General features: G+C 70.8%; 51 protein-coding genes and 1 riboswitch. Of the genes, 18 read left to right on the top strand and 33 right to left on the bottom strand.

The window, feature by feature from the left end; genetic code table 11:
* Positions 1-127: 127 nt before the first annotated feature.
* The gene (locus ACZ7L4_RS15165; protein WP_472102644.1) at positions 128-1,480 is read right to left on the bottom strand and encodes a class II 3-deoxy-7-phosphoheptulonate synthase; all 1,353 of its coding nucleotides are present in this window, start codon (positions 1,478-1,480) and stop codon (positions 128-130) included.
* Between the two features lie 108 nt (positions 1,481-1,588).
* On the opposite strand from ACZ7L4_RS15165, the gene ACZ7L4_RS15170 reads away from it, so the two are divergent.
* A complete protein-coding gene (locus tag ACZ7L4_RS15170; RefSeq protein WP_356388850.1) occupies positions 1,589-1,648 on the top strand; it encodes a trp operon leader peptide in 60 nt (19 codons plus the stop codon).
* Between the two features lie 119 nt (positions 1,649-1,767).
* Positions 1,768-3,657, top strand: coding sequence for an anthranilate synthase family protein (locus ACZ7L4_RS15175; RefSeq protein ID WP_472104019.1), 1,890 nt, complete (start codon positions 1,768-1,770; stop codon positions 3,655-3,657).
* On the opposite strand, the gene ACZ7L4_RS15180 is transcribed toward ACZ7L4_RS15175, so the two are convergent.
* From ACZ7L4_RS15180 to ACZ7L4_RS15200, 5 genes are read right to left on the bottom strand one after another with little or no spacing between them, the layout of a single operon-like run.
* Positions 3,603-4,607 carry a 2-hydroxyacid dehydrogenase gene (locus ACZ7L4_RS15180; RefSeq protein ID WP_472102646.1) on the bottom strand — a complete coding sequence of 335 codons (1,005 nt, stop codon included), beginning with the start codon at positions 4,605-4,607 and terminating at the stop codon, positions 3,603-3,605. The two genes, ACZ7L4_RS15175 and ACZ7L4_RS15180, sit on opposite strands and share 55 nt — an antisense overlap.
* Before the next feature lie 34 nt (positions 4,608-4,641).
* The gene (locus tag ACZ7L4_RS15185; RefSeq protein WP_472102648.1) at positions 4,642-5,670 is read right to left on the bottom strand and encodes a 6-phosphofructokinase; all 1,029 of its coding nucleotides are present in this window, start codon (positions 5,668-5,670) and stop codon (positions 4,642-4,644) included.
* A gap of 52 nt (positions 5,671-5,722) precedes the next feature.
* Entirely contained in the window at positions 5,723-6,418 is a 696-nt protein-coding gene (locus ACZ7L4_RS15190; protein ID WP_472102650.1) for a response regulator, read from the bottom strand.
* Positions 6,419-6,465: 47 nt separating this feature from the next.
* Positions 6,466-7,674, bottom strand: coding sequence for a MacS family sensor histidine kinase (macS, locus tag ACZ7L4_RS15195; protein WP_472102652.1), 1,209 nt, complete (start codon positions 7,672-7,674; stop codon positions 6,466-6,468).
* A gap of 43 nt (positions 7,675-7,717) precedes the next feature.
* Entirely contained in the window at positions 7,718-8,470 is a 753-nt protein-coding gene (locus ACZ7L4_RS15200; protein WP_472102654.1) for a lysophospholipid acyltransferase family protein, read from the bottom strand.
* A 194-nt stretch (positions 8,471-8,664) separates the two neighbouring features.
* Here ACZ7L4_RS15200 and ACZ7L4_RS15205 point away from each other — a divergent pair, with 194 nt between their 5' ends.
* Both ACZ7L4_RS15205 and ACZ7L4_RS15210 read left to right on the top strand, forming a co-directional pair.
* Entirely contained in the window at positions 8,665-9,462 is a 798-nt protein-coding gene (locus tag ACZ7L4_RS15205; protein ID WP_472104021.1) for an alpha/beta hydrolase, read from the top strand.
* Positions 9,353-10,126, top strand: coding sequence for a hypothetical protein (locus ACZ7L4_RS15210; protein WP_472102656.1), 774 nt, complete (start codon positions 9,353-9,355; stop codon positions 10,124-10,126). The genes ACZ7L4_RS15205 and ACZ7L4_RS15210 overlap by 110 nt, the downstream gene beginning before the upstream one ends.
* A 5-nt stretch (positions 10,127-10,131) precedes the next feature.
* Here the strand turns inward: ACZ7L4_RS15210 and ACZ7L4_RS15215 are convergent, their stop codons facing one another.
* The 6 genes from ACZ7L4_RS15215 to ACZ7L4_RS15240 all read right to left on the bottom strand — a co-directional run bounded on the left by ACZ7L4_RS15215 (position 10,132) and on the right by ACZ7L4_RS15240 (position 15,125).
* Positions 10,132-10,902: an endonuclease/exonuclease/phosphatase family protein gene (locus tag ACZ7L4_RS15215; protein ID WP_472102658.1), complete on the bottom strand. Its 771-nt coding sequence runs from the start codon at positions 10,900-10,902 to the stop codon at positions 10,132-10,134.
* Between the two features lie 69 nt (positions 10,903-10,971).
* A complete protein-coding gene (locus tag ACZ7L4_RS15220) occupies positions 10,972-11,925 on the bottom strand; it encodes an ROK family glucokinase (protein ID WP_472102660.1) in 954 nt (317 codons plus the stop codon).
* A gap of 53 nt (positions 11,926-11,978) precedes the next feature.
* On the bottom strand, positions 11,979-12,437 hold the full coding sequence (locus ACZ7L4_RS15225; RefSeq protein ID WP_472102662.1) for a DUF5304 domain-containing protein: 459 nt from the start codon (positions 12,435-12,437) through the stop codon (positions 11,979-11,981).
* Between the two features lie 68 nt (positions 12,438-12,505).
* Positions 12,506-13,606, bottom strand: coding sequence for an ArsA family ATPase (locus tag ACZ7L4_RS15230; RefSeq protein ID WP_472102664.1), 1,101 nt, complete (start codon positions 13,604-13,606; stop codon positions 12,506-12,508).
* 227 nt (positions 13,607-13,833) lie between these two features.
* Positions 13,834-14,271 carry an SRPBCC family protein gene (locus ACZ7L4_RS15235; protein WP_472102666.1) on the bottom strand — a complete coding sequence of 146 codons (438 nt, stop codon included), beginning with the start codon at positions 14,269-14,271 and terminating at the stop codon, positions 13,834-13,836.
* A 92-nt stretch (positions 14,272-14,363) separates the two neighbouring features.
* Entirely contained in the window at positions 14,364-15,125 is a 762-nt protein-coding gene (locus tag ACZ7L4_RS15240) for a metallophosphoesterase family protein (RefSeq protein ID WP_450813520.1), read from the bottom strand.
* Between the two features lie 332 nt (positions 15,126-15,457).
* Here ACZ7L4_RS15240 and ACZ7L4_RS15245 point away from each other — a divergent pair, with 332 nt between their 5' ends.
* A complete protein-coding gene (locus ACZ7L4_RS15245; protein WP_472102668.1) occupies positions 15,458-17,254 on the top strand; it encodes an AMP-dependent synthetase/ligase in 1,797 nt (598 codons plus the stop codon).
* A gap of 222 nt (positions 17,255-17,476) precedes the next feature.
* Here the strand turns inward: ACZ7L4_RS15245 and ACZ7L4_RS15250 are convergent, their stop codons facing one another.
* Entirely contained in the window at positions 17,477-18,628 is a 1,152-nt protein-coding gene (locus ACZ7L4_RS15250) for a glycosyltransferase family 4 protein (protein WP_472102670.1), read from the bottom strand.
* Positions 18,629-18,719: 91 nt separating this feature from the next.
* On the opposite strand from ACZ7L4_RS15250, the gene ACZ7L4_RS15255 reads away from it, so the two are divergent.
* Positions 18,720-19,961, top strand: a complete 1,242-nt coding sequence (locus ACZ7L4_RS15255; RefSeq protein ID WP_472102672.1) for a glycosyltransferase 87 family protein — start codon at positions 18,720-18,722, stop codon at positions 19,959-19,961.
* 10 nt (positions 19,962-19,971) lie between these two features.
* Here the strand turns inward: ACZ7L4_RS15255 and ACZ7L4_RS15260 are convergent, their stop codons facing one another.
* From ACZ7L4_RS15260 to ACZ7L4_RS15280, 5 genes are all read right to left on the bottom strand, one after another.
* Positions 19,972-21,195 carry a hypothetical protein gene (locus ACZ7L4_RS15260; RefSeq protein ID WP_472102674.1) on the bottom strand — a complete coding sequence of 408 codons (1,224 nt, stop codon included), beginning with the start codon at positions 21,193-21,195 and terminating at the stop codon, positions 19,972-19,974.
* 35 nt (positions 21,196-21,230) lie between these two features.
* Positions 21,231-22,265: a C40 family peptidase gene (locus ACZ7L4_RS15265; RefSeq protein ID WP_472102676.1), complete on the bottom strand. Its 1,035-nt coding sequence runs from the start codon at positions 22,263-22,265 to the stop codon at positions 21,231-21,233.
* Positions 22,266-22,500: 235 nt separating this feature from the next.
* Entirely contained in the window at positions 22,501-23,526 is a 1,026-nt protein-coding gene (locus ACZ7L4_RS15270; RefSeq protein ID WP_399238407.1) for a C40 family peptidase, read from the bottom strand.
* 315 nt (positions 23,527-23,841) lie between these two features.
* Positions 23,842-25,194 carry an NYN domain-containing protein gene (locus tag ACZ7L4_RS15275; protein WP_472102678.1) on the bottom strand — a complete coding sequence of 451 codons (1,353 nt, stop codon included), beginning with the start codon at positions 25,192-25,194 and terminating at the stop codon, positions 23,842-23,844.
* 32 nt (positions 25,195-25,226) lie between these two features.
* Positions 25,227-25,466 carry a hypothetical protein gene (locus ACZ7L4_RS15280; protein ID WP_356388719.1) on the bottom strand — a complete coding sequence of 80 codons (240 nt, stop codon included), beginning with the start codon at positions 25,464-25,466 and terminating at the stop codon, positions 25,227-25,229.
* 112 nt (positions 25,467-25,578) lie between these two features.
* On the opposite strand from ACZ7L4_RS15280, the gene ACZ7L4_RS15285 reads away from it, so the two are divergent.
* The 7 genes from ACZ7L4_RS15285 to ACZ7L4_RS15315 all read left to right on the top strand — a co-directional run bounded on the left by ACZ7L4_RS15285 (position 25,579) and on the right by ACZ7L4_RS15315 (position 31,783).
* Entirely contained in the window at positions 25,579-26,322 is a 744-nt protein-coding gene (locus ACZ7L4_RS15285) for a rhomboid family intramembrane serine protease (protein WP_472102680.1), read from the top strand.
* Positions 26,319-26,600: an Lrp/AsnC family transcriptional regulator gene (locus ACZ7L4_RS15290; RefSeq protein WP_472102682.1), complete on the top strand. Its 282-nt coding sequence runs from the start codon at positions 26,319-26,321 to the stop codon at positions 26,598-26,600. The genes ACZ7L4_RS15285 and ACZ7L4_RS15290 overlap by 4 nt, the downstream gene beginning before the upstream one ends.
* 84 nt (positions 26,601-26,684) lie before the next feature.
* Positions 26,685-26,978, top strand: coding sequence for a small secreted hydrophilic protein (locus ACZ7L4_RS15295; RefSeq protein ID WP_385770258.1), 294 nt, complete (start codon positions 26,685-26,687; stop codon positions 26,976-26,978).
* Entirely contained in the window at positions 26,893-28,422 is a 1,530-nt protein-coding gene (locus ACZ7L4_RS15300) for a sensor histidine kinase (RefSeq protein WP_472102684.1), read from the top strand. Before ACZ7L4_RS15295 ends, ACZ7L4_RS15300 begins: the two co-directional genes overlap by 86 nt.
* On the top strand, positions 28,419-29,081 hold the full coding sequence (locus ACZ7L4_RS15305; RefSeq protein ID WP_356388712.1) for a response regulator transcription factor: 663 nt from the start codon (positions 28,419-28,421) through the stop codon (positions 29,079-29,081). The genes ACZ7L4_RS15300 and ACZ7L4_RS15305 overlap by 4 nt, the downstream gene beginning before the upstream one ends.
* A 76-nt stretch (positions 29,082-29,157) precedes the next feature.
* Positions 29,158-30,570 (top strand): SLC13 family permease, encoded by a 1,413-nt coding sequence (locus ACZ7L4_RS15310; protein ID WP_472102686.1) that lies wholly within the window; start codon positions 29,158-29,160, stop codon positions 30,568-30,570.
* Between the two features lie 19 nt (positions 30,571-30,589).
* Positions 30,590-31,783: a glycerate kinase family protein gene (locus tag ACZ7L4_RS15315; protein WP_472102688.1), complete on the top strand. Its 1,194-nt coding sequence runs from the start codon at positions 30,590-30,592 to the stop codon at positions 31,781-31,783.
* Here ACZ7L4_RS15315 and ACZ7L4_RS15320 read toward each other — a convergent pair.
* The 6 genes from ACZ7L4_RS15320 to ctaE form a co-directional block, all read right to left on the bottom strand.
* A complete protein-coding gene (locus tag ACZ7L4_RS15320) occupies positions 31,735-33,108 on the bottom strand; it encodes an aminotransferase class V-fold PLP-dependent enzyme (protein WP_472102690.1) in 1,374 nt (457 codons plus the stop codon). The two genes, ACZ7L4_RS15315 and ACZ7L4_RS15320, sit on opposite strands and share 49 nt — an antisense overlap.
* Before the next feature lie 191 nt (positions 33,109-33,299).
* Positions 33,300-33,417, bottom strand: a riboswitch (SAM riboswitch).
* Positions 33,418-33,504: 87 nt separating this feature from the next.
* Positions 33,505-34,569, bottom strand: a complete 1,065-nt coding sequence (gene trpD / locus ACZ7L4_RS15325; RefSeq protein ID WP_472102692.1) for an anthranilate phosphoribosyltransferase — start codon at positions 34,567-34,569, stop codon at positions 33,505-33,507.
* A gap of 133 nt (positions 34,570-34,702) precedes the next feature.
* Entirely contained in the window at positions 34,703-36,343 is a 1,641-nt protein-coding gene (qcrB, locus tag ACZ7L4_RS15330; protein WP_472102694.1) for a cytochrome bc1 complex cytochrome b subunit, read from the bottom strand.
* Positions 36,340-37,395 (bottom strand): cytochrome bc1 complex Rieske iron-sulfur subunit, encoded by a 1,056-nt coding sequence (gene qcrA / locus ACZ7L4_RS15335; protein ID WP_450813502.1) that lies wholly within the window; start codon positions 37,393-37,395, stop codon positions 36,340-36,342. The genes qcrB and qcrA overlap by 4 nt, the downstream gene beginning before the upstream one ends.
* Entirely contained in the window at positions 37,392-38,201 is an 810-nt protein-coding gene (gene qcrC, locus ACZ7L4_RS15340; RefSeq protein ID WP_399238384.1) for a cytochrome bc1 complex diheme cytochrome c subunit, read from the bottom strand. Before qcrC ends, qcrA begins: the two co-directional genes overlap by 4 nt.
* Before the next feature lie 81 nt (positions 38,202-38,282).
* Positions 38,283-38,903, bottom strand: a complete 621-nt coding sequence (gene ctaE, locus ACZ7L4_RS15345) for an aa3-type cytochrome oxidase subunit III (RefSeq protein WP_326014682.1) — start codon at positions 38,901-38,903, stop codon at positions 38,283-38,285.
* Between the two features lie 196 nt (positions 38,904-39,099).
* Between ctaE and ACZ7L4_RS15350 the strand changes: the two genes are divergently transcribed.
* Positions 39,100-39,501, top strand: a complete 402-nt coding sequence (locus ACZ7L4_RS15350; protein WP_472102696.1) for a hypothetical protein — start codon at positions 39,100-39,102, stop codon at positions 39,499-39,501.
* A 109-nt stretch (positions 39,502-39,610) separates the two neighbouring features.
* Here ACZ7L4_RS15350 and ACZ7L4_RS15355 read toward each other — a convergent pair whose 3' ends face one another.
* From ACZ7L4_RS15355 to ctaC, 4 genes are all read right to left on the bottom strand, one after another.
* Positions 39,611-40,867, bottom strand: a complete 1,257-nt coding sequence (locus tag ACZ7L4_RS15355) for a L,D-transpeptidase (protein WP_472102698.1) — start codon at positions 40,865-40,867, stop codon at positions 39,611-39,613.
* Positions 40,868-41,008: 141 nt separating this feature from the next.
* Complete coding sequence (locus tag ACZ7L4_RS15360; RefSeq protein ID WP_266720452.1) at positions 41,009-41,407, bottom strand: cytochrome c oxidase subunit 4; 399 nt, start codon at positions 41,405-41,407, stop codon at positions 41,009-41,011.
* Entirely contained in the window at positions 41,404-43,134 is a 1,731-nt protein-coding gene (gene ctaD, locus ACZ7L4_RS15365) for an aa3-type cytochrome oxidase subunit I (RefSeq protein ID WP_472102700.1), read from the bottom strand. The genes ACZ7L4_RS15360 and ctaD overlap by 4 nt, the downstream gene beginning before the upstream one ends.
* Positions 43,131-44,090 (bottom strand): aa3-type cytochrome oxidase subunit II, encoded by a 960-nt coding sequence (ctaC, locus tag ACZ7L4_RS15370; RefSeq protein ID WP_472102702.1) that lies wholly within the window; start codon positions 44,088-44,090, stop codon positions 43,131-43,133. Before ctaC ends, ctaD begins: the two co-directional genes overlap by 4 nt.
* A 607-nt stretch (positions 44,091-44,697) precedes the next feature.
* On the opposite strand from ctaC, the gene ACZ7L4_RS15375 reads away from it, so the two are divergent.
* Positions 44,698-46,077 (top strand): aminotransferase class V-fold PLP-dependent enzyme, encoded by a 1,380-nt coding sequence (locus ACZ7L4_RS15375; RefSeq protein ID WP_472102704.1) that lies wholly within the window; start codon positions 44,698-44,700, stop codon positions 46,075-46,077.
* Between the two features lie 99 nt (positions 46,078-46,176).
* Here ACZ7L4_RS15375 and ACZ7L4_RS15380 read toward each other — a convergent pair whose 3' ends face one another.
* Positions 46,177-47,151 (bottom strand): carbohydrate kinase family protein, encoded by a 975-nt coding sequence (locus ACZ7L4_RS15380; RefSeq protein WP_472102706.1) that lies wholly within the window; start codon positions 47,149-47,151, stop codon positions 46,177-46,179.
* A gap of 135 nt (positions 47,152-47,286) precedes the next feature.
* On the opposite strand from ACZ7L4_RS15380, the gene ACZ7L4_RS15385 reads away from it, so the two are divergent.
* Both ACZ7L4_RS15385 and ACZ7L4_RS15390 read left to right on the top strand, forming a co-directional pair.
* Complete coding sequence (locus ACZ7L4_RS15385) at positions 47,287-47,496, top strand: hypothetical protein (RefSeq protein WP_472102708.1); 210 nt, start codon at positions 47,287-47,289, stop codon at positions 47,494-47,496.
* 72 nt (positions 47,497-47,568) lie between these two features.
* Entirely contained in the window at positions 47,569-49,050 is a 1,482-nt protein-coding gene (locus tag ACZ7L4_RS15390; RefSeq protein ID WP_472102710.1) for a hypothetical protein, read from the top strand.
* Positions 49,051-49,119: 69 nt separating this feature from the next.
* Here ACZ7L4_RS15390 and ACZ7L4_RS15395 read toward each other — a convergent pair whose 3' ends face one another.
* Complete coding sequence (locus tag ACZ7L4_RS15395; protein ID WP_111661853.1) at positions 49,120-49,476, bottom strand: HesB/IscA family protein; 357 nt, start codon at positions 49,474-49,476, stop codon at positions 49,120-49,122.
* 238 nt (positions 49,477-49,714) lie between these two features.
* On the opposite strand from ACZ7L4_RS15395, the gene nadA reads away from it, so the two are divergent.
* Entirely contained in the window at positions 49,715-50,920 is a 1,206-nt protein-coding gene (gene nadA, locus ACZ7L4_RS15400) for a quinolinate synthase NadA (protein ID WP_472102712.1), read from the top strand.
* A 189-nt stretch (positions 50,921-51,109) separates the two neighbouring features.
* Here nadA and ACZ7L4_RS15405 read toward each other — a convergent pair whose 3' ends face one another.
* From ACZ7L4_RS15405 to ACZ7L4_RS15415, 3 genes are all read right to left on the bottom strand, one after another.
* Positions 51,110-54,238 (bottom strand): efflux RND transporter permease subunit, encoded by a 3,129-nt coding sequence (locus tag ACZ7L4_RS15405; protein ID WP_472102714.1) that lies wholly within the window; start codon positions 54,236-54,238, stop codon positions 51,110-51,112.
* A 176-nt stretch (positions 54,239-54,414) separates the two neighbouring features.
* Entirely contained in the window at positions 54,415-55,113 is a 699-nt protein-coding gene (locus tag ACZ7L4_RS15410; protein WP_472102716.1) for a response regulator transcription factor, read from the bottom strand.
* Entirely contained in the window at positions 55,110-56,384 is a 1,275-nt protein-coding gene (locus ACZ7L4_RS15415) for a sensor histidine kinase (protein WP_472102718.1), read from the bottom strand. The genes ACZ7L4_RS15410 and ACZ7L4_RS15415 overlap by 4 nt, the downstream gene beginning before the upstream one ends.
* Between the last annotated feature and the right edge of the window lie 120 nt (positions 56,385-56,504).

Genomic DNA, 56,504 nt, shown 5'->3' on the forward strand with positions numbered 1-56,504 from the left:
GTGGTGCTGTCCTGGTGGGTCGGTAAGGCTACCCAACCCTCACCCCCCGGGTCGGTTACACAAAGGTGCTGGGGGGCGCGACTCCCTGCGCCCCGCCCCCCACGGCGTTACCTACGGTGAACCGGGCTCACTGGTCGCGGTACATCTCCGCCACCAGGAACGCCAGGTCGAGCGACTGGCTGCGGTTCAGGCGCGGGTCGCAGGCCGTCTCGTAGCGCTGGTGCAGATCGTCGACGAAGATCTCGTCGCCGCCGCCCACGCACTCGGTGACGTCGTCACCGGTGAGCTCGACGTGGATGCCGCCCGGGTGCGTGCCCAGCGCCTTGTGGACCTCGAAGAAGCCCTTGACCTCGTCGAGCACGTCGTCGAAGCGCCGGGTCTTGTGACCGGAGGCCGCCTCGTACGTGTTGCCGTGCATCGGGTCGGTGATCCAGGCGACCTGCGCGCCGGACGCCGTGACCTTCTCCACCAGCTCGGGCAGCTTGTCGCGGACCTTGTCGGCGCCCATGCGGACGATGAAGGTCAGCCGGCCCGGCTCGCGGTCGGGGTCGAGGCGCTCGATGTACTGCAGCGCCTCCTCGGCCGTCGTCGTCGGGCCGAGCTTGATCCCGATCGGGTTGCGGATCTTCGAGGCGAACTCGACGTGCGCGTGGTCCAGCTGACGCGTGCGCTCGCCGATCCAGACCATGTGGCCCGAGACGTCGTACAGATCGCCCGTACGCGAGTCCACGCGGGTCAGCGCCGACTCGTAGTCGAGCAGCAGCGCCTCGTGGGAGGCGTAGAACTCGACGGCCTTGAACTCGGCCGGGTCGGTGCCGCAGGCCTTCATGAAGTTCAGCGCGTTGTCGATCTCGCGGGCGAGCTTCTCGTAGCGCTGCCCGGAGGCGGACGCCTTCACGAAGTCCTGGTTCCAGGCGTGCACCTGGCGCAGGTCCGCGTAGCCACCGGTGGTGAAGGCGCGCACGAGGTTGAGCGTGGAGGCGGACGCGTTGTACATCTGCTTCAGGCGCTCGGGGTCCGGGACGCGCGCGGCCTCGGTGAACTCGAAGCCGTTGACCGAGTCGCCGCGGTAGGTCGGCAGGGTCACGCCGTCGCGGGTCTCGGTGCCCTTGGAGCGCGGCTTGGAGTACTGGCCGGCGATACGGCCGATCTTCACGACCGGCACGGAGGCCGCGTACGTGAGGACGGCGCTCATCTGGAGCAGGGTCTTGAGCTTCGCGCGGATGTGGTCCGCGGAAACGGCGTCGAAGGCCTCGGCGCAGTCGCCGCCCTGGAGCAGGAACGCCTCTCCCTTGGCGACGGCCGCCAGTCGGTCGCGCAGCTGGTCGCACTCGCCTGCGAAGACGAGCGGCGGATACGACTCGAGGTCCGCGATCACATCGCGCAGAGCCTCGGCATCGGGGTACTCGGGCTGCTGCGCCGCGGGCAGGTTTCGCCAGGTGTTGCCAGCGCTCGCGCTGGTCTTAGCGTTCACGGTCACGCCGTAAACAGTACGGGGTCGGCTCGCCCGTCCATTCCCCCGCTCATCTTTTGAGACGGACGCGACACGTCTGAGCCCCGCCGCGCGGCATCGGGTACGGTGACGCTCATGTTCGCGCAATCGCTGCACCGCACCTGGTGGTGGACCGCACATCCGGCGGCCCACTGACTGCGCGTACCTGAAACCGCGAAGGCCGCCCGAGGGGCGGCCTTCAGTGTTTTCACGGGCTGTTCCTCCCTGACGACTGCCGAAGTCGACGACTCCCGAAGTCACCGGAAGGAACCTCCCTGATGCTGGACGCACTGCTCACCGACGACCGCCCCTTCGCCCTGCTGCGCCGCCGCACCCCGGGCCGCGAGCACGACACGGTCGAGCTCCTGATCGGCGGTGTCGGCGACTACGAGCGACTGGCGGACATCCCCGCCGAGGGCCTCGCCCTCGTCCCCTTCCGGCAGATCCGCGAACGCGGCTTCGACGTCCGCGACGACGGCACCCCGCTCACGGTCCTCACCCCCGAGGAGACGTACGAGATCCCGCTCGCCGACGCCCTGGAACGGCTTCCGCGCCACGACGTCCAGGTCCGCGACGGCGGCTTCGACGTCGACGACGACACGTACGCGGGCATCGTCGGCCGGGTGCTGCGCGAGGAGATCGGGCAGGGCGAGGGCGCGAACTTCGTGATCCGCAGGACGTACGAGGGGGCCATCGACGGCTTCTCGCGGGCCGACGCCCTGGCGCTCTTCCGGCGGCTGCTCGACGGGGAGCGGGGCGCGTACTGGACGTTCGTCGTGCACACGGGAGAGCGCACGCTCGTGGGGGCGAGCCCCGAGGTGCACGTGCGGATGTCCGGCGGCACCGTCGTCATGAACCCGATCAGCGGCACCTACCGCTACCCGGCCGAAGGGCCGACGCCCGAGCACCTGCTGGACTTCCTCGCCGACGGCAAGGAGATCGAGGAGCTGTCGATGGTCGTCGACGAGGAGCTCAAGATGATGTGCACCGTCGGCGACATGGGCGGCGTCGTCGTCGGCCCGCGGCTCAAGGAGATGGCGCACCTCGCGCACACCGAGTACGAGCTGCGCGGAAAGTCGACCCTCGACGTGCGGGACGTGCTCAGGGAGACGATGTTCGCGGCGACCGTCACCGGCTCCCCCGTGCAGAACGCCTGCCGGGTCATCGAGCGGCACGAGGTCGGCGGCCGCGGCTACTACGCGGGCGCGCTCGCACTCGTCGGCCGGGACGCGGGCGGGGCGCAGACGCTCGACTCCCCCATCCTGATCCGCACCGCCGACATCGACACCGCCGGGCGCCTGCGCGTCCCGGTGGGCGCGACGCTCGTGCGCGGCTCGGAGCCGGCGAGCGAGGTCGCGGAGACGCACGCCAAGGCGGCCGGTGTACTCGCCGCGCTCGGCGTACGTCCGGCACGCCCGCGCGGCGAGGGCGCGCGGGCGCCGCTCGCCGACGACCCGCGGGTGCGGGCCGCGCTCGACGGGCGGCGGGCGGCCCTGGCGCCGTTCTGGCTGCGGATGCAGAAGCGCGAGAACGAGCTCTCCGGGCACGCGCTCGTGATCGACGGCGAGGACACGTTCACCGCGATGCTGGCGCACGTGCTGCGCTCGACGGGGCTCGACGTGACGGTGCGGCGCTACGACGAGGAGGGGCTCCGGGAGGCGGCGCTCGCGCACGAGGGGCCGATCGTGCTGGGCCCGGGCCCCGGAAACCCCTCGGACCTCACCGACCCGAAGATGCGCTTCCTGCGCTCCCTGACCGCCGAGGTGATCCGCGGCCACGAGCACGGCGTGCTGGGCGTCTGCCTGGGCCACGAGCTGATCGCGGCGGAGCTGGGCCTGGAGATCGTCCGCAAGGAGGTGCCGTACCAGGGCGCGCAGACCGACGTCGAGGTGTTCGGGCGGACCGAGAAGGTCGGCTTCTACAACAGCTTCGTGGCGTCCTGCGACGACGAGACCGCGACCGAGCTGGCGGCGCACGACGTCGAGGTCAGCCGGGACCGGACGACCGGCGAGGTGCACGCGCTGCGCGGGCCCTCCTTCGCCGGGGTCCAGTTCCACCCGGAGTCGGTGCTGTCGCTGCGCGGCGCCGGGATCGTGCGGGAGCTGCTCGCTCAGCTCCTCGACTCGGCCGGGACCAGCACGTTCTCGGAGCGGCGGCCCGCCTGATAGTCGAGGACGTTGCGCACGGTGGTCTCGATGATCTGCCCGACCGCGTCCGCGGTGTAGTACGCCTGGTGGGACGTGACCAGGACGTTCGGGAAGGTGACGAGGCGGGCCAGGGTGTCGTCCTCGACGACGTCGAGCGACTTGTCGAGGAAGAACAGGCCCGCCTCGGCCTCGTACACGTCGAGGCCGACGCCCGCGAAGCGGCCCTCGCGCAACTCCGTGACGAGGGCTTTCGTGTCGATGAGGCCGCCGCGGCTGGAGTTGATCAGGATCGCGTCGTCCTTCATGGCGCGCAGCGCGGCGGCGTCGACGATGTGCTCGGTGGCGGGCAGCAACGGCACGTGCAGGCTGATCACGTCGGCCTCGGCGAACAGCTGCTCCTTGTCGACGTACTTCATGCCGAGGGCCGTGCAGTTCGGGTTCTCGGCGACGTCCCAGCCGAGCAGGTTCATGCCGAAGCCGTGGGCGATCCGGGTGAAGGCCTCGCCGATCTTCCCGGTGCCGAGCACGCCGACGGTGCGGCCCCGCAGATCGCGGCCCATCAGCCCGTCGAGCCTGAAGTCGAAGTCGCGGGTGCGGGTGCTGGCGCGGACGATGCGGCGGTTGACGGCCATCGCGAGGGTCCAGGCGAACTCGGCGACCGAGTACGGCGAGTAGTACGAGACGCGCGCCACGGTCAGGCCGAGCCGCTCGGCGACCTGGAGGTCGATGTTGTTGAAGCCCGTGGAGCGCTGGGCGATCAGCTGTGTGCCGCCGGCGGCGAGAGTCTGCAGCACACGGTTGTTGAGGGTCGCGTTGACGCTGGTGGAGATGATCTCGTAGCCGGCCGCGATCGGGGCGGTGTCCTCGTTGAGGAACACGTCGAGGCAGCGGACGTCGTGGTGGCCCTCGAAGGCCTTCTCGATGAGGGGCTTTTCGTCGGATTGCACACCAAAAGCGAGAATCTCCATGAGCGCGAGCCTAAGCCAATCAAGCCCCTGGGGCTCAGCCGAAGAAGACCCCCACCTCTTCGTACAGGGACGGATCCACCGTCTTCAGCCGGGACGTGGCCTCCGCGATGGGAACCCGCACGATGTCCGTCCCCCGCAGCGCCACCATCTTCCCGAAGTCCCCGTCGCGCACCGCGTCGATCGCGTGCAGCCCGAACCGGGTGGCCAGCCACCGGTCGAAGGCGGACGGCGTGCCGCCCCGCTGGACATGGCCGAGGACCGTCGTCCGCGCCTCCTTGCCGGTGCGCTTCTCGATCTGCTTCGCGAGCCACTCCCCCACGCCGGAGAGGCGCACGTGTCCGAAGGAGTCCAGCGACTCGTCCTTCAGCACCACGTCCCCGTCGCGCGGCATCGCGCCCTCGGCGACGACCACGATCGGGGCGTACGAGGAGCGGAAGCGGGAGGTGACCCAGGAGCAGACCTGGTCGACGTCGAAGCGCTGCTCGGGGATGAGGATGACATTGGCCCCGCCGGCCAGGCCCGAGTGCAGCGCGATCCAGCCCGCGTGCCGGCCCATGACCTCGACGACGAGGACCCGCATGTGGGACTCGGCGGTGGTGTGCAGCCGGTCGATGGCCTCGGTGGCGATGCCGACGGCGGTGTTGAAGCCGAAGGTGTAGTCGGTGGCGTAGAGGTCGTTGTCGATGGTCTTCGGTACGCCGACGGTCTTGATGCCGTACTCGTCCGAGAGCTTCGCCGCGACGCCGAGGGTGTCCTCGCCGCCGATCACGATGAGGGCCTCGACCTCCTGCTTGGCGAGGTTCTCCTTGACGCGGCGGATCCCGTTCTCCGCCTGGAGGGGGTTGGTCCGCGAGGAGCCGAGGACGGTGCCGCCGCGGGGCAGGATGCCGCGCACCGCCGGGATGTCGAGAGGAACCGTGTCGTTCTCCAGCGGGCCGCGCCAGCCGTCGCGGAACCCCACGAAGTCGTAGTCGTACTCCTGGACGCCCTTGCGCACGATGCCCCGGATGACAGCGTTCAGTCCGGGGCAGTCACCGCCTCCGGTCAAAACTCCGACCCTCATGGCGTAACTCCCTTGTCACGGCGAGTGGTTGGGGCCACTCTCCCGCGCGGGGTCAGTCGTCGTCCAGACCCCGCTCGATCGCGTACCGGACGAGCTCCACGCGGTTGTGCAGCTGGAGTTTGCCGAGGGTGTTCTGCACGTGGTTCTGGACCGTGCGGTGCGAGATGACCAGGCGCTCGGCGATCTGCTTGTAGCTCAGGCCCTTCGCGACGAGGCGCAGTACCTCGGTCTCCCGGTCGGTGAGCTGCGGCGCGGCGCCCGGCTCGTCGGCGTCGCCCGCAGGGGCCGGGTCGGAGGCGAGCCGCCGGTACTCGCCGAGAACCAGGCCCGCGAGGCCCGGCGTGAACACCGGATCGCCCGCGGCGGTGCGCCCCACCGCGTCGATCAGCTCGTCCGTGGACGCGGACTTGAGCAGATAGCCGGTGGCGCCGGACTTGACCGCTTCCAGCACGTCGGCGTGCTCCCCGCTCGCGGAGAGGACGAGGACGCGCAGCGACGGGTCGGCGCCGACGAGTTCCTTGCACACCTGGACGCCGGGCTTGGCCGGCAGGTTCAGGTCGAGGACGAGGACGTCGGGGCCCGCGGCCCGCGCGCGGCGCACCGCCTGCTCGCCGTCGCCCGCCGTGGCGACGACGTCGAAGCCGGCCGCTCCCAGGTCACGGGCGACGGCGTCGCGCCACATCGGGTGGTCGTCGACCACCATGACCTTGACCGGCGCCCGCCCGTCGCCCGTCCGCTGTTCGCTCATCGTTCCTGACCTGCCTTCCCCCGTGGCCCGCAAGGGCTCTTCCACCACTACTTCTTCGGTACGCGCAGTTCGACCTCGGTGCCCTGACCGGGGATCGAGATCAGCTCGGCGGTGCCGCCGATGTCGCGCAGTCGGCCCCGGATCGACAGGGCGACACCGAGCCGGCCCTCGCCCTCGGCCTGCGCGAGGCGGCCCTCCGGGATGCCCGGACCGTCGTCCCGCACCGTCACGATCACCGCGTCCGGCTCGTCCTCGACGAGGATCCACGCGCTGGCGTCCGCGCCCGCGTGCCGCCGCACATTGTCCAGGGCGGCACTGACAGCGGCGGCCAGTTCGCGGGCCGCGGCGGGCCTCATCGGCACCGGGGCGCCCGGCTCCGAGAAAGTGATGCGTCCACCGGCGTGCCCGGCGAGCAGGGGGCGCAGATCGCTCGGCCCCGCGCCCTCGTCCGGCTCCTCCGGTTCGAGCACCGTCCGGACCACGGCGCCGTCCTCCGCGGCCTCGGACGCGCGCGAGGCGGGCACCAGGCCCCCGGCGACCAGCGTGCGCAGCGCGACCTCCTGCTCGCCCGCCATCCGGCCCAGCTCCGCCGCCTCGCCGCCCAGGGCGGTGCCGCGGCGCTGCACCATCGCGAGGACCTGGAGCACGCTGTCGTGGATGTCGCGGGCGAGCCGCTCCCGCTCGCGGGTGGCCGCCTCGATCTCCAGGGCGCGGGCGAGGGTGCGCTCGGAGGCGCGGGCCACCTCCACGACGTAGCCGATCGCGATGGAGGCGATGCAGACGAGCAGCACGCTGTGGATCAGGCCGCGGGTGATGTCGCCGCGCTGCACCACGTTGGCGACGCCGACCAGCAGGGACGCGCCCGCCGCCCAGCGCCAGCCGCCCTTGAGCGCCCAGGCGAGGACCGCGCCCGCCGTCCAGATCGACGGCAGCGTGGCACCTCCGGTGACGGCCCGCTCGTGCCCGGCGACCGGCGAGAGCAGGATGCCCGCGACGGCGATCGTCAGGTCGGCGGTGAGGAACCGCTTGGTGCAGCGCCGGGCGCCCGACACCTGCGGCAGCGTCGCCAGCGTCCACCCCGCGAGGACCACGAAGTAGGCCACGCCCACCCACGGGCGCTCGTACACCTCGTACGAGGAGCCGAAGAGCCCGATCGCGTAGACGAGGGTCAGCAGGCGGTACCCGGTGAGGGCGCGCCACAGCGGCTGCTCGACCGACATCCGCACGACGCGCTCGCGCCCGACCGTGTTGCCCATGTCCCTTGTCCCCCGCCCTCGGCGCCTCTGGGGAACGACGCGGCTACGAGCCGCCCCGTTCCTTCTCCAGCGCCTTCTTCGCCGCTTCCTTCTCGGCCTTCGCCGCCTTCTCCGCGTCCGCGATCTGCCGCTTCGCGGCGGTCGCGTACATGTCGACGTACTCCTGGCCGGAAAGCTTCATGATCTCGTACATGACCTCGTCGGTGACAGCCCTCAGGACGAAGCGGTCGCCCTCCATGCCGTGGTAGCGGCTGAAGTCGAGCGGCTTGCCGATGCGGATGCCCGGCCGCATCAGCTTCGGCATCACCTTGCCGGGGGGCTGGATCTTCTCCGTGTCGATCATGGCGACGGGGATCACCGGCGCCCCGGTGGACAGCGCCACGCGCGCGAGGCCGCCCGGCTTGCCGCGGTAGAGGCGGCCGTCGGGGGAACGCGTCCCCTCCGGGTAGATGCCGAACAGCTCGCCGCGCTCCAGGACCTCGATGCCGCTCTTGATGGCGGCCTCGCCCGCGCCCCGCGAACCCGAGCGGTCCACGGGCAGCTGGCCCACGCCCTTGAAGAAGGCGGCCGTCATCTTGCCCTTGACCCCGGGGGTGGTGAAGTACTCGGCCTTCGCGATGAAGGTGACCTTGCGGTCCAGGACGGCCGGGAGGAAGAACGAGTCCGAGAACGAGAGGTGGTTGCTGGCGAGGATCGCGGGTCCCTCGGCGGGAATGTTCTCGAGGCCCTCCACCCACGGCCGGAAACCGAGCTTCAGCGGCCCTCCGATGGCCACCTTCATTGCGCCGTAGATCAACCCTCTGCCTTCCCTAGTGCCCGGACCTCGTACCGGACCAGTCCGAGGAACCGACCTTAACCCGGGGGGCCGCTCCAGGGCCCGACGACCCTGGTCGGTGTCAGTCCGGTCGCGTACCGTGAGGTGCACGTCTTCAAGCTCGTTCCCCCCGCACGTCCGTCCACCGTTTCTCTGCCATGAACAGGAGACCGAAGGTGCCGGTCCTTCCTGGAGCCGAGCCGTACCGCCATGAAGGCGGCGAGGTCGGCGTCCTCCTCTGCCACGGATTCACCGGATCGCCCCAGTCGCTGCGGCCCTGGGCCGAACACCTCGCCGCGCGCGGCCTGACCGTCTCGCTCCCGCTGCTGCCGGGCCACGGCACCCGCTGGGAGGACCTGGCCGTCACCTCGTGGCAGGACTGGTACGCGGAGGTGGACCGCGCCCTGCGCGAGCTCGGGGAGCGCTGCTCCAAGGTCTTCGTGTGCGGCCTGTCGATGGGCGGCGCGCTCGCCCTGCGCCTCGCGGCCAGGCACGGGGACGAGATCGCGGGCCTCGTCCTGGTGAACCCGGGCAACAAGGTGCACGACCTGGCCGCGCACACGCTCCCGGTCACCCGGCACCTCGTGCGTTCGGTGAAGGGCATCGCCAGCGACATCGCCAAGGAGGGCGTCGAGGAGCTCGGCTACGGCCGGATGCCGCTGCACGCGGTGTACCAGCTGCGCCGCTTCTTCCAGGTCGTCGACCGCGAGCTGCCGCAGGTGACGCAGCCGCTGATGGTGCTGCACAGCGTGAACGACCATGTGGTGCCGCCCGTCGACTCCGCGCGCGTGCTCGGCCGCGTGTCGTCCACGGACGTCACGGAGATCCTGCTGGAACAGAGCTACCACGTGGCGACGTTGGACCATGACGCGGACCGGATCTTCGAGGAGAGCTACGCGTTCTTCGACCGGCTCGCCCCCGAAGTCGGCAAGATCCCCAGCGCGGGCGTGGAAGGGACGACCACCGGTGACTGAGCAGGAGCGGGGCGGATCCGAGCGGCCGGACGGCTCGGAGCCGCACGGCCAGGAGGAGACCGGCGAGCAGTCGCACGACCCTCTGCTGCCGAGCGACGAGGACGCGGCGTGGGCGGCGATCGTCGCCGGTTACGGGGAGGAGCCGCCGGACCCGCCGGGCGCCAAGCCGTTCAAGTCGGTGGAGGACCTCGCCCTGCTCGAACCGGAGACGAACGACGCCCCGGGCGGGCCGTCCGACGCGGAGCGGGGCGCCGCGAAGAAGGACGACCCTGAGCCGGAGCAGAACCGGGACCAGGGCAAGCAGCACCCCCTCGGCTCCTCGGTCTCCTTCGCCCCCGGCATCGCCGCCGCCCCCGGGCCGCGCGATCACTCGGCGCCAGAGCCCTCGGACGCCGACTTCGACGGTGACGACGAGGGCCACTTCGTCCCGCCTGAGCCGCCCCCGCTGCCGGAGGGGGACGTCACGGCCAGGTTCGCCTGGCTCGCGGTCGTCGGCGGCCCGGTCCTGCTGCTCCTCGCGGTGCTGCTGGGCTGGGACATGACCTGGTGGCTGGCGACGCTCTGCATCGGCGGCTTCCTCGGCGGCTTCGGCACGCTGGTCGCCCGGATGTCCCCGGGCGACGACGAGGACGGCGACGACCCGGGCCGCGGCGCCGTGGTCTAGGACCCCTAGGACAGCGCGGCGGGCACCCTGAGGGCGGCGAGTACCGGCAGGTGGTCGGTCGCCGCCCTCAGTTCGTCCGGGTCCAGGAAGTCCGGCACCCCGCAGCCGAGCACCTCGATGCCCTTCGTGGCGAGGATCGCGTCGATGCGCTGATGGGGATCGGCCGGGGTCGAGGTGTACTCGCCACCCCAGGGCCGGGTCGCCCAGGCGTCGTTGAGGGTGGCCGCGAGCCGCCGGAAGGTGCGCCCGCCGGGCCGCTCGTTGAGGTCGCCGCCCACGACCGCGTGCTCCACGCCCATCGCCGCGACCCGGTCGAGCAGCATCCCGCCCTGCGCGTACCGCTCGTCCTTCTGCAGGCTCAGATGGCAGCTGACGACGCCGAGCCGCGCGCCCCCGAACCGTACGACGGCGGTGGCGAAGCCGCGCCGGTGCAGGCCGGGCGTGAGCGGGAGCAGCACGTCCTCGGTGCGCTCGACGGTGGCGCGCAGCGAGCAGAGCAGCGCGGGCCCCGCGGCGCTGCCGCCCCCGGAGAGGATCACCAGGTCGGCCGCGCGGGCGAGCCGGGCGAGGTGCTTGCGCCAGCGGAAGAACCGGGGCGCCTCCTGGATCAGTACGAGGTCCGGGGCGCAGGCCTTCATCACGCGGGCGAGGGCGACGGGGCTGTCGCGCATCGAGCGGATGTTGTAGCTCAGGACACGGATGACGGCCGAACCGTCCGGTTCCGTAAGGGACTTGGGGAGTTCGGTGGATGCTGCGGGGAGCGAGCCGGAGTCCATGAAGATCAAGATACGCCGGTGCCCGCCGCCCCCGAGGGGAACGACGGGCACCGGCCATCCGTATGTACGTCACATGACGGGGTCGGGCTCCCGCGCGAGGTCGGCGGCGCCGACCATGCCCGCCTTGTTGCCCAGCTGGGCGGCGATCACGTCCGCGACCGGCCGCCAGTTCCCGCCGACCAGCCACCGCTTGTACGACTTGCGGATGGGGTCGAGGACAAGCTCGCCCTCGTCCGAGAGGCCGCCGCCGACGATGAACGCCGACGGGTCGAACAGCGAGGCCAGGTCGGCCAGGCCCGCGCCGGCCCAGCGGGCCAGCTCACGGTACGAGTCGACGGCCACGGGGTCGCCCTCGCGGGCGGCCGAGGAGATGTGCTTGCCCTCGATGCCCTCGGGGGTGCCGTCGCCGAGCGAGAGCAGGTACGAGGCGTTCTCCGGCGTCGCGTTCGCCCGCTGCTTCGCGTAGCGGACGAGCGCGCGGCCCGAGGCGTACTGCTCCCAGCAGCCCTGCGAACCGCAGCCGCACAGCAGGCCGTCCGGCACCATGCGGATGTGGCCGAACTCGGCGGCCACGCCGAAGTGGCCGCGGCGCAGCTTGTTGCCGATGATGACGCCGCCGCCGAGGCCGGTGCCGAGCGTGATGCAGATGACGTTGCGGTGGCCCTTGCCCGCGCCGAACTTGTACTCGCCCCAGGCGGCCGCGTTCGCGTCGTTCTCGACGACCACGGGCAGCTTGACGCGCGCCTCGACCTTCTCCTTGAGCGGTTCCTGGCGCCAGTCGATGTTCGGCGCGAAGTACACGGTGGAGCGCTGGCGGTTGACGTACCCGGCGGCACCGATCCCCACGCCCACGATCTCGTGTCCGGCCCTGGCGCCCTCGACGGCCGAGGCGATCGCGTCAACGATGCCGTCCGGCGTGGAAGGCGTCGGCACCTTGAACGTGGAGAGGATGTTGCCTTCCTCGTCGACCACGCCGGCCGCGATCTTCGTGCCGCCGATATCGACGCCGATGGTGAGTCCCATGAATCCCTCAGTTCGGTCGAGCCCCGCTATGGCCCACCCTAACCGAGCGGCATTCAGTCCAGATCGATGTGCTCCCCGCCGGGGCCCTCGTCCTTGGGCTTTGCGGGGGGCGGCTCGGGGTCCTGGGTGCGCTGGGTCCAGCGGCGCTCCTGGCCCTCGACCGCGGAGCGGTACGCGGCGAGCAGTTCGCCGCCCGCGGCGGCCAGGTGGTCGAACACGTCCGAGTTCCGGTCGATGACCGGCTCGATGACGGAGCGGGCCTGCCGGACGGCCTGCTTGGCGACCTGCTCCGCGGTGCCCTGGGCGACCGAGCCGAGGAACGGGGCCTGCACGGACGAGAGCTTGTCCGTGACGGCGTCGACGAGCTTTTTCAGCTCCTCGGCCGCGGAACCGGGCGGCGCACCGTACTCGGCCCTGCGGCGGGCCCGCTCCTCCTCGAGATCCTCGGCGCACGCCTTCTCCCAGGCGTCTGCGTCGACCTGGTGGGCGGGCTGCTCGGTGGCGTCGCTCATGACGGCTGACTCCTGCGGAGAGCTGGACCGGTTACACCTTCGACGTTACCCGAACGGGTGCGCCCCGTTCACCGGGTCTGCGGCCACAGATCCGGGTCGGGGGCGAAGCGGACCCGCAGTTCGCCGTCGACGAGCCCCGCGCCCGCGACGGTGCAGCGGCGCGGGGCGGAGGGCAGCGGGACGACGCGGCGGAACGGGCCCGCGCCGACGACCAGTTCGTCGCCGCGCCGCACCAGGCTCAGCTCCTCCCGTACGGCGCCGGGCAGCGGTATCCGCCACACCAGGACGCCGTCCTCGCCGAGCCGGTCCTCCACGGGCCACGGCTCGCGGGGCCCCGGCACGGCCGCGGGCACCGGCACGTCCAGGTCGCCGGGGCGCGGCTCGCGGCCCAGGTGGGGCAGCTCGTGCGCGCCGGGCCACTCGGAGACGACCTTGCGCTGGCGGGCGGCGGCGTCGGCGAGCCACGGGTCGGTGGAGCCGTCGGGGAGCATCCGGTTGGCGACGACCGTCTCCACGGCGAGCCCGTGCAGCGCGAGGCCGGTCCGGGTGGTGCGCAGGGCCTCGGCGGCGGCCGGGGTGGGCTCCGCGACGAGCCGTACGCGGGTGGTGCCGGCGTCGATCACGGCCTGCGCGGCGGCGAGTTCGGCGTCCCAGCGGGCGGCGGACTCGTACAGCCACTGCGCGGGCATCGGCACCCCGGCCAGCTTGCCGAGTACGGGGCGCAGGGCGCGCGCGGCCTGGCGCTCCGCGGGGAGCAGGCGGCGCAGGTAGCGGCGCAGCTGTTCGGGCAGGGCGAGGGTGGCGACGGCGCGGGGCGTCGGCGGCAGGTCGACGACCACCAGGTCGTACGGGCCCTCGGCCGTGTCCCGCAGGGCGCGCAGCAGCGCGAGTTCCTCGCTGCCGGGGAGCGGTGTGACCTCGTCCGCGTCCAGCCGGGCGGCGCCGAGGAGTTCGAGGCCGGAGGCGGCGCGGTCCTGGAGGGCGAGGAGGTCGCGGCGGAAGTCGTCGGCCGGGGTGAGCCGGGTGACGTCGACGTCCTCGAGCCCGGCCACGGGGTCCGCGGTGATCAACCTCGTACGCAGCCCCTGCCGGGCGGCCTTCAGGGCGGTGGCGGCGGCGACGGTGGTGCGGCCGGCGCCGCCGGGGCCGGTGACGAGGAGGGTGCGCATGGTGTGTGAGGTTACCCGTGGCGGGTGCCCTCGTGATCGGCGCGCGGCACCGGGGGCCGCCTTGCCCACCCTGCCTTCCCCAAGCTCTCCGACAAGCTCCGAGCAGGGGAGACCCCATTAGGCGGCAGATTGCCCAAGGCTCGGTCGGCATGATCAAGCCCCGCCGGCGATTGAGGCGCGGGGTCCGGGGCAGAGCCCCGAGACCGCAACCCCGGTGCCGCCGAGGACTACTCGCCCGACTCCACCCGCTTCTTCAGGCCCGCCAGCGCGCGGTCGATGATGACCTTCTCTGCCTTGCGCTTGATCATGCCGAGCATGGGGATCTTCACGTCGACCGTGAGGGAGTACGTGACCTCGGTGCCCTTGCCCGCCGGCTTCAGCACGTACGAGCCGTCGAGGGAGCGCAGCATCTGGGACTTCACGAGGGTCCAGGACACCTCGTTCTCACCGGCCCAGGTGTACTTGAGCGTCTGGTCGTCCTTGATCGCCCCGGCGTCCATGACGAGCCGGACCTGTTCGGCGCGGCCGGACCCGTCCTCGGCGATGACCTCCGCCTCCTTCACCTCACCCGTCCAGTCGGGGTAGCGGGCGAAGTCGGCGATCACCCCCATGACATCGGCGGGTGCCGCCTCGATCGTGATGCTCGAGCTGGTGTGTTCCGCCATCGCCGTGGCTCCTCCGGATACCGGTCAGGGGTGCGCCGTGCCTGCCTGCGTGTGTGTCCCGTGAAGGCTATCGCGCGCATCCGCCCGCGCTGTCACCACTCCAGCGCCCACGGCCTGCCCGACCCCGCGAAGTGGCCGACATTCACGCATTCCGTGGACCCGATCCGCATCCGCCGCGCGAGCGGCTGGTGGACGTGGCCGAAGAGCGAGTACCGGGGTTTGGTCCGGCGGATCGCCTCCAGGAGGGCGCGGCTGCCGCGCTCGAAGCGCCGCGCCACGGTGTCGTAGACGAGGTCGGGGACCTCCGGCGGGATGTGGGTGCACAGCACGTCGACCTCGCCCACGGCCTCGATCTTCGCGGCGTACTCCTCGTCGTCGATCTCGTACGGCGTGCGCATCGGTGTGCGCAGGCCGCCACCGACGAAGCCGAAGACCCAGCCGCCGATCTCGACGCGCTCCCCGTCGAGCACGGTGGTGCCCGGTGCGGCGTACTCGCTCCAGAGTTTCGGCATATCGACATTGCCGTAGGTCGCATACGTCGGTGTGGGGAACGCCGCGAACATCTCCGCGTACTGCTTGCGCACCGCCTTTTCGATGGCGGGCACCCGGTCTATGCCCGCCCACAGCTGCGCCCCGAAGGCGCGCGCCTCCTCGAAGCGGCGCGCCGTGCGCAGTTCGACGATGCGGTCCGCGTTCTCGACTCCGAACAAGTCGGGGAAAATGCCGCGCGCGTGATTTGCGTAATCAAGGAACAACACCAGGTCACCAAGGCAGACGACGGCATCGGCGCCGTCTCCGGCTCGTGCGAGGTCGGTGGAGTTTCCGTGCACATCGCTGACTACGTGTACGCGCATGGCGATCACCCTAGGACGATGGGTCGCAGAATGGGTAGAGGCCGTCGGACCTGCGGTTACTTCCGAGTCGGTCGGCTCCTGGACTAGGGTGCGAGAAGAGTCGCGGCGACGTGTGACGCAGCGTACATCTGGTCCGACCCCCCTATCGAAGAAGCAGTACCGGTGGGTAACGTCCGGGCAGTCCAGTCGTGTTCAGTTCAAGCAATGAGTTCCGTCGAGTTCAGCCGAGTTCGGGCGGACAATTCATTGATGCACTGTGCACCTGCCCGATCTTGGACCGCACCGACGCATCACAGAAGAGTGGCGCCGGCGCCCTACGAGGAGCAGCAGTCTTGCGCGAGTTCAGCCTTCCCGCTTTGTACGAGGTCCCCGCGGACGGCAATCTGACCGACATCGTTCGCAGAAACGCCGCGCAGCACCCGGACGTCGCCGTGATCGGCCGAAAGGTCAACGGCACGTGGACGGACGTCACGTCCGTGGAGTTCCTCGCCGAGGTGCGCGCGGCCGCCAAGGGCCTGATCGCGTCCGGCGTGCAGGCCGGCGACCGCATCGGGCTCATGTCGCGCACGCGCTACGAGTGGACGCTGCTCGACTTCGCGATCTGGAGCGCAGGCGCGATCACCGTTCCCGTCTACGAGACGAGCTCGCCCGAGCAGATCCAGTGGATCCTCGGCGACTCGGGCGCGGTCGGCATCCTCGTCGAGCTGGACGCGCACGCCGCGGCCGTCGAATCCGTGCGCGGCGGGCTGCCGCAGTTGACGCACGTCTGGCAGATCGAGGGCGGCGGCCTGGACGAGCTGTACCGCGCCGGCGCCGAGCTCTCCGACGGGATGGTCGACGACCGCAGCGCCATCGCGAAGGCCGACGACCCGGCGACCATCGTCTACACGTCCGGCACCACGGGCCGCCCCAAGGGCTGTGTCCTCACGCACCGCAGCTTCTTCGCCGAGTGCGGCAACATCGTGGCGCGCCTGAGCCCGCTGTTCCGTACGGGCGAGTGCTCCGTGCTCCTCTTCCTCCCGGTGGCGCACGTCTTCGGCCGCCTGGTCGAGGTCGCCTCGCTGATGGCCCCGATCAAGCTGGGCCACGCCCCCGACATCAAGCAGCTCACCGACGAACTGGCCGCCTTCAGGCCTACGTTGATCCTGGGCGTGCCGCGCGTCTTCGAGAAGGTCTACAACTCGGCGCGGGCCAAGGCGCAGGCCGACGGCAAGGGCAAGATCTTCGACAAGGCCGCGGACACGGCCATCGAGTACAGCCGCGCCCTCGACACGCCGAACGGGCCTTCGCTGGCCCTGAAGCTCAAGTACAAGACGTTCGACAAGCTCGTCTACGGCAAGCTGCGCGCCGTCCTCGGCGGGCGCGGCGAGTACGCGATCTCGGGCGGCGCGCCGCTCGGCGAGCGGCTCGGGCACTTCTTCCGCGGCATCGGCTTCACGGTCCTGGAGGGCTACGGCCTCACGGAGTCCTGCGCGGCCACCGCCTTCAACCCGTGGGACCGCCAGAAGATCGGCACGGTCGGCCAGCCGCTGCCGGGGTCCGTGGTCCGGATCGCCGACGACGGCGAGGTGCTGCTGCACGGCGAGCACCTCTTCACCGGCTACTGGAACAACCAGGGCGCCACGGAAGAGGCCCTGGCGGACGGCTGGTTCCACACGGGTGACATCGGCACGCTCGACGAGGACGGCTACCTCCGGATCACCGGGCGCAAGAAGGAGATCATCGTGACGGCGGGCGGCAAGAACGTCGCCCCGGCCGTCATCGAGGACCGGATCCGCGCGCACGCGCTGGTCGCGGAGTGCATGGTCGTCGGCGACGGGCGGCCGTTCGTCGGCGCGCTCGTCACCATCGACGAGGAGTTCCTCGGCAAGTGGGCCGCGGACCACGACAAGCCGGCCGGGTCCACGGTGGCCTCGCTGCAGCACGACCCCGATCTGCTGGCCACGGTGCAGGCGGCCGTGGACGACGGCAACGCGGCGGTCTCCAAGGCGGAGTCGGTCCGCAAGTTCCGCATCCTCGGCGCGCAGTTCACGGAGGAGTCGGGTCACCTGACGCCTTCGCTGAAGCTGAAGCGGAATGTGGTGGCGAAGGACTACGCGGACGAGATCGAGGCGATCTACCGCGGGTAGCGGTACCGGGTGGCATCCGCCGCGGCGCGTTTCTTGTGCGCTGCGGCGGATTTCGCGTTGCGGCGGATGGTGCCCACGCCTCGGGGCTCCGCCCCGGACCCCGCGCCTCAATCGCCGGCGGGGCTTGATCATGCCCACCGAGCCTTGGGCGGCAGGGTGGGCAAGGCGGCACCCGGTGCAGCGCGCCCTTCACGGCGGCCCCCGCCCCGGCGCCGCCACCCGCTACAACAGCCCCCGCAACCTCTCCGCCAGCAAGTCCCAGCGCCACTTCTCCTCGACCCACTCACGGCCCCGCTCGCCCATGCGGCGGCGGAGTTCCGGGTCCTGGAGGAGCGTGATGATGCGGTCCGCGGACTCGGATTCGGAGCCGCCGCGGACGACCCAGCCCGTCTCCCCGTCGAGCACCGCGTCCGGCGCGCCCCCGGAGTCGCCGGAGACGACCGGGAGCCCGGTCGCGGAGGCCTCCAGGTAGACGATGCCGAGGCCCTCGACGTCGAGCCCGCCCCGCCGCGTACGGCACGGCATCGCGAAGACGTCCCCCGCCCCGTAGTGCGCGGGCAGTTCCTCCCACGGCACGGATCCCGTGAAGCGCACGGAGTCCGCGACCCCGGTCTCCGCCGCCAGCTTGCGCAGGTCCTTCTCGTACGGGCCGCCGCCCACGATCAGCAGCACCGCGTCCGGCACCGCCGCGAGGATCTTCGGCATGGCGAGGATGAGGGTGTCCTGGCCCTTGCGGGGGACCAGGCGTGAGACGCAGACGACCACCGGGCGGTCGGTCAGGCCGAGTCGCGCCCGGACCACGTCGCCGCCCGAGCCCGGGTGGAAGGTCTTCTCGTCGACCCCCGGCGGGAGCTGCTCCATCCGGCCCGCCGCCGCGGGCGTGAGCGCGGACGCGATGCGCGAGCGCGTGTACTCGCCGAGGTACGTGATGGTGTCCGTGCCCTCCCCAATGCGCCGCAGCAGCTGCCGGGACGCGGGGAGTTGGGCCCAGCCCGCCTCGTGCCCGTGCGTCGTCGCGACGATGCGCGTGGCGCCGGCCCTGCGCAGCGCGGGCGCCATCAGGCCGAGCGGCGCCGCCGCCCCGAACCACACCGACGTGCAGCCGTGCGCCCGCAGGAGTCCTGCCGCGCGCCGCGTCACGCGCGGCGTCGGCAGCAGCATCGTCGTGTTGTCGCGGACGACCGTGAACGGCTGCTCGGCGTCGAAGGCCGCCGTGGCCTCGACGCCCTCCCGGCTGCGCTTCCACGTCGAGGCGTAGACGACGAGCCGCTCCGGGTCCAGGCGCAGCGCCATGTTGTGCAGGAAGGCCTGGATCCCGCCGGGGCGCGGCGGGAAGTCATTGGTCACGAGCAGAGTCTTCGGTGTCTGGCGCATCACCGCCGACAGTACCGAACCCGCCCGACGGGGGCCGCCGCGCCGCGGGGTCCATGGCCAGGCCATGGGTCGGCCCGGCATCATGTTTCGAATGAAGACGCGAACCCCCGCCGGACTCCTGGTCACCTGGGTGCTGACCCGGGCGCTGCTCCTGCTGTGCGTCTTCAAGGTGATCGTGGTCCCGGGCCCGGACGTCACCAGCGACGTCCACGTGATCTACCAGGGCTGGTTCGACGTCCTGCGCACAGGAACGTTCCCGCTGGACGACGTGACGTGGCAGTACCCCCCGGCCGCCGCGACGGCGATCCTCTCCCCCGCGCTGCTGCCCTTCCTGTCGTACGCCTCCGCCTTCTTCCTGCTGGCGTTCCTGACGGACGCCGTCGTCCTGCTGACGCTGCTGCACGTCTCCGAGCGGCGGGGCGGGTCACGGCGCGGCACCTGGGTCTGGGTCATCGGGCTGCCGCTGCTCGGCCAGACCGTCTACGCGCGCTACGACGTGATGGTGACGGCCGTCGCCGTCGCGGCGCTGCTCGCGGCGGCCCGGCATCGGCGGGCCGCGGGCGTCTTCGCGGCGGTCGGCGCGATGATCAAGGTGTGGCCGGCGCTGCTGCTGCTCGGTACGCGGCGCGGCCGGGCCACGCGGCAGACCTGGGGCACGGCGATCGTGACGGCGTCCGTGCTGCTGATCACCTTCGCGGTCGCGATGCCGGGCGCGCTCGGCTTCCTCACCTTCCAGAAGGACCGGGGCACGGAGGTGGAGTCCCTCGGCGCCCTCGTCTTCCACGTGGCGCGCCAGTTCGGCTGGAACGGCACGGTGCAGCTGAACTACGGCTCGATGGAGTTCCTCGGCCCGCACGTGGACGTGGTGAGCACGCTGGCGCAGGTGCTCACGGCGCTCGCGTTCGGCTGGCTGCTGCTGTGGCGGTTCAAGGCGCGCGCCTGGCAGCCTGCGACGCTCGCCGACGCGGGCCTGACGGCCGTGCTGCTGTTCACGACGACGAGCCGCGTGATCAGCCCGCAGTACATGGTGTGGCTGGTGGGCGTGGCCGCCGTCTGCATGCTGTTCCGGGACAGCCGGATGACGCTGCCGGTGTCCCTGGTGCTCGCGGCGACCTTCGTGACGTTCCTGGAGTTCCCGCTCTACTTCGGGAACGTGGTCAGCAGCGACCCGGTCGGCGTCACCCTCCTCTTCCTGCGCAACGGCCTGCTGGTGGCGGCCTCCCTCAGCGCCTGCCGCCGCCTGTGGCGCGCCACGGTGACCGAGCCCCGGCTCGCCGGGCACACCGCCGCACCCGCACCGGCCTCGCGCGACGACGCGGTGCCAACGCCGTAGGCCCCGGGCCTCAGCCCAGCTCGGACCGTACGTACGCGCGCCACTGCGCCACGAACTCCTGCTCGTCGATGCCGAGGGCCTGCCGCAGCGCCCCGTCGACGGCCCCGGCGCGCTCCTTGTGGCCCCCGACCGCCGTGTAGAAGGCGTTGAGCTTCGCCTCGCCCCAGCGGTCCGCGATCATCCGGCAGGCCAGCCAGCCGCTCTCGTACGCGCGGGCGAGCTTCGCGGAGTCGCCGGAGAAGCCGAAGGCCTTGTCGCCGGGGAGGCCGGCGGGCTCCTCGCCCTGCTGGACGGCGCGGCGCAGCTCGGGCGCCGCCTGCTCCGGGGTGCGGTCGCTCTCGCGGTAGCCCGCCCAGTCCGCGTACCCCTCGGAGAGCCACAGCGGGGTCGCGGCGGACGTCGCGCGGCGGGTGGCGACGTGGGCCGTCTCGTGGGTGAGGACGACCTGCTTGCCGACCTCGCCGAGCACCCCGTACGCCTCGGGGTTGAGGATCACCCGGTCCGCGGGCGCGGGCGTCGATGCTGTCTGGGGACTGCCCGCCTCGCCCGTCGTGACGGCCGCGATCCCCTGGTAGCCGGCGGCGGGCGCACCGAGCAGCTCGCCCATCTCGTCGAGGGACTCGGGCACCAGGACGACGATCCGGCGCGCCCAGTCGCCGCCCCAGGCGCGCTGCACCGAGGGCACCGCCTCGTCGGCCAGCTTCGCGTAGGAGCGCAGTTCGGAGCGGGGTTTGCCGACGCCGAGCACCAGGCTGTGCGCGCCCTTCACCGCGGTCACCGGGCCCTGCTCCCACAGCTGTTCGCCCGCCTGCTTCGCGGGCCGGTCCCCGGTGACGTACCAGCCGTCCTCGCCGTGGCCCAGGGTCAGCCTGCGCTCGGCGACCACGGGCGCCCTGTCGTAACCGTCGACGCGGTAGCGCAGTTCGGCGGTGGCGGTGGCGCGGGACCCGGAGCGCTTCAGGTGGGTGAGCTCGTACTGCCAGGAGTCGAGCGGGACCTCGGAGAGGTCGTCGAGCAGGCCGGGCTCCGCGCTGCCCGTCGACCGGTACGTGGGCCCGTCCCCGGTGACGACGGCGTGCGCCCGCTGGTCCAGGACCCGCTGCACGGCGGCCGCGTCCGCGCCCTTCGGCCCGTCGTCACCGGCGCACCCGGAGAGCGCGGAGACGCCGACGAGCAGGACGCCCAGCGCCATCGCGCTCCCCGCCCTGCCCACCGCACGCCGTCGACCAGCCATCCTTTCGATCGTACGGCGAAGTCGGGCGAGGAGCCTCAGACCCGGGTCACGGATGAGACGGGCATCATGCCCACCGGGTCGTAGCGCACGGGAGCGCCCGGGTGCGGCGCGTGGATCACCTGGCCGTTGCCGGCGTAGATGCCGATGTGGTGGGCGTCGGAGCCGTAGGCCACGAGGTCGCCGGGCTGTGCCTGGGACAGCGGGACCTGGCGGCCCGCGTACCGCTGCGCCTGCGAGGTGCGCGGCAGACCGACGCCCGCCTGCCCGTACGACCACTGCATGAGGCCCGAGCAGTCGAAGCCGGAGGGTCCCGTCGCGCCCCAGACGTACGGCTTGCCGAGCGCCGACTTGGCGGCGGCGAGCGCGGCGGCCGCGCGGGCTGAGGAGGCGGGTCCCGCGCCGGCGAGGTCGGGGCGCAGCTCGGAGCGCGAGGCCCGGTCGTAGGCGGCCCGCTCCCCGCTCGGCATCGCGTTCAGCAGCTGCCGCGCCTTGGCCAGCTTCTTCTCGACGCTGCGCTTGTGCTGGCGGACGGCCTTGCGGCTGGCCTCCAGCTCGGCGAGCTCGGCGCGCGCCTCGGCCCTGCGCTGGTCCAGATCGCGCTGGGCGCCCCGCAGTTCGACCAGCTCGCCCGCGTTCCGCTCGCCGATCCGGTCGAGGGTGCCGGCCTTGTCGAGGTAGCCGTCGGGGTCGGAGGAGAGCATCAGGGCGAGCGAGGGGTCCATGCCGCCGGAGCGGTACTGGGCGCCGGCGACCACGCCGAGCGCGCGCCGCATCGCGTTGATCCGCTCCTGCCCGCGGGCCACCTGGTCCTGGGTGGCGGCGAGTTCCTTGCGGAGCCTGTCCGCGCGCTCGTCGGCCCGGTTGTACGCCTCGGTGGCCTTCTCGGCCTGCTCGTACAGGCGGTCCACGGCGGCCTTGCCGGAGCCCGGCCTGTCCTGCGGCGCGGCGCCCGCCGGTGCGGCGCCGAGGGCCGCCGCGGCGGAGGCCGCTGCCACGCCGAGGACGGTCGCGCGGGTGCTCCGGTCGAGGCCCGAGTGCCGAGAATGCGAGATACGGCGATGAGAACCCACGGGTTGCCGCTCCCCCTTCCGCTGACGGACCCCCGTGATCGGGGGAATGCGCGCCGACAGTAGTCGGGCGACTACCCCCTGGCCAAAGACCGTTCAGGGGGCACACAGCGCGGCGCCCCGCTTCTGACGCAGGTCATGGGCGGGGCGCGGGGGTCAGCGCGGGGTCGTGGAATTCGCCCGAACGGGCGCGTTTCCAGGGCGCGTTGAGAGCCGGAGGGCGACGGCCCTCCGTGGCTCAGATGCGGCGGGCGGTCTGGTACGGGCCGACGGTGTCCATCGACTCGTAGCGCACACCGGCACCGGGGTGCGGGGCGTGCAGCACCTGGCCGTTGCCCGCGTACAGGCCGACGTGCTGGGTGTTGTTGAAGAAGACCAGGTCGCCGGGCTTGAGCTGGCTCCTGGGCACCTCGGTGCCCTCGCCGATCTGGGTGTACGTGGTCCGGGTTATGGAGACGCCGGCCTGGTTGTACGCCCACTGGGTCAGGCCCGAGCAGTCGTAGGAGTTGGGGCCCGAGCCGCCGGAGACGTACGGCTTGCCGATCTGGGTGGCGGCGGCCGACAGGGCGGCGGAGGCGCGGCCCGAGGCGGGGAGCGCGTCGCCGAGGTCGACGCGGCTGGCGGCGTCGCGGCTGGCGCGCTGCTCCTCGGCGGCCATCTTGGCGCGCTGCTCGGCGGTCAGCGTGTTGAGCAGCTTGCGGGCCTCGGCGAGCTTGTCCTGGACCTGTTCCTTCTTCTTGCCGAGCTCGGCGCGCGTGTCGGCGAGGTCCTTGAGCTTCTGGGAGGCCTCGGCGCGCTCCTGGGCGAGCGTGCGCTGCTTCTCCTGGACCTTCTTGAGCGACTCGAGCTGCTGGGCGCTGAGCGAGTCGAGCGTGGAGGCCTTGTCGAGGTAGCTGTCCGGGTCGGACGAGAGGAAGAGCTGGACCGAGGGGTCGATGCCGCCGCTGCGGTACTGCTGGCCGGCGAGCGAACCGAGTCCGGAGCGCAGGTCGTTGAGGTCCTCCTGGCCGCGCGCGACCTTGTCCTGGAGGTCGCCGATCTCCGACTCGAGCTTCTTCTGCTTCTCCTTGGCCCCGTTGTAGCGGTCGGTCGCCGCCCCGGCCTCTTCGTAGAGCTTGTCGACCTTTTCCTTGACTTCGCTCTTGCTGGGCTTGGGTGCGGCGTTGGCGGCCTGAGAGGTGAGGGCCACGGCAGCGGCGGCGGTCGCGGTGAGCACGGTCACGCGGGTGCGGCTCGGCTGCTTGGGTCGACGGTGGGACGCCACGAAGGCGAGCTCCTTCTTCCTCCAGCCGCCTGCCGATTGCGCCGGCGGGCGGTGTCCCTCCACCGTCACCCCTTTTAGGTGATCACCCGAGCGGAGGTTCGAGCCAGACCCTAGTGACCTCTTCGTGATCAGTTCAAATCCCTCAGAGAAAAAACTCCGTCACTCGCTGCATTCTTTGCACTCAACTCACATGCAGTGATGTCCGCTTGACGCTACGTTGCGTGAAGGTTTCGCCAATTCGGGCATACGACACGGATGTTGCGCGTGTGACATAGGTAACTCGGCACCCCTTTTGGGGGAGTCCGTCCTTGTCGCTCAGCTGTGCGAGAGCCGCTTGAGGAGCACCACGGAGGCGACCGGCCGCGCGCCCGCCTTCGCGACGCCGTCCGCGACCTCCCGGTCGGTCGACACGACGATGACGGGGCGCCCCGACGGCTCGGCGCGCACGAGCTGACGGATCAGCTCGTCCGCCGTGACCCCCGGCTTGGAGAACAGCACCCGCACCCCGCGCGGCGGCGCGAGCAGTACGGGCGCGGCCAGTTCGGCCCCGTCGAAGACGCACGTCACCTCGGCCCCGGTCTGCGCCGCGAGCTGCGAGAGCGAGCCGAGCAGCCGCAGCCGCTGCTTCTCCAGCGGCATCGTCGGGTAGCCGGTCTTCGTGACGTTGTACCCGTCGACCACGAGGTGGGCCTGCGGCAGCGCGAGCAACTGGTCGAGGATCGCCGGATCGTGCTCGTGCAGGGCGCGCGCCGCGATGTCCTTGGGCGTCATCCGGCCCGGCTCGACGGCATCCACGGAGTCGGCGGGCCGCGCGGACACCGGCGGCAGCGCGAGCTCCCTGCGCAGCCCCTGGGCCGCGTCCAGGACCGTGTCGAGCAGCAGCCGGACCCGCATGTCCTCGATGCTGCGCCCCTCGCGGGCCGCCCGACGGGAGGACTCCAGGGCCGACTCCGCCTCGCCGAGCCGGGACTTGAGCCGCCGCGTCTCGCTCTCCGCGGCGGACACCTGGGCCTGCCCCTCGGCGCGCACCGCGTCGGTCTCGGCCCGCGCCTTGCGCGCGGCGGCCTCGCCGCGCTTCACGTCGCTGAGCGCGGCCCGCAGCTTGCGCTCCACGGAGCCGACCTCGCGCTTGGCGGCGTCGAGCTCGGCGCGCAGCCGCTCCGTCTCGGTCTTGGTCTGGGCGCGGGCCTCGGCCAGCTCGGCGCGCAGCCGCTCCAGTTCGGCCCGGGTCTCGTCGTCGGCCCGCTCGGCGTCGGCCCGCTCGGCGTCCTCGCCCGCGGCGGCGACGAGCTTCACCCAGCCGACGGGCCGCAGCACATAGGCGGCCGCCGCCACGTCGAGCGGATCGGCCGCGGGCGGCGGGGAGCCCGCCTCCAGGGCCGCCGCCAGCTCGGGCTGCGCGTCCCGCAGGCGCTCGCCGATCCGCTGCCGGAACAGCGGGTCGCTCTCCAGGGCCGCGGCCATGGCGTTGCCGGCGAACTTCATCCGGCGAGTCGGGGTGAAGCGGGCATACTGCCGCAATTGAGGCGGAAGTTCACCTACCGTCAGACCGCCGAAGCCGTCCGACGCGATCTGCACGACGCGCCGCCGTACCCCCTCGGGCAGCGGACGGTCGAGCACCTCGGCGGCGCCGCCCTCCCCGGCCTCCCCGCCTGTGCTCTCCACCATCCGTCACCCCAATGTCGCTGTGGAGCCGCTCCTCAGGAGTCGGCGCCCGGCCTGTCCACCAGTTCCACCTGATCCACCGCGTTGCACCAGCGGCAGCGCACCGACTCGATGGTCTCACTGACCACGTCGCGCTCCTCCACCTTCGGCTCACCGGCCAGGTCCAGGTGGACGTACTCGACGACCTTCGAGGACCGCGTGACGTCGAACCGCGTCAGATTGCCGCACAGCGTGCAGCGCCAGCGGGTGGTGGCGGTCGGCAGGGGAACCGTCATCGGGTGGTGCCTTCTTCCGGATGCATACGGGTGGCGTGGTGCTGCTTTATTGCCCGTAACCCTACGGCCTGCCGTACGCCGCCCGCTCCCCGCCTTGCGTCATGCTCTGTCCATGATCGGCAATGGGCGCTCCGCGATCGACAGGCTGACCGCATTCCTCAGAGGTCACCCGGCTCCGGTCACGTACGGCATCATCACGGTCTGCTGTGTGGTCTTCGTGCTCTCCCCCGCCTCCGGCCTCAACCCCGGCTACGGCACCGGGGACCGGCTGCTCGCCGCGCAGAGCGCCTACTTCGAGCGCTGGGGCGTGGTCCCCGACGAGCTGTTCGGCGGTTCGGCGCGGGCCCTGCTCACCCCGCTCACGGCTCTGTTCGTGCACGGCAGCTGGCTGCACCTGCTGGGCAACATGCTCTTCCTCTACGTGTTCGGGGCCATGGTCGAGGAACACATGGGCCGCCTCTCGTACGCGTTGTTCTATGGGGTCAGCGGATATGTGGCGCTGCTCGGGTACGCGCTCGCGCACACCGATTCCGACCAGAGCCTGGTCGGCGCGTCGGGGGCGATCTCGGCGGTCCTCGGCGCGTTCCTCTTCCTGTTCCCCGAAGCGCGCGTGACGAGCCTGTTCCCCTTCCTGTTCTTTCTGCCGCTGCGTTTCCCCGCATGGGTGGTGCTGCCGTTCTGGGTGGCGCTGCAGTGGGTGGCGGCGGGGCAGCAGAGCCAGGGACCGGGGGTGGCGTATCTGGCGCACCTCGTGGGGTTCTCGGTCGGGTTCCTGTGGGCGTGGGTCCGCTACAGGGAGCGGGCTAAGGTTGAGGCGAAACCAGCCACGGCCACCGAGGGAGACAGCCAGCCGTGATCACCGCGATCGTGCTCATCAAGACCAGCGTGGACCGGATCCCCGAGATCGCCGAGTCGATCGCGGCCCTGGACAACGTGAGCGAGGTCTTCTCCGTCACCGGTACCTACGACCTGATCGCCATGGTCCGGGTCGCCCGCCACGACGACCTGGCGGACGTCATCCCCGGGAAGATCAGCAAGATCCAGGGCGTCGAGGGCACGGACACGCACGTCACGTTCCGCACCTACTCGCAGCACGACCTGGAGGCGGCGTTCTCCATCGGTCTGGACGCCTGACGTCCTGTCGCGCGTCCCGCGTATGAAGGTTTCTTCATCCGCGGCTCATCATGACGACCGGGTACGCCGCCGAACGTGGCTGCCATGGCCTTCTCCCACCGCATGGCGGCCCTCGCCGCGGTCGTCGCGATCCCGCTCGGCATCGCGGCGACCAGCTACGCCCTGACCGACAGCCCGGACCCCCCGAAGTCGCCGCCGAAGGTGGAGCTGGAGAGCGGCTCGCCCTCGCCGCGCCCGACGCCCAGTGACGAGACGGTGTCCCCGCCACCGGTGAGCGAGAAGCCCTCAGCCGATGACAGCTCAGACGACTCGGACGACGACGGAAACGACGACCGCGGCGGCGCGTCCGACGACGACGGGCCCGGCGACGACGGCTGAGCCACCGCACCGCTGGGTCTCCGCCCGCGTCCGCATCCTGCTGTGGCTGCTCGTCGTGATGACGGCGGCGCTGACCGCGGTCGCCGCCACCACCCGCTCGGTGCTCCTTCGCGATGTGGACCACCGGGTCGACCGGCTGCTCGCGCAGGAGACCGGCGAGTTCGCCAACTTCGTACGCAAGGGTGTCGACCCGCGCAGCGGCAAGCGGTTCACCGACCCGGACCCGCTGCTCAAGCTGCACCTGGAGCGGCAGTACGCCGACCCGGACGAGGAGCTGCTCGGCCTGATCGACCGGGGCGCGGGCCGCACGCCCGCCAAAAAGGAGCAGTCGCGGGCCCCCGACGTCGACCACGCGCTCGCCCGGGACCCGGCGGGCCTGCGCGCCGTCTTCGCCTCCCACGAGGCCAGCGGCACCCTGCACCGGGCCGACGCCGTCGTCCGCTGGTCGAAGGTGGAGATCGGGGCGGGCGAGGGGCGTCCCGCGGCGGCGTTCGTCGTGGCCTTCCACCCGGAGCGCGAGCAGGCCAAGGCGGAGGGCGTCTTCCACATGCTGCTCGCGATCTCCGGGGTCGCGCTCCTGATGACCACGGGCATCGGCTGGGCCGTCGCGGGCCGCATCCTGCGTCCCGTACGCCTCGTGCGCACCACCGCGGCCCAGCTCACCGAGCAGGACCTCACCCGGCGCATCCCCGTGCAGGGCCGCGACGACATCGCGGCGCTCGCCGAGACGTTCAACGGGATGCTCGACCGCCTGGAGCGGGCGTTCGCCGCGCAGCGCGAGTTCGTCGACGACGCCGGGCACGAGCTGCGTACGCCCATCACCATCGTCCGCGGCCACCTGGAGCTGATGGGCGACGATCCGCGCGAGCGCGAGGAGACGGTGCGGATCGTGATGGAGGAGCTGGACCGGATGAGCCGCATCGTCGAGGACCTGCTGCTCCTCGCGAAGGCGGAGCGCCCGGACTTCGTGACGCCCGAGCCGGTGCAGCTCGCCGAGCTGACCGCCGACGTCTTCGTCAAGGCGCGGGCGCTCGGCGAGCGGGACTGGAAGCTGGCCGAGGTCGCCGACACCGAGGCCGAGTTGGACCCGCAGCGGATCACGCAGGCGATGGTCCAGCTCGCGCAGAACGCGGTGCAGCACACCGTGCCGGGGCAGCGCATAGGGATCGGCTCGCGGGTCGTACGCGACCGGGCCGAGCGTGAGCGCGTCGAGCTGTACGTCGCCGATGCCGGGCCCGGTGTCACGGACCAGGACGCCGCGGTGATCTTCGAGCGGTTCCGGCGGGGCACCGCGCGCCGCGGCTCGCGCGGCACGGGCGCCGGGCTCGGCCTCGCGATCGTCCAGGCCATCGCCCACGGCCACGGCGGCCACGCCGAACTGGGCCGCACCGACGGCGGTGGCGCCACCTTCACCCTCGTACTCGACCGGACGGAGCCTCGATGAACCGCATCCTGATCGTGGAGGACGAGGAGCGCATCGCCTCCTTCGTGGAGAAGGGGCTGCGTGCCGGCGGCTTCACGACGACGGTCGTCGGGGACGGCGACAGCGCCCACGACTACGCCCTGACCGGCGGCTTCGACCTGATCGTCCTGGACATCGGGCTGCCGGGCCGGGACGGCTTCACGGTGCTGCGGCAGCTGCGCGAGGCGCGGGTGACGACGCCCGTGATCGTGCTGACCGCGCGGGACTCGGTGCGGGACACGGTGGCGGGCCTCGAGGGCGGCGCCGACGACTGGATGACCAAGCCGTTCCGCTTCGAGGAGCTCCTCGCGCGGGTCCGGCTGCGGCTTCGGACCGCCTCCGGCACGCCCGAGGTGACGATGCTCGGGAGCGGCGACCTCACGCTCGACCTGCGGACGCGGCGGGCGCGGGCGGAGGGGCGGACGGTGGACCTGACGGCCCGTGAGTTCGTGCTGCTCGAACTGTTCCTGCGCCATCCCGGCCAGGTGCTGTCCCGTGAGCAGATCCTGTCCCATGTGTGGGGGTACGACTTCGATCCCGGGTCGAACATCGTCGACGTCTACGTGCGGGCGCTGCGCAAGAAGTTGGGGGCGCGGCACGTGGAGACGGTCCGCGGGATGGGGTACCGGCTGCCGGGCTGAAGCCCCGGCATGTCCGTGAATTTCCTTTCATTTAAGGCTCATTGAGGGCTCACCGCGCCGCACCACGCTGAACCGCGTGACCCTGAACCTCCGCAATGCCGCGACCCTGTGCATCGCCCTCAGCATCTGCGCGCTGCTCGTGGTCCCCGGCAACTTCCCCGGGCTGACCGGCGACGCCCGGCTCACGCTCGCCGTGTTCGCGCTGGCGACCTGCGCGTGGATCGGCACGTCGATCGACGACACGTACATCGCGCTCGGCGCGGGCCTCGCGCTCACCGCGACGGGCGTGATCAGCAGCGACACCCTGTTCGGCACGCTCGGCGACGAGACGGTGTGGCTGCTGATCTGCGCGTTCGTGCTCGCCGCCGCCGTGGCCCGCAGCGGGCTCGCGGGGCGGGCGGCGGCGTTCCTGGTCAGCGGGGCGCGCGGCGTGCGGCAGTTGACGCATCTGACGACCGCGGCGCTCGTCGTCACCGCCTTCGCGGTACCGGCCACCTCGGGCCGCGCGGCGCTCGCGCTGCCCGTCTTCCTGGCGCTCGCGAAGGTGCTGGCCGACCGGCGCCGCCTTGTCGTGATGCTGGCGCTGCTCTTCCCGACGGTCATCCTGCTCTCCGCCGTCGCGACGCTGATCGGCGCGGGCGCGCACCTCATCACGGTGTCCGTGCTGTGGGAGGCGACGGGCGAACGGATCGGCTTCACCCAGTGGCTGCTGCTCGGCCTGCCGCTGGCCGTCGTCTCCTCCCACCTGGCGGCGGAGGCCGTCCTGTTGACGACGACGCGGCGCGCGGACCGGGCCGGGCCCGTGCGGATCACGCTCGACGAGCTCCAGGAGCACAGCGAGCAGCCGGTCACCGGACCCTGGGAGCCGGCCGAGACCCGCTGCGCCCTGCTGCTGGCCACGGTCGTCGCCCTGTGGTGCAGTGAGCCGCTGCACCAGGTGCCGCCGGCCGTCGTCGCGCTGATCGGCGCGGTGGTCGCCGCATCGCCCGCGCTCGGCACCGTACGCCTGAAGGACGCGCTCGGGACGGTCCCGTGGTCGCTGCTCCTGTTCATGGCGGCGACGATGGCGATGGGCGTCGCGCTGGCCGAGTCCGGCGCGGCGAAGTGGCTGGTGGGCGGGGTCCCCCTGGACGTACCGCCGTGGCTGTTCCTCGCCGTGGTGATCGCGGTGAGCACGGCCGCCCACCTGATCCTGCAGTCCCGCTCGGCCCGCTCCTCCGTGCTCGTGCCGCTCGTCGTGGCGGCGGCCGTCGGCGCGGGCGTCAACCCGGTCGCCGCGGCCCTCGCCTCCACCGCCGCCGCGGGCTTCTGCCACACGCTGCCCGCGTCAGCGAAGCCGGTGACCCTGTTCGCCCAGATACCGGGCGTACCCACCTACACCCCGCGCGACCTGCTGCGCCTCTCCGCCGTCCTGGCCCCGCTGACGGCCGCCGCCGTCCTGCTGTGCGCGCTCACCCTGTGGCCGCTGCTCGGCGTGCCCGTCCGCTGAACCCACCCTGGAGTCCGACGTGTTGACCCATTTCGCCATCGCCCCCAGCGGCTTCAAGGAGTCCCTGTCCGCGGGCGCCGCCGCCGAGGCCATCGCCGCCGGTGTACGCCGTGTGGTGCCGGACGCCGAGACCGACCTCATCCCCCTCGTGGACGGCGGCGAGGGCACGGCCCGCGCGCTGGCCGCCCAGAGCGGTGGGCGCCTGGTCGCGCTGCCCGCCACCGGCCCGGTCGGCCAGCGCGTCGGCACGCACTTCGCGCTGCTCCCCGACGGCACGGCGGTCGTCGAGATGGCGGCCGTCGCCGGGCTCTCCCTCGTCCCGCGCGAGCTGCGCGACCCGGGCGCCACGACGACGTACGGCGTCGGCGAGCTGATCCGCGCGGCCCTCGACGCGGGCGCCCGCCGCATCCTCGTGGGCTGCGGCGACTCCGGTACGTCGGACGGCGGCGCGGGCGCACTCCAGGCGCTCGGCGCGCGGCTGCTCGACGCGGACGGCCTGCAACTCGCGCTCGGAGGAAGGGAGTTGGCGCACCTGCGGTGCATCGATCCGAGCGGCCTCGACCCGCGCCTGAAGGACACCGAGATCCGGGTGGCGTGCAACCCGTTCAACGTGCTGTGCGGGGAGCGCGGCGTCGCCCGCGTGTTCGGCCCGCAGAAGGGTGCGACGCCCACCCAGGTCGAGCAGCTGGCGGCCGCCCTCGAACACTGGGCGCACGTCCTGACACGTGACCTGGACGTACGCACCGACCTGTTCACGGGACCCGGCACCGGCGCCTCCGGCGGACTCGGCGCGGGCCTCGCCGCGCTCGGCGGCAGGCTCCTCCCCCGCTTCGACGTCCTCCTCGACCACCTCGACCTGGACGCCCGGCTCGCGCGCGCCGACCTCGTCGTCACCGCGGAGGGCGCCCTCGACCACCAGACGCCGCGCGGCAAGGTACCCGCCGAAGTGGCCCGCCGCGCCAAACGGTTCGGCCGCCCGGTACTCGCCCTCGCGGGCACCATCGGCGACGGCGCGCACACCGTGACGGCCACCGGCGTCGACGCCTACAGCTCGATCCTGCCCGCCCCCGTGACGCTCGCGGAGGCGCTGGGCCGGGGCGGCGAGTTCCTCACGGACGCCACCGAGCGCGCCCTGCGGATGATCCTCCTCGGCTCCCGGCTGCCTCAGGCGTTGGTGGTGTCCGGCACGCAGCGGCCGTCCTCGGTGCGGTAGTTCCAGCGGGCGCCGTCGCGCACGAGCTCCGTCACGGCGGAAACGAACCGCTCCACGTGCTCGTCGGGGGTGCCGGCGCCGAAGCTGACGCGGATGGCGTTGAGCGACTTCTCGCCCGGCGCGGCCTCGGGGGCGCCGCACTCGCCCTGCTGCTGCGGGTCGGAGCCGAGCAGCGTGCGCACCAGCGGGTGGGCGCAGAACAGACCGTCGCGGACCCCGATGCCGTACTCGGCGGAGAGCGCGGCGGCGAAGTGCGAGGAGTTCCAGCCGTCGACGACGAACGAAAGGACGCCCACGCGCGGCGCGTCGTCGCCGAACAGGGACAGCACCTTCACCTCGGGAACGGCCGCGAGCCCCTCCTGGACCTTGCGGATCAGGTACTGCTCGCGGGCGACGAGGTTGTCGAACCCGGCCTCGGTGAGCGCCTTGCAGGCGGAGGCGATGGAGTACACGCCGATGACGTTCGGGGAGCCGGCCTCGTGGCGGGCGGCGGTGGTCTGCCACTCGACGTCGACGCCGCCGTCGACGCGCCGCGCGACCTTCTTCGAGGCACCGCCACCGGCGAGGTACGGCTCGGCGGCCGTCAGCCAGTCGGAGCGGCCCGCGAGCACGCCCGAGCCGAACGGGGCGTACAGCTTGTGCCCGGAGAAGGCGACCCAGTCGACATCCAGGTCCTGCACGGAGACGGGGTGATGGGGCGCGAGCTGCGCGGCGTCGAGCACGATGCGGGCACCGTGCGCGTGAGCGGCCGCCGCGAGCTCGCGCACCGGCCAGAGTTCACCGGTGACGTTGGAGGCACCGGTGACGCAGACGAGGGCGGGTCCGTAGGGGTCGCGCTCGGCGAGGGCGCGCTCCAGCGTGTCGACGGCCTCGCCGGGCGTGCGGGGCGCGTTGAGGTACGTGACCCGCGCGTCGCGCCACGGCAGCAGCGAGGCGTGGTGCTCGGTCTCGTAGACGAACACCTGGCAGTCGGCGGGCAGCGCGGCGGCGAGCAGGTTCAGCGAGTCGGTGGTGGAGCGGGTGAAGACGACCTGGTCGCCCTCCCGGCAGCCGAGGAACTCGGCGACGGCGACCCGGGAGTTCTCGAACAGGTCGGTGGACAGCTGCGAGAGGTACCCGGCGCCCCGGTGCACGCTGCCGTAGTACGGCGCGTAGGCGGCGACGTCGTCCCACACCCGCTGCAGGGCGGGCGCGCTGGCGGCGTAGTCGAGGGCGGCGTACGTGACCTCGCCACCGGTGACGAGCGGCACGGTGACGTCCCGGCCGAGGACCGGAAGCGGGGCGATGGTCTCGGTACAGGCGGCGGCGTCGACGGAAACAGACATGGGTGAACTCCCTGGCGCGGTAAGCGAATTGACCATGCCGGAGCGCTGCGGAAGAGGGCTCTACGGCAGGGAAAGAAAGATGCTGTGAATTTCAGTACAGCGGGTACGCGGAGGCGGGGCCGAAACGCCCTATCGCATTCGCTTGCTCACGAGACTGCTCCCTTGAGGACCAGGACCCCAGGGTTGCGAGGGGTCCGCGCTTGCCACACGCCTTGCTGCGTACGGCCTGGTCTTCACCCAGGGCACCCCGCCACGGACGGAGGGTTGCCGGACAGCGGGCTGGGGCCTCGGTCGCTGTCACTCATGACCTTGAAGAGCATCCTGCCACACGTCTCAGAAACAGCAAGGGCGCAGTCCAGGATCCGGACTGCGCCCTGCGTCACATCTCGTACGTGCCTACCGGTTGCTGGCCGCCACCCACCGCTCCAGGACGGCCTTCGCCGCTCCGGAGTCGATCGACTCGGCGGCCCGGTCCATGCCGGCCCTGATCTGCTCGACGAGCGTGCCCTCGCCGGGACGCACAGCCACCAGGGCCGCCGCCGAGTTCAGCAGCACCGCGTCGCGCACGGGCCCCCGCTCGCCGTCGAGGAGGCGCCGGGCGACCTCCGCGTTGTACGAGGGGTCACCGCCGCGCAGCGCCTCGATGGGCACGACCTCGATGCCGACGTCGCGCGGGTCGAAGGACTCCTCGCGCACGGCGCCGTCCCGCACCACCCACACGCGCGAGGTGCCCGTGGTGGTCAGCTCGTCGAGCCCGTCGTCGCCGCGGAACACCAGGGACGAGTTGCCGCGCTCGGCGAAGACCCCGGCCACGATCGGCGCCATCCGGGCGTCGGCGACGCCGACGGCCTGCGCCTTCACCTTGGCCGGGTTGGTCAGGGGGCCCAGCAGGTTGAACACCGTGCGGATGCCGAGCTGGCCGCGCGCGGCGCCCGCGTAGCGCAGCGCGGGGTGGAACTTGATGGCGAAGCAGAACGTGATGCCCGCTTCCTCGGCGACCTCGGGCACCCGCTTCGGCGACAGGTCGAGATTGACGCCCAGCTTCTCCAGTACGTCGGAGGCGCCCGAGGCGGAGGACGCGGCGCGGTTGCCGTGCTTGACGACCTTGGCGCCGGCGCCCGCGATGACGATCGCGGACATGGTGGAGATGTTGACCGTCTTGGCGCCGTCGCCGCCGGTGCCGACGATGTCGACGGTCTCGCCGGGCACCTCGATCACATTGGCGTGCTCGTACATGCCGCGTACGAGGCCGGAGATCTCCTGCACGGTCTCGCCCTTGGCGCGCAGCGCGACCGCGAACCCGGCGATCTGCGCGTCGGTGGCCTCGCCGCGCATGATCCGGTCCATCGCCCACGCGGTGTCGTCGGCGCTCTGGTCGCGGCCTTCCAGCAGGCCGTTCAGGACGGCGGGCCAGGAACGGCCCGCCGCGGTGTCGCCTCCAGCGGGGTTCAAAGCGCTCATGGCCGCTCCTGTGTGCATCTGTGGGGTCGAAAGGTGTCGCGACCCCACCCTATCCAGGTCCCGGGACCGCAAAGAGCCCCCGTCCAGGCAATGGACGAGGGCTCCCGCTGTGGCTTACAGCGACGGGATGAGATCAGTGGTGGCCGTGGCCGCTGGTGATCTCCTTGTACTCCTCGGCGGTCGGCTTCGGGATCTGGTTGTTCTCCCCGTAGTAACCGCGCGAGAGCTTGCCGCGCAGCTTCTGCAGCCGCGTGACCTTGCGCTCGACACCGTTCTCGTCGACCGTCGGGCCGATCTCGACCGGCGCGTACTGCTCGTGCGCCGTGAGCGTGTGCAGGGCCTCCTGGTCGAGCGGCTCGTGCACCTCGATGAACTCACCGTGCGGCAGGCGCTTGATGATGCCGGACTCGCGTCCGTGCAGCACCTTGTCCTTGTCGCGGCGCTGGAGGCCGAGGCAGATCCGCTTGGTGACGATGAACGCGATGACCGGTCCGACGAAGAACGCGATCCGGACGAACCAGGTGATCGCATTGATCGACAGGTGGAAGTGCGTGGCCCAGAGGTCGTTTCCACCACCGATGAGCAGCACCATGTACCAGGTGATCCACGCGACACCGAAGGCCGTACGCGTCGGAGCGTTGCGCGGGCGGTCCAGGATGTGGTGCTCGCGCTTGTCGCCGGTGACCCAGGCCTCGATGAACGGGTAGACCGCGATCGCGACCAGAACCAGCGGGAAGATCACGACCAGCGGGATGGCCACGCCCAGGACGAGCGTGTGACCCCAGAAGTCGATCTCCCAGCCCGGCATCACTCGGATCAGGCCCTCGGAGAAGCCCATGTACCAGTCGGGCTGGGCGCCCGTGGACACCTGGTCCGGCCGGTACGGGCCGATGGCCCAGATCGGGTTGATCGTCGCGATCGCGGCGATCACCGCGATGACGCCGAAGACCAGGAAGAAGAAGCCGCCCGCCTTGGCCATGTAGACCGGGAGCAGCGGCATGCCCACGACGTTCTTGTTGGTCTTTCCGGCACCCGCGAACTGCGTGTGCTTGTGGTAGAAGACCAGGATCAGGTGCGCCGCCATCAGGCCGAGCATGATGCCCGGCAACAGCAGGATGTGGATCGAGTAGAACCGCGCGACGAAGTCGCCGCCGGGGAACTCGCCGCCGAAGAGGAAGAACGACATGTACGTGCCGACGATCGGCACGGACAGGATCGCGCCCTCCATGAAGCGGACACCGGTGCCGGAGAGCAGGTCGTCCGGGAGCGAGTAACCGGTGAAGCCGGTGAACATGCCCAGGACGAACAGCAGGAAGCCGAAGACCCAGTTGACCTCACGCGGCTTGCGGAACGCACCCGTGAAGAACACGCGCATCATGTGCACGAACATGCCCGCGAGGAAGATCAGCGCGGCCCAGTGGTGGATCTGACGGATCAGCAGGCCACCGCGCACATCGAAGGAGATGTGCATGGTCGAGTTGAAGGCCTCCGACATCAGCTGCCCCTGGAGCGGGACGTAGCTGCCGTCGTAGGTGACCTCGTTCATCGACGGGTGGAAGAACAGCGTCAGATACACACCCGTGAGGATGATGATGATGAAGCTGTACATGCAGATCTCGCCGAGCATGAAGGACCAGTGGTCCGGAAAGATCTTGCGCATGTTGGACTTGGCCAGGGAGTAGATCCCCAGACGTCCGTCGGCCCAGTCGGCAAGACGCTCGCCGGCCGGTGCCTCCTCGCGCGCAGGCGCGTCGTTCGTGGTCGTAGTACTCATCCGCGCTCCCAGAAGGCAGGACCGACGGGCTCAGCGAATTCGCTCAGCGCCTCGAGGTGACCCTCTTCGTTGACGCCGATGCGCAGCTGCGGCAGCGCGTGACCGGCCGGACCGAAGATCACCCGGGCCCCGTCGGAGAGGTCGAAGGTGGACTGGTGGCACGGGCACAGCGCGTGGTGCGTCTGCTGCTCGTACAGGGAGATCGGGCAACCGACGTGGGTGCAGATCTTCGAGTACGCCACGATGCCCTCGTGGGACCACTCGAGTTCCTGCTTGTCCTTGATGTTCTCCGGCTGGATCCGGACGAGCATCAGGGCGTCCTTGGCGATCTTCGTCTGGAAGTCCTCGTCGTGCTCCTCCAGGCCCTCGGGCTTGGCGAAGGTGAGCGAACCGACCGCGATGTCCGAAGGCAGCAGCGGCTCGTTCGTGTTCATGTTGACGAGGGTCAGGCCCTTCTTCCACGACGTGGTGCGCAGCTTCTTCTCGGGCAGCGGCCCGAGGTCACGAAGCAGCACCACACCGGAGAGGGGCACCAGCGCGAGAGCGCCGAACAGGGTGTTGCGGATCAGCTTGCGCCGGCCGAACTGCGACTCACGGGCACCGTCGGCGAAGTCCTGCAGGACCTTCGCCTTGACCTCGGGCTCCGCCTCGATCGGGTGGCGCTCCTGGATGACCTCTTCGTCGGACATCAGGGTGCGGGCCCAGTGGACCGCGCCCGCGCCGATGCAGAACAGCGCCACACCGAGGGTCGTGCCCAGCGCGAAGTTCAGCGCGCTGATGTGACCCAGCGGGAAGATGTAGACGCTCGTATCGACGTCGATGGTGACGTACGAGGCGATGAATCCGACGGTCGCCAGCATCGACACCATGAACAGGAAGGCGACGACGCGCTCGGACCGCTTGGCGGCCCGCTCGTCGATGTCCTGGATCCGGTGCTCGTGGGGCGGCAGACCCGGGTCGGTGAAGGGCTCGTCCTTCACCGCGACCGAGCCGTGCTCCTCGGCTTCCTGCTCAGTGGGCAGGTTCTCTTCTGGAATGTCTTGGCTACTCATGACTTCTTGGCCTTTGCGGTCCGAGCGGCAACCCAGATGGCGACGGCGATCAGACCGCCAAGACCGAAGATCCAGGCGAACAGGCCCTCACTGACCGGGCCGAGCCCGCCCAGCTTGAGTCCACCGGGGCTCTCGGTCTTGTCACCATTGACCGCGTCGAGGTACGCGATGATGTCCTTCTTGTTCTGCTTGGTCATCGTCGTGTCCGGGAACGACGGCATGTTCTGCGGGCCGGTCTGCATGGCCTCGTAGATGTGCTTCGGGGCCACACCCTCGAGGCTCGGCGCGAACTTGCCGTGTGTCAGCGCGCCACCCTCACCGGTGAAGTTGTGGCACTGGGCGCAGTTGGTGCGGAACAGCTCGCCACCCTTGGCGATGTCCGCGCCGTTGGCGCTGTAGTCCTTGTCGGTCGGCGCGACCGGACCGGCACCGAGCGACGCGACGTACGCCGCGAGCTGGTCGATCTCGGCCTGCGAGTAGATGACCTTCTTCTTCGGGACCTGAGCGCCCGGCTGCTGGGCCGGCATACGACCGGTGCCGACCTGGAAGTCGACGGCGGCGGAGCCGACGCCCACGAGGCTCGGCCCGTCGGAGGTGCCCTGACCGCCGGTTCCGTGGCAGCTGGCGCAGCCGACGGAGTAGAGCTTCTTGCCCTCGTCGATGGCGAGGGACTGGGCGGTTTCATCGGCCTGCGCCTTGTCCGCGGGTGCGAACGCGGCGTACAGCCCCCCGGTGGCCGCCAGCGCGAGGAGTAGGACGACGACCGCCGCCAGCGGATGGCGTCGTCGTGCGGAGAGCTTTTTCACGGATTACCCCGGTGTCAGGATCTTCTGCGTCGGTGCTGCGGAAATGTGTCGGGTGCTACGCCCGATGCTGTGATCGTCGAACTACTTGATCAGGTAGATCGTGGCGAAGAGGCCGATCCAGACGACGTCGACGAAGTGCCAGTAATAGGACACGACGATGGCGGCCGTCGCCTGATGGTGGGTGAACCTCCGGGCCGCGTACGTCCTGCCGAGGACGAACAGGAAGGCGATGAGGCCACCTGTCACGTGCATGCCGTGGAAGCCGGTGGTCAGGTAGAACACCGAGCCGTACGGGTCGGAGGAGAGCGAGAGCCCATCCTTCTTGACCAGCTCGGTGTACTCGTAGACCTGACCGCCGATGAAGATCGCACCCATGATGAAGGTGACGATGAACCACGACCGGAGCTTCTTCACGTCGCCGCGCTCGGCGGCGAACACGCCCATCTGGCACGTGAGTGAGGAGAGCACCAGGATCGTGGTGTTCGTCGCGGAGAACGGAAGATTCAGCGCATGCGCCATTTCCTTCCAGTGATCCGGTCCGGTCACCGATCGCAGGGTGAAGTACATCGCGAAGAGGGCCGCGAAGAACATCAGCTCGGAACTCAGCCAGATGATGGTTCCGACGCTGGTGAGGTTCGGTCGATTGACCGACGGGTGCGCGTGCCCGGTTTCTACTGTCGTTGCTGTCGCCACGACCGACATTATGTCGGTCGCTTATCTCGCCCTCACTCCGGGGGGTGCCGTTCGGAGTGTCTGGGTGGTGTGTCCAGCCCATATGGCCCATCGGAGCCGTGTGCGAACCGGTGTTGACGGGGTGTCGGGAGGAGTAGGCTCCGCGGCACGGATCACCGTACGACGGCTTAAGAAGCCCCCCGACCAACGATGCTTCGGAGGAACGATGCAGTCGACCGCGACGGTTCTGGTCTACAGCGACGACGCCAACACCCGCGAGCAGGTGCGCCTCGCGACAGGCCGGCGGCCCGCTGCCGACGTCCCCGAGGTGCAGTTCGTCGAGTGCGCGACGCTCCCGGCCGTCCTGAAGGAGCTGGACCGCGGCGGGATCGACGTCTGCGTCCTGGACGGCGAGGCCGTCCCCGCGGGCGGCATGGGCGTGTGCCGGCAGATCAAGGACGAGATCTTCCACTGCCCGCCGGTGCTGCTCCTGATCGGCCGCCCGCAGGACGCGTGGCTGGCGACGTGGAGCCGCGCCGAGGCGGCTGTGACGCTCCCTGTGGAGCCCGTGGAGTTCGCCGGGGCTCTCGCCTCCCTGCTGCGCTCCCGGCTCGCTGTGGGCGCCTGACAGGCTCCGCACGCAACACTCCGGCGTACGCGCCGACTCCCGTGCGCCGGCGGCGCACGGGAGTCGGAAGTCACACCGTTGATCTTGTCGGGCGGGCCCGGACGCGGTCTCAGACCTCGGGGCTGAGCCGTGCCTGCTGGGCCGGGTCGGGCTTGTCGGCCTTCTTCGTCAAGGCGCTGCCCGCCTTCCACTTCTTCCAGCTGACGTTCCAGTCCCCGAACCCGTTTCCGAACGGGTCCATCTCCGAACCGTAGCTGTTGACGACCTTCACGATGTCGCCCTGGCGCACGGTGTCGTAGAACCAGGCGGCGTTGTTGGTGCTCATGCCGGTGCAGCCGTGGCTGACGTTCGCGGAGCCCTGCGCGCCGACGGACCAGGGCGCGGCGTGCACGTACTCGCCGCTCCAGGTGACGCGGGTCGCGTAGTACACCGGCAGGTCGTACGAGTCCGAGGAGCCCTCGGAGATGCCGATCGTCTCGCCCCGCATCCGTACGTAGTACTCCTTGCCGAGCACCACCTTGATGCCGTTGCGGGTCTCGAAGCCCGCCTTGCCGGTGGTGACCGGCATGGAATTGATCTCCTTGCCGTTGCGGTAGACCGTCATGGAGTGCGCCGAGGCGTCGGTGACGGCCACGATGCGGTCACCCGTACTGATGGTCAGCGGCTTGGAGCTGCCGCCCCACAGCCCGTCCCGGATCTTCACGCCCTCCAGCCTGCTGGACGCGGTGATCTTCGCCTGCGTCGGCCAGTACCCCTTGGGGCGGTAGTGCAGTTCGGTGCTGTCCACCCAGTACCAGGAGCCGTCCACGGCGGGCTTGGAGTCGACCTGCAGGGAGCGCTCCACCAGCGCGCGGGACTTCTCGTCCCGGACGGGCTTGTTGAGTTCGGCCGTGATGGGCTGTCCGACGCCGTATGTGCCCTTCTGCGGGCCGAACGTGACCTTGAGGGCCTTCTCCTTGCTCGGGCGGCCCGTGTCGAAGCCGAGGACCTTTCGGCCGGGTCCGCCGTCCTCGTCCTCGGTGCTCACCCGGACCGTGTAGCGGGTGTTCGCCGTCAGCGGGGCGGTGGTGTGCCATCTCGTGCCGTCGGCGGAGAGTTCGCCCGCGACGTAGCGGCCCAGGGCGTCCTGGGCGGTGACGTCGGTGATCCGGGACTCGTCGCCCTGGGCGGTGACCTCGAGCGGCTTGTCCGGGTCCGCCTTCTTGGCTCCGCCCGCGGGACCGTTGAAGGAGATCTGGCTCGCCGCGTCGTACGGCTTGGCGGAGAGCGGGTGGCTGGAGTTGCCGCATGCCGCTGTGCTCGCACCGAGTGCGGCCACCAGCACGGTGCAGCCCAGAACCGTACGGATACGCGGTGAGTGGTTCATGAACTCACCGTAAGAAGGAACGCCCGGTCCAGCGCGGCGAGTGAGCCGCACGGGGCAACCCGGGCACGCCGAAGGGCCCGGACGCTCCATCAGGAGTGTCCGGGCCCTTCGGTGACGGGAGCTCAGGACCGGCAGCGGGTGCTACTGGTTCTGGTTCTCACCGCGGTAGTACTCGAAGACCCAGCCCCACAGGCCGAACATGATGATCGGGGCCGAGAAGTACAGCAGCCACCAGCCGATGGCCACGGCCAGGAAGGCGAGCGCGCCGCCGACACCCAGCGCGAGCGGCTGCCAGGAGTGCGGGCTGAAGAAGCCCACCTCGCCGGCGTCGTCCGCGACGTCGGCCTCCTTGTTGTCCTGGGCACCGGTGTCGACACGCCGGGCCGTGAAGGCCAGGTAGTAGCCGACCATGATGCACAGGCCGAACGCCAGGAAGAGCGCCGTCGTACCGGCCGGCTCCTTCGACCACACGCCGTAGACACCGGCCATGATCAGGACGAAGAGGCTCAGCCAGATGAACATCTTGCCTTGGACCTTCACTTGCCGGCCTCCTTAGCAAGCGCCTTGTCGCCGTGTCCGGCGTTCTCGAGCTGGTCCAGCGCGGCGATCTCCGGGTGGTGAAGGTCGAACGCCGGGGATTCCGAACGGATGCGCGGCAGCGTGAGGAAGTTGTGCCGCGGCGGCGGGCAGGACGTCGCCCACTCGAGCGAACGGCCGTAGCCCCACGGGTCGTCGACCTCGACCTTCTTGCCGTACTTGGCGGTCTTCCAGACGTTGTAGAAGAACGGCAGGATCGACAGGCCGAGCAGGAACGAGGAGATCGTCGAGATCGTGTTCAGCGCGGTGAAGCCGTCGGCCGCGAGGTAGTCCGCGTAACGACGCGGCATGCCCTCGACGCCCAGCCAGTGCTGCACCAGGAACGTGCCGTGGAAGCCGATGAACAGCGTCCAGAAGGTGATCTTGCCAAGGCGCTCGTCGAGCATCTTGCCGGTCATCTTCGGCCACCAGAAGTGGAAGCCGGCGAACATCGCGAAGACCACGGTGCCGAACACCACGTAGTGGAAGTGCGCCACCACGAAGTACGAGTCCGAGACGTGGAAGTCCAGCGGCGGGGCCGCCAGGATGACGCCCGTCAGACCACCGAAGGTGAAGGTGATCAGAAAGCCGATCGTCCAGAGCATCGGTGTCTCGAAGGACAGCGAGCCCTTCCACATCGTTCCGATCCAGTTGAAGAACTTCACGCCCGTTGGCACGGCGATCAGGAACGTCATGAAGGAGAAGAACGGAAGCAGCACACCGCCGGTGACGTACATGTGGTGCGCCCACACCGTCACGGAGAGACCGGCGATCGCGATCGTCGCGCCGATGAGGCCGGAGTAGCCGAACATCGGCTTGCGCGAGAAGACCGGGATCACTTCGGAAATGATTCCGAAGAATGGCAGGGCGATGATGTACACCTCTGGGTGTCCGAAGAACCAGAAGAGGTGTTGCCAGAGCAATGCGCCGCCATTACTGGCATTGAATACCTGGGCACCGAACTTGCGGTCCGCCTCCAGGGCGAACAGCGCGGCGGCGAGCACCGGGAAGGCCAGCAGGACCAGGACACCGGTCAGCAGCACGTTCCACACGAAGATCGGCATGCGGAACATCGTCATGCCGGGAGCGCGCATGCAGATGATCGTGGTGATGAAGTTGACCGAGCCGAGGATGGTGCCGAAGCCGGAGAAGGCCAGACCCATGATCCACATGTCGGCGCCGATGCCCGGCGAGCGGACCGCGTCCGACAGCGGGCTGTAGGCGAACCAGCCGAAGTCGGCGGCGCCCTGCGGCGTGAGGAAGCCACCCACCGCGATGAGCGAGCCGAACAGGTACAGCCAGTAGGCGAACATGTTCAGTCGCGGGAACGCGACGTCCGGGGCACCGATCTGGAGCGGCATGATCCAGTTCGCGAAGCCGGAGAACAGCGGCGTCGCGAACATCAGCAGCATGATCGTGCCGTGCATCGTGAACGCCTGGTTGAACTGCTCGTTCGACATGATCTGCGTGCCGGGGCGGGCGAGTTCGGCGCGCATGAAGAGCGCCATCACTCCGCCGATGCAGAAGAACGCGAACGACGTGACCAGATAGAGCGTGCCGATGGTCTTGTGGTCAGTTGTGGTGAGCCACTTGATCACCGTCGAGCCGGGGCTCTTGGTGCGGGCCGGCAGCTCGTTCTCGTACGAGTCGCTTGCTGCCGCGGCACCCTGGGGTTCGTTGAGGATGCTCACAGGTTCTTCGTCTCCCGGTCCTTCTCGTGGTCCGTCTGGGCGATGCCCGACGGGACGTAACCGGTCTGCCCCTTCTTCGCGAGGTCCTTGAGGTGCTGCTGGTAGCGCTCAGGAGAGACGACCTTCACGTTGAACAGCATCCGGGAGTGGTCGACACCGCAGAGCTCGGCGCACTTGCCCAGGAAGGTCCCCTCCTTGTTGGGGGTCACCTCGAAGGAGTTGGTGTGGCCCGGAATGACGTCCTGCTTCATGAGGAACGGCACCACCCAGAAGGAGTGGATGACGTCACGCGAAGTCAGAACGAAGCGGACCTTCTCGCCCTTGGGGAGCCAGAGGGTCGGGCCGGGGTTGTTGGTCTGCGGGTTCCGCTCGCCAGGAGTACCGACCTCGTAGACACCGCCGGCGTTCGCCGGGAAGTCCTCCTTGAAGCGGCTCGGAATACCCGAGAGCTCCTTGGAGGTCTTGGCGTCACCGTCGACACCCGGCACGTTCTCGACGTAGTTGAAGCCCCAGCTCCACTGGTAGCCGACCACGTTGACAGTGTGTGCGGGCTTGTCCTCGAGCTTCAGAAGCTTCGACTCGTCGCGCGCGGTGAAGTAGAAGAGGACCGACACGATGATCAGCGGAACAACCGTGTACAGCGCCTCGAGCGGCATGTTGTACCGCGTCTGAGTTGGAACCTCGATCTTGGTGCGGCTGCGCCGGTGGAAGATGACACTCCACAGGATCAGACCCCACACCAGCACGCCCGTGGCGAGCGCTGCCGCCCACGAGCCCTGCCAGAGGGAGAGGATCCTAGGGGCCTCCTCCGTCACCGGAGTGGGCATACCAAGACGAGGGAAGTCCTTGTATGTGCAACCGGTAGCGGTTACCAGGATCAGGCCCGCAGTCAGCACCTGCGGCAGCTTCCGCCGCATCGGGCGCCGCGACGAGCGGTCGGAGCCGTTGGGACTCACGTAGCGCCTTCCCGAGAGTCTCGCCCGCGCTCTTTGGTTGGCTACGGCCGCCATCTCGCTGGTCGCTCGCCGCCCTGGCACACGGGCAGGGGTTTGGATGTTTATGCGGACCAAACCCTACTGGACGCTATTTGGGGTCGCGCGGGGAGGGTGCCTAACGCGCCGCGGGTCACTCCGAAGGGTGGGATCGGGCCGCGCTTGAGGGTTTCTGACGGGGGGTCGGGGGGCGCCTTTGGGGGGCGGGGGCTGGTTGGCGGCGGGTTCCGGTTGGGCGTGGTTGGGGTGCGCGGTTCCTCGCGCCCCTGGGGAGGCGGGGGCCGGCCACCCCGGTGGGTGGGGGTCGGGCGTGGTTGGGCGCGCAGTTCCCCGCGCCCCTGGGGAGGCGGGGGTCGGTCACCCCGATGGGGAGCGGTCGGGCGTGGTTGGTGTGCGCGGTTCCTCGCGCCCCTGGGGAGACGGGGCTCAGCCACCCCGGTGGGTGGCGGTCGGGCGTGGCTGGGCGCGCAGGCCCCGCGCCCCTGGGGAAGCGCCCCGTGGCGGAGCCGCTGATGTCACAGGCCCGCGCCCCTGGCGGCGTCGGCCGCTCGGCGACCCGTAGCGTTGCGGTGTGGCGTACTTCGATGGGGCCTCGGCCGCTCCTTTGCATCCCGTTGCTCGGCAGGCTCTGCAGGCCTCGCTCGATGAAGGGTGGGCCGATCCGTCGCGTTTGTACCGAGAAGGGCGGCGGGCGCGGTTGTTGCTCGACGCCGCACGGGAGGCCGCCGCCGAGGCCGTGGGGTGCCGGCCCGACGAGTTGGTGTTCACCTCGTCCGGGACGCGGGCGGTGCACGACGGCGTGGCGGGGGCGCTCGCGGGGCGGCGGCGCACCGGAAAGCACCTGGTCGTGTCAGCCGTCGAACACTCTTCCGTGCTCCATTCGGCCGCGGCGCACGAAAGCCTCGGCGGGTCGGTGACCCAGGTCGGGGTGGGGCGCGAAGGCGGGGTGTCCGTCGAGGCCTTCCGGGCCGCACTGCGGGAGGACACCGCGCTCGCCTGTCTGCAGTCCGCCAATCACGAGGTGGGGACGGAGCAGCCCGTCGCCGAGGTGGCCGAGGTGTGTCGGGGCGCCGGGGTGCCGTTGTTCGTGGATGCCGCGCAGTCGTTGGCGTGGGGGCCGGTGGCGGGCGAGTGGTCGTTGCTCGCCGGGAGCGCCCATAAATGGGGCGGGCCGGCGGGGGTCGGGCTGCTCGCCGTAAAGAAGGGGACACGGTTCGCCCCTCAAGGGCCCGCCGACGAGCGGGAGTCGGGCCGGGCCGCCGGGTTCGAGAACATTCCGGGCATCGTGGCCGCGGCCGCCTCGCTGCGGGCCGTGCGTGCGGAGGCCGCAGGGGAGGCGGCGCGGCTGCGGGAGTTGACGGAGCGGATCCGGGCGCGGGTGCCGGAGCTGGTGCCGGACGTGGAGGTCGTCGGGGATCCGGTGCGCCGACTGCCGCACCTGGTGACGTTCTCCTGTCTGTACGTCGACGGGGAGAGCCTGCTGCACGGGCTCGACCGCGCCGGTTTCTCCGTTTCGTCCGGGTCGTCCTGCACGAGCAGCACGCTGACGCCCAGCCATGTGCTGCGCGCGATGGGCGTCGTGAGCGAGGGGAACGTACGGGTGTCCCTGCCGCTGGGCACTCCCGAGGCCGAGGTCGAGCGCTTCCTCGACGTGCTGCCCGGGGTGGTGGGCGAGGTCCGGGAGAAGCTGGACGCGCCGGTCGCCGGGGCGCAGGGCACGGCCGAGGCCGTGACCGTGGACGCGCTGGGCATGACCTGCCCTCGGCCCGTCATCGAACTGGGCCGCGCGATCGGCCGCGTACGGATCGGCGGCACGGTGACCGTCCTCGCGGATGACGAGGTGGCCGCGGTCGACATCCCCGCATGGTGCTTCACCCAGGGCCACGAGTACGTAGGAGCGGAGCCACACCCCACTGGGGGCGCAAGATATGTGGTGCGCAGGAACAGGTAACCCAGGGGCGCGGGGAACTGCGCAAACCGGACCACACGCAAAACCGCGGCCGCGCTGCCCGACAAAAGAACAGCAACGGCCGCGGCCCCACCGAAGGCTTCAGCCCAGGTGCGCCTCGACCTCCACAGCGGCAGCGTCCCCGTACGCCTTGCGGAACCGGTCCATGAACGGCGCCCGCCGCAGCTCGTACTCCTGCGTGCCGAGCGTCTCGATGACCAGCGTCGCGAGCATGCAGCCGACCTGCGCCGCCCGCTCGTGCCCGACGCCCCACGCCAGGCCGGACAGGAAGCCCGCGCGGAACGCGTCGCCGACGCCCGTCGGGTCGACCTTGGCCTCCTCCTCCGGGACGCCGACCTCGACCGGGTCCTCGCCGGCCTTCTCGATGCGCACGCCGCGCGCGCCGAGCGTGGTGACGCGGTGGCCGACCTTGCCGAGGATCTCCTCGTCGGTCCAGCCGGTCTTGGACTCGATGAGGCCCTTCTCGTACTCGTTGGAGAAGAGGTACGTGGCACCTTCGAGGAGCGTCCGGATCTCCTCGCCGTCCATGCGCGCGATCTGCTGCGAGAAGTCGGCGGCGAACGGGATCGAGCGCGAGCGGCACTCCTCCGTGTGCCGGAGCATCGCCTCCGGGTCGTCCGCGCCGATGAGGACCAGGTCGAGTCCGTCCACGCGGTCCGCGACGGTCTTCAGCTCGATGAGCCGGGCCTCGCTCATGGCGCCCGTGTAGAAGGAGCCGATCTGGTTGTGGTCGGCGTCCGTGGTGCAGACGAAGCGGGCCGTCTGCAGGGTCTCGGAGATCCGGACGGACTCCGTGTCCACGCCGTGGCGCTCGAGCCAGGCGCGGTACTCGTCGAAGTCCGATCCGGCGGCGCCCACCAGGATCGGGCCCGTGCCGAGCTGCCCCATGCCGAAGGCGATGTTGGGGCCGACGCCGCCGCGGCGTACGTCGAGGGCGTCGACGAGGAAGGAGAGGGAGACCGTGTGCAGCTGGTCCGCGACCAGCTGGTCGGCGAAACGGCCGGGGAAGGTCATCAGGTGGTCGGTGGCGATGGAGCCGGTGACTGCGATTCGCACGGCGTGAGCACGCTTCCTGAATAAGGGGAGGAGTTGACGCTTCACGCTACCCGCTCGGAGCACGCGGGCTGAAGTATGGAAAATGCCCGATACCGGGTCTTTCTTCGGATGTCACCTCAGGGCTACCGTGCCGTCATGACCTACGACGTGTCAGGCATGGTCCAGGACGATCTCGCGGCGCTGCGCGGCGACTGCGTCCGGATGCTCCCGCACTGGGTGACGCCACCGGCGCCGTGGGAGGTGGAGCGGCCCGGCGCCGCGCACCGGCCCGCCGGGATTCACGGGGTCGTGGTGCCCGAGTCGTCGGCGCGGCTGATCGACTCCATGGCCGGTTTCGGCGACTGACGGCTTCCGGAAGGGAACCGCGCGCCCGCGCGCCCCGTCCCACCGGTGTCCCCGGTGAGAAGGAGCGATGCGGTGAGCAGCGAAGAGCGGACGCGGGAGCGTCTCGGGCGACGGCGCACGGCGGCTGTCGTATCGGTCGCGGCGGCCGTCCTGCTGGCCGGTGGCGGCGGCGCGTATCTGGCGACGAACACGACGGGCGGGTCCGACGACGAGGGGTCGGCCCGGCCCGGCGGCACCGGCACTCCCCCGCCGCTCGCCCTGGACGGGTACTCCGGCACCACCCCTTCGTCCGGCACGGCGTCGCCGCCCGGCATCGCGCCCGGCGAGCCCGACCCGAACGGCACCCGTTACAAGGCGACCGGCGATCTCCCGGCGGGCCCCGGGCACGCGCCCGTCTACCGGGCGCGCGGCGGGGTGAGCGCCGCCGAGGCCACCGCGCTCGCCGAGGCCCTCGACGTACAGGGGAAGCCGCGGCGGGACGGCGACGCCTGGAAGGTGGGGCCCGCGAAGGACGGTTCGGGACCCTCGTTGCAGGTGAGCCGGGAGGCGCCGGGGACCTGGACGTACTCCGCGTACGCGCCGTCGGCCGGTGGCAAGTGCGGTGGCGGGACGAAGTGCGGCGACCCTGGTGGCGACCGCGGGCGGGCGGTGAGCGAGGCCGCCGCCAAGCGGGCCGCCGCGCCCGTCCTGAAGACCCTCGGCCAGGACGACGCGAAGCTGGACGCGAAGCAACTCATGGGCGCGACCCGTGTGGTGAACGCCGACCCGGTGGTCGGCGGGCTGCCGACGTACGGCTGGTCGACCGGGATCCAGGTCGCGTCGGACGGTCAAGTGGTCGGCGGCAGCGGCCGGTTGAAGGCGCCGGCGAAGGACGCCACGTATCCGACGGTGGGGGCGCGCGAGGCCCTTGAGCGGATGAACGGGGCCGCGGGCGGGGGCCGGGTCTCCGTCGGCGGGTGCGCGAGTCCGGTGCCGCTGGACGGGGGCAAGGACGAGGGCAAGGTCGCGGACTGCGCCTCCGCGCCGCCGAAGCCGGCGACGGTCGATGTCACCGGCGCGACGTTCGGGCTGGCCGCGCACACGGTCGGGGGCCGGCAGGCGCTGGTGCCGTCGTGGCTGTTCGAGGTGCGGCCGGACGGGGCGGACACCGCGTTCACGGTGACGTATCCGGCGGTGGAGCCCAGGTACCTGGCGGCGCCGAAGAGTTCGGAGCCCTCCCCCTCGGAGTCCTCCGGCAAGGCGGGCGGCGACACCCGCACCGTGCACGTCCAGGGCTACAGCGCCAAGGGCAGGACCCTGACGCTGCACTTCACGGGCGGGGTGTGCGCGAAGTACGCGGCGTCGGCGGAGGAGTTCGGGGGCCGGGTGAGCGTGCGGGTCACCGAGACGCAGAAGAAGGGCACCGTCTGCGTGCAGATGGCGAAGTTCTATACGTTGCCGGTGACGCTCGACGCTCCGCTCGGCGAGCGGAAGGTGGTGACGGCCGACGGGTCCGCCGTGCCGTACGCGCAGAAGAACGCGCCCGGCGGGGTCGAGCCCGCGCCGCGCGACTGAGCGGGCCCGGAGCATGCCGAAGGGGCGGCCCCAGCGGGGCCGCCCCTTCGCGCTGTACCGCTGTACGGCTTAGCTGAACGAGTCGCCACAGGCGCAGGAGCCCGTCGCGTTCGGGTTGTCGATCGTGAAGCCCTGCTTCTCGATGGTGTCGACGAAGTCGATGGAGGCGCCGCCCAGGTACGGGGCGGACATGCGGTCGGTGACGACCTTGACGCCACCGAAGTCCTTCACGACATCGCCGTCGAGCGAGCGCTCGTCGAAGAAGAGCTGGTAGCGCAGGCCGGAGCAGCCACCGGGCTGAACAGCCACACGCAGGGCCAGGTCGTCACGGCCTTCCTGGTCGAGCAGAGCCTTGACCTTGGCGGCGGCTTCGTCGCTGAGGATGATGCCGTCGCTGACGGTGGTGGTCTCGTCCGATACGGACATCTACATCTCTCCCGGGTTGTTCGGAGACTGCTTGCCGACCATTGCAACCGGCAAAGGCCCGGATCCATTCCGGGTTACGCACTTCTTCTCTTCATGCTCGCACACAGTGCGCGGGCGGGGCACGGGGCGGCGGCGGCCGGATGCGTCACATCGACGAATTCACCATCGTCAAACTGACGTGAAGCACGTATGATAGATAGCGTCATTTCGACGAAAAGTCGAGCAGAGCGAAGAAAGGGTGCGTGACGTGACCACGGCCCAGTCCCCCCAGGCCCCCGTTGACCTGGATGTTTCCCCCACGCCTCTGGCGCTCCTGCTGCTCGGCCGCGAGGCCGACCCCAAGAGCGAGCGCGGCGTGGAGTGCCCCGGCGACCTGCCCTCGCCGTCCGACCCGGACCTCGTGGAGCGGGCGCGCGCGGCCAAGGAAAAGCTCGGAGACAAGGTGTTCGTGCTCGGACACCACTACCAGCGCGACGAGGTCATCCAGTTCGCCGACGTCACCGGGGACTCCTTCAAGCTGGCGCGCGACGCGGCGGCCCGGCCCGAGGCCGAGTACATCGTGTTCTGCGGTGTGCACTTCATGGCCGAGTCGGCCGACATCCTGACCGGGGACGACCAGAAGGTCGTGCTTCCGGACCTCGCCGCCGGTTGCTCCATGGCGGACATGGCGACGGCCGAGCAGGTCGCCGAGTGCTGGGACGCGCTGACCGAGGCCGGCATCGCCGAGTCCGTGGTCCCCGTCTCGTACATGAACTCCTCGGCGGACATCAAGGCGTTCACGGGCAAGCACGGCGGCACGATCTGTACGTCCAGCAATGCCGAGCGGGCGCTGAACTGGGCGTTCGAGCAGGGCGAGAAGGTGCTCTTCCTGCCGGACCAGCACCTGGGCCGCAACACGGCCGTCCGTGACCTCGGCATGTCGCTCGACGACTGCGTCGTCTACAACCCGCACAAGCCGAACGGCGGGCTGAGCGTCGAGGAGCTGCGGGCCGCGAAGATGATCCTGTGGCGCGGGCACTGCTCCGTGCACGGGCGGTTCTCGCTGGACTCCGTCAACGACGTGCGGGAGCGGATACCGGGCGTGAACGTGCTGGTCCACCCCGAGTGCAAGAACGAGGTCGTGGCGGCGGCGGACTACGTCGGTTCGACGGAGTACATCATCAAGGCGCTGGAGGCGGCGCCGGCCGGGTCGAAGTGGGCGATCGGCACGGAGCTGAACCTCGTGCGGCGGCTGGCGAACCGGTTCGCCTCCGAGGACAAGGAGATCGTCTTCCTCGACAAGACGGTGTGCTTCTGCTCGACCATGAACCGGATCGACCTTCCGCACCTGGTCTGGACGCTGGAGTCCCTGGCGGACGGCCAGCTGGTCAACCGCATCGAGGTCGACCGCGAGACGGAACAGTTCGCGAAGCTCGCGCTCGAGCGGATGCTGGCGCTGCCGTAACCCATGCCTTCCCGCCGCTGACGGGTGAGCAAATCAAGCCCCTGCGGCGATTGAGCAGCGGGGTCCGGGGCAGAGCCCCGAAACCGGAGGCGGGGCGAGCGCCAGATGAACGCTCGCCCCGCACCGGGGTGCCGCCTTGCCCACCCTGCCGCCCAAGGCGGCAGATTGCCCAAGGCGGCGGGGCCACCGTCAGGCGTTGGCCGGCTCCGGGGCCGGGGTCTGGGGCGGAACCTCTGACCCGCCACCCCGCTTCGCGGAGCGCTTGGCCGCCCGCCGCTCCTTGCGGAGCTCCAGCATCGCGTAGAGCGTCGGCACCAGCAGAAGCGTCAGCAGCGTCGACGAGATCAGACCGCCGATCACGACCACCGCCAGCGGCTGCGCGATGAACCCGCCCTCGCCGGTGACGCCGAGCGCCATCGGGAGCAGCGCGAAGATCGTCGCCAGGGCCGTCATCAGGATCGGGCGCAGCCGGTGCCGCCCGCCCTCGACGACCGCCTCGACCACACCGAGCCCCTGGGCCCGGTACTGGTTGATCAGGTCGATGAGCACGATCGCGTTGGTGACCACGATGCCGATGAGCATCAGCATGCCGATCATCGCCGGGACACCCATCGCCGTACCGGTGGCGACGAGGAGACCGATCGCGCCCGTGGCCGCGAACGGGATCGAGACCAGCAGGATCAGCGGCTGGGCCAGCGACCGGAACGTCGCGACCAGCAGCATGAAGACGATCGCGATCGCCGCGAGCATCGCCAGGCCCAGGTTCTTGAACGCGTCGTCCTGGTCCTCGCTGACGCCGCCGATGGTCGCCGTGGCGCCCTTGGGCAGGTCGAGCGAGGCGAGCTTCGACTGGAGGTCGGCGCTGACCGCGCCCGTGTTGTCGCCGTCCGGCTTCGCCGTGACCGTCGCCGCGCGGGCGCCGTCGATCCGGGTCATCGAGACCGGTCCGTCGACCGTCTTCACGGTGGCGATGTCCCCGAGCGTGACGCCGCCCGGGCCCATCGGCAGCTTCTTCAGCTCGGCCATCGTGGTGGCCGGCTTCGCCGACTTCACGACGATGTCGCGCTCGGTGTCGTCGATCGTCGCCTTGCCACTGGTGGTGCCGCGCACCGCCTGGGTGACGGCGGCGCCGAGCGTGGTGTCGTTGAACCCGGCGGCAGCGGCCTTGGAGTTGGCCTTGACCGAGATCCGCGGCACCGACTGCGACAGGTCGCTGGTGACGTCGGTGACGTCGTCGAGCGAGGCGACCGCGTCGCGGACCTGCTCGGACGCCTTCTCCAGCACGTCGCCGTCGGCGGCCTTCACGACCACGGACAGGTCCTGGCTGCCGAAGCCGTCACCGGCCGCGATCGTCGTCGTACCGACACCCGAGAGCTGTCCGAGCTCGCGCTCGATGCGCTTCTGCGTGGCCTCGTACGTCGAGGAGTCCTTCAGCTTCACCTGGTACGACGCCTGGTTGGTGTCGGTGCCGCCGCCGAAGGCCGCCATGAAGCCGGAGGAGCCGATGGTGACCTGGTAGTCCTCGATCTCGTCGATGCCGGAGAGCATCTTCTCGATCTTCTTCGCGGAGGCGTCGGTTGCCGACAGGCTGGTGCCGGGCGCCAACTCCTGCTTGATGGAGAGGACTTCCTGGTCGCCCTGGTCGAAGAAGTTCGTCTTGAGCATCGGCGCCATGCCGAACGTGCCGACGAGCACGACCACCGCGATCAGCAGCGAGGTGAAGCGGCGGCGCGTCGCGAAGCGCAGCACGGGAACGTAGATCCGCTGCAGCCAGGAGCGCGCCTCCTTCTCCTCGGCCTTGCGCCTGGCCTCCTCCGGGTCGACTCCGCGGGCCGCCTTGGGCGGGCGCAGGAACCAGTAGGAGAGGACCGGGACGACCGTCAGCGACACCAGCAGGGAGGCCAGCAGCGCCGCCGTCACCGTGATGGAGAACGAGCCGAACAGCTCGCCCACCATGCCGCCGACCAGGCCGATCGGCAGGAACACCGCGACGGTGGTGAGGGTCGAGGAGGTGACCGCGCCCGCGACCTCGCGCACGGCCTTGAGGATCGCTTCCCTGCGTTCCTCGCCGTAGCCGAGATGGCGCTTGATGTTCTCCAGGACGACGATCGAGTCGTCGACGACGCGGCCGATCGCGATGGTCAGCGCGCCGAGCGTGAGCATGTTGAGCGACAGGTCGCCCGTCCACAGGACGATCAGCGCGAGGACCACCGACAGCGGGATGGAGACCGCCGTCACGAGCGTCGAGCGCAGCGACGCCAGGAAGATCAGGATCACGATGACCGCGAAGAGCAGGCCGAGCGCGCCCTCCGTGGTCAGGCCCGAGATGGACTTCGAGACGGCCGGGCCCTGGTCGCTGACGACCGTGACGTCGGCGCCGGAGCCGAGGTCGTCGCGGAGCTGCGGCAGCTTGTCCTTGACGGCCTTGGAGATGGAGACGGCCGAGCCGTCCTGGTCCATGGTGACCGCGAGCGACAGGCTGGGCTCGCCGTCGGTGCGGGTGATCGAGTCGGCCGTGGACGGCTGCTGCTTCACCATGGCGATGTCACCGAGGCGTACGGGCTTCTTGACGCCCTCGCCCGTGACCATCAGGTCCTGGATCTGCTTCAGGGACGTGAAGCCGCCGCCGACCTGGACCGTGCGGTTCTTGCCCGCCTCGTCGAGCGAGCCCGCGGGCATGGTGGCGCCGCCGGCCTTCAGGGACTCGGCGAGGGCCTGCGGGTTCACGCCGGCCGCGGCCATCTTGCGGTCGCTCGGCGTGATGTCGACCTGGAGGTCGCGGACGCCGTCGACCGTCACCTGGGAGACGCCGTCGATGTCCTTCAGCGTCGGCACGACGGACTTGTCGAGCTGGTCGGCGAGCGCCTGCTGGTCCTTGTCGGAGGTGACGGCGAGGACGACGGTCGGGATGTCGTCCGTCGAACCGGCGACGACCTGCGGGTCGACATCCTCGGGCAGCTGGGCGCGGGCCCGGTTGACCGCCTGCTGGACGTCGGCGACGAGCTGCTTGCTGCCGTCCGTGCCGTAGTCGAACTGGGCCATCACCAGGGCGTTGCCCTCGCTGGCCGTGGAGGTGACGCCGGTGATTCCGTCGACCGCGTCGATGGAGTTCTCGAGAGGCTCGACGACCTGCTTCTCCACCACGTCCGGGGACGCGCCCTGGTAGGGCGCGATGACGGAGACCATGGGCAGTTCGATCGAGGGCAGCAGCTGCTGCTTGAGCTGAGGGATCGCGATCGCGCCGAAGACGATCGCGATGATCGAAATCAGTCCGACGAGGGCGCGTTGGGCGAGGCTGAATCTCGACAGCCAGGACATGGATCGGGTCTCCGTGGGACGTGAGCGGAAGATGAAGGCCCGTGGCATGACAACCAGTGCGGTGTGAGGCGTGGGCCCACGGTCCACCCTCGGTCATGCGTGCGACCCGATTCGTCGCTCCCAGGTCCCGTTCTTCTCCGCCGCCTACTGCGCCCGGAGTACGTGTCCCGTAAGGGTCACTCCACCCTTGGGCGTACCAGGCCCGATTCGTACGCGATGACGACGAGTTGGGCGCGGTCGCGGGCGCCCAGCTTGGCCATGGCGCGGTTGACGTGGGTCTTCACGGTGAGCGGGCTGACCTCGAGGCGCTCGGCGATCTCGTCGTTGGAGTGACCGCCCGCGACCTGGACAAGGACCTCGCGCTCGCGGCCGGTGAGCGCGGTGAGCCGCTCGGCGCGGCCGTCCGTGAGGCGCTCCCCCTCCTCGTAACCGTCCCCCTGCGCGAGGAACTTGGCGATCAGACCTTTGGTCGCCACGGGCGAGAGCAGGGCGTCGCCCGCCGCCGCGATCCGGACGGCGCCGAGCAGTTCGTCGGGTTCGGCGCCCTTGCCGAGGAAGCCGGAGGCGCCGGCCCGCAGCGACTGCACCACGTACTCGTCGACCTCGAAGGTCGTCAGCATCACGACGTGCACGTGGCACAGCTCCGGGTCCGCGCTGATCTCGCGGGTGGCGGCGAGGCCGTCGGTGCCGGGCATCCGGATGTCCATGAGGACGACGTCGGGGCGCTCGGAGCGGGCGAGGCGGACGGCCTCGGCGCCGTCGGATGCCTCCCCCACCACCTCCATGTCGGGCTCGGAGTCGACGAGCACGCGGAAGGCGCTGCGCAGCAGGGCCTGGTCGTCGGCGAGGAGCACCCTGATCGTCGCGCTGGTCATGTGGTGGCGTCCTCGGGGGTGTCGGTGCCGCCGGTGGAGGTGGTGCCGGCGGGGCGGGCCTTGGTCGGAAGGATCGCATGGACGCGGAAACCGCCGCCGTAGCGCGGTCCCGCGGTGAGGGTGCCGCCGAGGGCGGTGACGCGTTCGCGCATGCCGAGGAGGCCGTGGCCGCCGTTCGCGTCGGGCTCGTCGGGGTCCCGTGGGTAGTCGCCGTGCGAGGCGGCGGCGCCGGGGCCGTTGTCGAGAATGGTGATCTCCACATTGGGGCCCACGCGTACGACGCTGACCTCGGCCTTGGCGTCGGGGCCCGCGTGCTTCTGTACGTTCGTCAGCGCTTCCTGTACGACACGGAAGGCGGCGAGGTCGACGGCGGCGGGCAGCGCGGGGGCGTCCTTCGCGCGGGCCACCTCGACGGGCAGGCCCGCGTGCCGGAAGGTGTCGACGAGGTCGTCGAGCCGGTCGAGGCCGGGGGCGGGCTCGGTGGGTGCCTCCGGGTCCCCGGTCTGCCTCAACAGGCCGACCGTGGCACGGAGTTCGTTGAGGGCGGAGCGGCTGGCCTCGCGGACGTGGGAGAGCGCTTCCTTGGCCTGGTCGGGGCGCCGGTCCATGACGTGGGCCGCGACGCCGGCCTGCACGTTCACGAGGGCGATGTGGTGGGCGACGACGTCGTGCAGGTCGCGGGCGATCCGCAGCCGCTCCTCCGCGACGCGGCGCCGGGCCTCCTCCTCGCGGGTGCGCTCGGCGCGTTCGGCGCGCTCGCGGATCGCGGTGACGAAGGCGCGGCGGGAGCGGACGGCGTCGCCGGCGGCCGCGGCCATGCCGGTCCACGCGAAGATCCCCAGGTTCTCCTGGGAGTACCAGGGCAGCGGTCCCGCGAACATGGCGATGCCGGTCAGTACGGCCATGGTCGCCAGGCCTACGCGCCAGGTGGTGGGGCGGTCGGTGGTCGCGGCGACGGTGAAGAGGGCGACGACCGCGGACATCACGACGGGGGCGCGGGGGTCGCCGGTGACCAGTTCGACGACGGAGACGGTGGAGGTCGCGGCCAGTACGTACCAGGGGGCGCGGCGGCGGAACACGAGGGCGGCGGCGCCCAGCAGCATCAGGACGAGGCTGAGCACGTTCGGGGTTCTGGCACCCCAGGCGTACGTTCCCTCCGGGCCGTGCGGGTCGACGAAGGAGCCGGCGACCATGCAGAGGAGGACACCGAACGCGAGGGTCGCGTCCAGGGCCAGAGGATGCGTCCTGGCCCACCGTACGAAGGGGTTCACCGGGTTCACGGTAGCGGGTCGCCTGCCGGCGGGACCGGGGGTGTGGGGTGCGCTGGGCCGGGGGCCGGGGCTGTACCGGGGGCGGGGGGACCGGGGGCTTCGGCCCCGCGGGGCCAGGGG

This window comes from Streptomyces sp. NPDC107575 (genome assembly GCF_055657265.1).

What these genes read in the sequence shown, in the direction of transcription:
- ACZ7L4_RS15180 (WP_472102646.1), bottom strand. Translation starts at nt 4,607, where the DNA reads ATGGAGATTCTCGCTTTTGGTGTGCAATCCGACGAAAAGCCCCTCATC.
- ACZ7L4_RS15185 (WP_472102648.1), bottom strand. Translation starts at nt 5,670, where the DNA reads ATGAGGGTCGGAGTTTTGACCGGAGGCGGTGACTGCCCCGGACTGAAC.
- ACZ7L4_RS15190 (WP_472102650.1), bottom strand. Translation starts at nt 6,418, where the DNA reads ATGAGCGAACAGCGGACGGGCGACGGGCGGGCGCCGGTCAAGGTCATG.
- macS (WP_472102652.1), bottom strand. Translation starts at nt 7,674, where the DNA reads ATGGGCAACACGGTCGGGCGCGAGCGCGTCGTGCGGATGTCGGTCGAG.
- ACZ7L4_RS15210 (WP_472102656.1), top strand. Translation starts at nt 9,353, where the DNA reads ATGACGCGGACCGGATCTTCGAGGAGAGCTACGCGTTCTTCGACCGGC.
- ACZ7L4_RS15215 (WP_472102658.1), bottom strand. Translation starts at nt 10,902, where the DNA reads ATGGACTCCGGCTCGCTCCCCGCAGCATCCACCGAACTCCCCAAGTCC.
- ACZ7L4_RS15220 (WP_472102660.1), bottom strand. Translation starts at nt 11,925, where the DNA reads ATGGGACTCACCATCGGCGTCGATATCGGCGGCACGAAGATCGCGGCC.
- ACZ7L4_RS15225 (WP_472102662.1), bottom strand. Translation starts at nt 12,437, where the DNA reads ATGAGCGACGCCACCGAGCAGCCCGCCCACCAGGTCGACGCAGACGCC.
- ACZ7L4_RS15230 (WP_472102664.1), bottom strand. Translation starts at nt 13,606, where the DNA reads ATGCGCACCCTCCTCGTCACCGGCCCCGGCGGCGCCGGCCGCACCACC.
- ACZ7L4_RS15235 (WP_472102666.1), bottom strand. Translation starts at nt 14,271, where the DNA reads ATGGCGGAACACACCAGCTCGAGCATCACGATCGAGGCGGCACCCGCC.
- ACZ7L4_RS15240 (WP_450813520.1), bottom strand. Translation starts at nt 15,125, where the DNA reads ATGCGCGTACACGTAGTCAGCGATGTGCACGGAAACTCCACCGACCTC.
- ACZ7L4_RS15250 (WP_472102670.1), bottom strand. Translation starts at nt 18,628, where the DNA reads ATGCGCCAGACACCGAAGACTCTGCTCGTGACCAATGACTTCCCGCCG.
- ACZ7L4_RS15255 (WP_472102672.1), top strand. Translation starts at nt 18,720, where the DNA reads ATGAAGACGCGAACCCCCGCCGGACTCCTGGTCACCTGGGTGCTGACC.
- ACZ7L4_RS15260 (WP_472102674.1), bottom strand. Translation starts at nt 21,195, where the DNA reads ATGGCTGGTCGACGGCGTGCGGTGGGCAGGGCGGGGAGCGCGATGGCG.
- ACZ7L4_RS15275 (WP_472102678.1), bottom strand. Translation starts at nt 25,194, where the DNA reads ATGGTGGAGAGCACAGGCGGGGAGGCCGGGGAGGGCGGCGCCGCCGAG.
- ACZ7L4_RS15280 (WP_356388719.1), bottom strand. Translation starts at nt 25,466, where the DNA reads ATGACGGTTCCCCTGCCGACCGCCACCACCCGCTGGCGCTGCACGCTG.
- ACZ7L4_RS15285 (WP_472102680.1), top strand. Translation starts at nt 25,579, where the DNA reads ATGATCGGCAATGGGCGCTCCGCGATCGACAGGCTGACCGCATTCCTC.
- ACZ7L4_RS15295 (WP_385770258.1), top strand. Translation starts at nt 26,685, where the DNA reads ATGGCCTTCTCCCACCGCATGGCGGCCCTCGCCGCGGTCGTCGCGATC.
- ACZ7L4_RS15300 (WP_472102684.1), top strand. Translation starts at nt 26,893, where the DNA reads ATGACAGCTCAGACGACTCGGACGACGACGGAAACGACGACCGCGGCG.
- ACZ7L4_RS15305 (WP_356388712.1), top strand. Translation starts at nt 28,419, where the DNA reads ATGAACCGCATCCTGATCGTGGAGGACGAGGAGCGCATCGCCTCCTTC.
- ACZ7L4_RS15320 (WP_472102690.1), bottom strand. Translation starts at nt 33,108, where the DNA reads ATGTCTGTTTCCGTCGACGCCGCCGCCTGTACCGAGACCATCGCCCCG.
- trpD (WP_472102692.1), bottom strand. Translation starts at nt 34,569, where the DNA reads ATGAGCGCTTTGAACCCCGCTGGAGGCGACACCGCGGCGGGCCGTTCC.
- qcrB (WP_472102694.1), bottom strand. Translation starts at nt 36,343, where the DNA reads ATGAGTACTACGACCACGAACGACGCGCCTGCGCGCGAGGAGGCACCG.
- qcrA (WP_450813502.1), bottom strand. Translation starts at nt 37,395, where the DNA reads ATGAGTAGCCAAGACATTCCAGAAGAGAACCTGCCCACTGAGCAGGAA.
- ctaE (WP_326014682.1), bottom strand. Translation starts at nt 38,903, where the DNA reads ATGTCGGTCGTGGCGACAGCAACGACAGTAGAAACCGGGCACGCGCAC.
- ACZ7L4_RS15350 (WP_472102696.1), top strand. Translation starts at nt 39,100, where the DNA reads ATGCAGTCGACCGCGACGGTTCTGGTCTACAGCGACGACGCCAACACC.
- ACZ7L4_RS15355 (WP_472102698.1), bottom strand. Translation starts at nt 40,867, where the DNA reads ATGAACCACTCACCGCGTATCCGTACGGTTCTGGGCTGCACCGTGCTG.
- ACZ7L4_RS15385 (WP_472102708.1), top strand. Translation starts at nt 47,287, where the DNA reads ATGACCTACGACGTGTCAGGCATGGTCCAGGACGATCTCGCGGCGCTG.
- ACZ7L4_RS15395 (WP_111661853.1), bottom strand. Translation starts at nt 49,476, where the DNA reads ATGTCCGTATCGGACGAGACCACCACCGTCAGCGACGGCATCATCCTC.
- ACZ7L4_RS15405 (WP_472102714.1), bottom strand. Translation starts at nt 54,238, where the DNA reads ATGTCCTGGCTGTCGAGATTCAGCCTCGCCCAACGCGCCCTCGTCGGA.
- ACZ7L4_RS15410 (WP_472102716.1), bottom strand. Translation starts at nt 55,113, where the DNA reads ATGACCAGCGCGACGATCAGGGTGCTCCTCGCCGACGACCAGGCCCTG.